This window comes from Planomonospora parontospora (assembly GCA_014647935.1).
GTDB lineage: Bacteria > Actinomycetota > Actinomycetes > Streptosporangiales > Streptosporangiaceae > Planomonospora > Planomonospora parontospora.
The window spans coordinates 224,525-276,650 of the sequence record BMQD01000011.1; the positions used below are offsets into that span (position 1 = coordinate 224,525).

A 52,126-nucleotide genomic window follows, 5' to 3' on the forward strand; every position below is an offset into this window, starting at 1 on the left:
CCCGTCCGCAGGAGCCGGTCGGCCGAGAGCCGGGGCGCCAGAGCCTGATAGCCGTCCGACGCCGTCAGCCGGAGCTCGCCCGCGGTGACCGGGAGCAGCCAGAGCCAGCGCACGGCGTCCCCGCCGAAGGTGAAGCCCGACAGATCCGGCAGGCCGCGCAGCCGGGAGAGCAGGACGACGCCGCTGTAGTCCGGCCCCAGCGGGAACGTCTCCGGCCGGTGGTACCAGTGGGCGGTGTGGCCGTCACCGAGCCAGGTGACCGAATGCCACGGATACTGGCCCAGCCAGACCAGCAGCCGGGCGGCCTCCCGGGGGTCCCCGCGGGTGGCGGTGGCGAGCTCGATCCTGGCGTAGGCGTCGGGCCGGTCGATGTACCGCTCGACCGAGGGCATGCGCTGGCAGCTCATGCCGACGGTGGACAGGATCGTGTGCCCGCGGCCCCGCTCCGGCGGACGCTCGGTGATGCCCACGGTGGGCAGCCGCCCGCCGCCCGCGTCCCAGAACCGGCCCGCCGATCCGACGGCCCGGTCCAGGTGGCCCATCACGAACTGCTGGAACGAGGCCCAGGCGCCGTCGCCCGCGCGCCACTCCCAGTAGGAGCGGGCCGCCGTCAGGCGCGGAGCCAGCTCGTCGCGGGCGTCCGCCAGCGACCAGGCGAACGGCGTCCCACCGATCATGTCGCGTGCGTATCCCGGCATGCCCCTGCCGATGTCGGCCCAGCCCGGAATGACCGCGAGGAGCTCGTCGTTCTCGTAGAGGGCGACGCCGTCGCCCTCCTCGAACCAGAGAGGCCGGAGGGACCCCAGCGGCGGTCTGCCCGAGGGGTGCCGGGTGTTCGCCCGGGGCGCCACGGGAGGCAGCCCGGCATCCAGGCGGACCGGGTCGGCCGAGGGCGGGGCGGGCACGTGGTTGGCCAGCCAGACCGCTCCGTGCACGGTGCCGCCGGACGCGCACAGGTAAGCTACCGAGGACATCTCGTCGCGCTCGACCACCAGGGTCCGGCTCCCGTAGGGATTGACGTCGGTGAGCACGACCTCGACGCCGTCTCCCCTCGTCTCTGAGGGGCGGAATGTCGCCATACCTCCGGACTCTAGATCAGGGTCGAGCACCGCTTCGAGTATTCGCGCAACCGTCGAGAGAAGGCATTGGACGTGTCGACCACCAGCCAGACCGGGACCCCCGCCCCCGGCCAGCTCACCTTCGTGGCGCCCCGCCGGGCCAAGCCCGCGCGCCACCTGGCCGACCTGACCATGGCCGAGCGCCGGGCCGCGGTCGCCGAGCTGGGGGAGAAGCCGTTCCGCGCCGACCAGCTCTCACGGCACTACTTCGACCGCCTCAACGGCGACCCGGCCACGATGACCGACCTGCCCGCCGCGGCGCGCGAGAAGCTCGGCAGCGCCCTGTTCCCGCAGCTGCTGACGCCGGTCCGGGAGATCACCTGCGACGGCGGCACCACCCGCAAGACGCTGTGGCGGCTGTTCGACGGCGCGCTGGTCGAGTCCGTGCTCATGCGCTACAGCGACCGCACCACGATGTGCGTCTCCTCACAGGCGGGCTGCGGCATGAACTGCCCGTTCTGCGCCACCGGCCAGGCGGGCCTGACCCGGAACATGTCGACGGCCGAGATCGTCGAGCAGGTCGTCGCCGGGGCGCGCGAGCTGGCGGGCGGCGAGGTCCCCGGCGGCCCCGGCCGGGTCAGCAACGTGGTCTTCATGGGCATGGGCGAGCCGCTGGCCAACTACAAGGCCGTCATCGGCGCGGTCCGCCGGCTGGTCGAGCCCGCCCCCGAGGGCCTGGGCATCTCCGCCCGGGGCGTCACGGTCTCCACCGTCGGCCTGGTACCCGCGATCGGCAAGCTCGCCGCCGAGGGGCTGCCGGTGACGCTGGCGGTCTCCCTGCACGCCCCCGACGACGAGCTCCGCGACACCCTGGTGCCGATCAACACCCGGTGGAAGGTCGCCGAGGTGCTCGACGCGGCCTGGGACTACGCCGCGAGGACCAAGCGCCGCGTCTCCATCGAGTACGCCCTGATCAAGGACATCAACGACCAGGAGTGGCGGGCCGACCTGCTCGGCAAGCTCATCAGGAACAAGCTCGTGCACGTCAACCTGATCCCGCTCAACCCCACCCCCGGTTCCAAGTGGACGGCCTCGCGCCCCGAGGACGAGCGGGCCTTCGTCCGCCGGCTGGAGTACCACGGCGTCCCGGTCACGGTCCGCGACACCCGCGGCCGCGAGATCGACGGCGCCTGCGGCCAGCTCGCCGCCGCCGAATAGGGGCCGCGACGGTCTTCCCGAACAGGATGCCGGGCACGGTCGTCACCAGAGGGATACAAGTGTCACGCAAGTGCCCTGCTGAATCCTCAGAGGGTGAACATCGTACGAATCTCCCTGACGGCGCTGATGGCAGGCGTCCTGACGGGATGCACCTATTCCGTTGAGGCCGACCTGACGGCCGGTTCCGCCGAGGCCGGCCCGACGGCCGGCACCGAGACGACCAAGGCGCCCGGCTCCTTCGCCGAGCCGTTCCCCGAGAGGCTGTTCACGATGGACCGCGTCTCCGTCGCGCCCGCCGCGGGAGACGACGCGATCCCGGACGGACCGCACCACAAGTCCGCCGGTGGGCAGCTCACCGTGACCTACCGGAGCGGTTCGGGGGTCACCGCGGGCCAGCAGGTCACCGCCACCGGATCGCAGGCCCAGGTGAGCGACCTCAAGGGCGCCCTGGACTGGCTGACCGGGAAGGCGGGCAAGCCCGCCGGCGCGAGGACGGACTGGGTCCCCGTGAGCCCCGGCTCGTCCCCCGCCGCGGCCGCCTGCCAGAACCTCGCCGAGGGGGAGGGCACCCGCTGCTACTGGGTCGACGCCGACACCGTGGGCTACCTGCACATGTCGAAGGAGGCCGCGCCGTACATCCCCTTCGGCAAGACCAGGATCGCGCTGGAGCAGCTGGAGGAGAAGCGGTGACGCGGCTCCGTCCCGCACCGTCCTGAGGCATGATCGGTCTGGGGGTTGCGGGTGGATGTGTCCGTCGCGTCCGCCCGCCGTACCGACTCGAGACCGCACGACGCCGGGAGACGCACATGCCGGGACCGCGACCGCCGCGTCCGGACGATCCGGTCCGGCTGGGGGAGTACCGCCTGCTCGGCCGCCTGGGCGAGGGCGGGCAGGGGGTCGTGCACCTCGGGGAGTCGCCGGCGGGGACGCGGGTCGCGATCAAGGTCCTGCACGCTCACGTCGCCGGTGACCCCGATGTCCGCAGGCGGTTCCTGCGCGAGGTGGAGGCGGCCCGCCGGGTGCCCCCGTTCTGCACGGCGCGCATCCTGGACGTCGGCACGGCCGGGGACCAGCCGTACGTGGTGAGCGAGTTCATCGACGGGGAGTCGCTGGAGCAGCGGGTCGGCTCGCGCGGGCCGCTCGATCCGCGCGACCTCGAACGGCTCGCGATCGGCACGGCCACCGCCCTGGCGGCGATCCACCGCTCCGGGATCGTCCACCGCGACTTCAAGCCCGCCAACGTCCTGCTCGGTCCCGACGGGCCGCGGGTGGTCGACTTCGGCATCGCGCGCAGCACGGACATGGCCACCACGTCCGTCAGCGTGATGGGCACCCCGCCGTACATGTCGCCCGAGCAGCTCTCCGGAGGGCGGCTGGGACCGCCCTCCGACCTGTTCAGCTGGGCCGGGACCATCCTGTTCGCCGGGACGGGCAGGACGCCGTTCGGCCGCGACGGCGCCCTGGCGGCGCTGATCTACCGGATCCTCCACCAGGAGTGCGACCTCACCGGCCTCCCGGCGGGCCTGAGGCCGGTCGTCGACCGCTGCCTGGCCAAGGCGCCCGAGCACCGTCCCACGGCCGAGGAGGTCCTGCTGGCGCTGGTCACCGGTGACGGGGCGGTGCGTTCCGGTACGGCGGCGCCCGCCGGAGGAGACCTGCTGAGCACGGCCATGGGACGGCTCGGGCAGCCGCCTCTGCAGGCCGGACCGTCTCCGCAGGCCGGACCGTCTCCGCAGGGACCGTCCGCGCCGGTGGGCGCACCGCCGTCGTCGGCCTGGCCGGCCTTCCCGCCGGAGGCGCAGCCGTCTCCGGCGATCGGGCCGCCCTCTCCGCAGGAGGCGTTCGGCCAGGGACGGTTCGGCGCGCAGTCCCCCACCGGTCCCTCCTGGACGGTGCAGCCGCCCACCGGCACCTCCCGGGCGGAGCCGCCGTCAGGCGGCGGGGTCCCGACCGCGCCGGCGGAGGGCGCCTTCCCCGTGGCGCCGCCCACCGGCCCCTCCCGGGGAGCGGAGGCCCCGCCGGGCGGGCTCTCCCGCCGGAGCCTGCTGATCGGCGGAGGGAGCGCGCTGGTCACCGGTGCGGTGACGGCGGCCGCGATCCTGCTCCCCCGCTATCTGCGGGAGGGGGCCGGGCCGGTCACCTCCTCGCCCGGGCCGGATCCGAGGGCCGCGAGCACCCCGCCCCCGTCCCCGTCGACCTCTGCGGCGACCTCTGCGGCCTCGGCCGGGCCGACGGCGTCCACGGCCGCCGCCACCCCGAGCCCGTCCCGGCTGATCACGTCGGGGCCGGGCGAGCCGCTGGTGCTGCGGAACGGCAACCTGGTGCAGGGCCTCGCGATCTCCGCCGACGGCCGTACGGTGGCCGCCGGGTGCTGGGACGGCAAGGTCCGGCTGTGGAAGGTCCCGGCCGGTGAGGTGACCGCCGAACTGGACGACCGCGAGTTCTACGTCCAGGGCGTGGCGCTGAGCCCGGACGGCCGGAGACTGGTCAGCGTCGGCGGGGTACGCGACACCGAGGCGCACGTGTGGGACGTGGCCTCCGGGCGGCGCGTCGGGAAGCCGGTGGTCGGCGCCTTCTTCGCGGGGTTCAGCCCCGGTGGGGAGCGGTTCGTCACCGGCAGCGGATTCGAGTGGGTCCGGCTCTGGCGGACCTCCGACCGCAGGCAGGAGGGCGCCTCCATGCGCCACGGCCAGCTGGTCGCCGGTGCGGCGTTCAGCCCCGACGGGCGGCTGCTGGCCACCGCCGGATGGGACCGCGCGGTACGGCTGTGGCGCACCTCCGGTAAAGCCGCCGGAGTGCTGAACGGCCACAAGGACCAGGTCAACGCCGTCGTCTTCCTCGACGGCACCACCCTGGCGAGCGCGGGCTACGACAAGGTGGTGCGGGTCTGGGACGTGGCCTCCCGGAAACCGGAGGGACCGGTGTTCAAGGGGTCCGGTTCGACGGTCAACGGCCTGGCGTGCAGCCCCGACGGGACCGTCCTGGCCGCCGGGACCGACGAGGACGGCGTCTGGCTGTGGGACGTCGCCACCCGCCGGAGCCTGCGGCCGCCCCTGCCTCTCGGCCAGGTCCACGCGGTGGCCTTCAGCGGCGACGGGCTCGTCCTGGCGGTGGCCGCCGGCAACGACGTGCTGCTGTACGACGTCGGCGGCCTGCGCGCCGCCTGAGGGGTCGCCGGGCGTTGCGCGGTCGCCGGGCGCGGTCAGGGGCGACCGTGGTCAGGGCCGGGCATGGTCAGGGCCGGGCGCGGTCAGGGGCGACCGTGGTCAGGGCCGGGTACGGCGGAGCCGCGCGTAGGCGAGGGTGCCGGCGGCGGCCCAGAAGAGGGTCGCGGCCGTGACCGGGAGCAGGACCGCGTCGAGGGTCCCGGCGTTGGCGGCGCGCATCCACGGCATGATCGGGACCGCGAACCCGGCGGCCGGGGTGAGGCTGAGCAGCAGCAGACCCAGGTAGCCGCCGAACAGCGTCAGCATCGAGGCCGCCGGGGAGGACAGGATCGGCCTGCTGGTCAGCGCGCCCAGGGCGGTCCCGGCGCTCAGGCCGAGCAGGTGCAGCACCACCCCCCTGGCGAGGTCGCCGGAGGAGGGGAGGACCGCGAAACCGTGGAGCAGCGGCAGCGCCACCGCGATCGCCGCCAGGCCGGCGTTGACGGCCAGCGCCGCGAGCAGCCCGGCGCGGACCTCCCGGCCGGGTCCTCCGGCCGCCGTCGTCGAGACCACCCGCTGGGCGGCGGGCTCGGTGTCGAGCAGCCCCCGGGCGGCCCAGGCGAAGACGACGATCAGCAGCCCGGCCGAGTCGGCGTAGGAGGCCAGCTGCTTGCCGTCCGGGACGACAGTCGAATAGAAGATCAGCATCATCGTGAACAGCACGAGCAGCGGTTGCAGCAGCCGGTGGGACCTGGCGTAGGCGGCCAGCTTGAACCGGGTGAGGGCGAAGGTCACCGGGCGCTCCGAGGGGTGCGGGCGGGGGTGCGGGCGGTCGTGGGGGTCTGCTCCCGCCTGCGGCGGTCCTGCTCCCGCCGGGTGACGCGGGTCTCGGCGGAGGGCTCCCCCGGCCCGCGGCGGTCCCGCCTCCGCCGGGGGCCGCGAGGGCCGCGGGCGCTCAGGAGATCCGCCTGGTGGTGTGGCCGTCGGCGCGGAGCTTCTGCTCGAGCTCGTCGGCCTCGGCGGCGTCCATGGTCACCTCGATGACCGCCCGGCGCGACCGCTCCCCGTCCCACGTGGCGACCGTGCCGTCCGCGACCAGCCAGCGGCCGGCGCCGGGGAAGTCGCGCAGCTGGTTCTGGTGGTCGCTGACCACGACCGCACCGCCGCGGGCGGCGATCTCGCCGATGATCACGGGAAGCTCGTCGCGGGTCTGCTCGTCGAGACCCGCGAAGGGCTCGTCCAGGATGAGCAGGCCGGGCGGGGCCAGCAGGGACTGGATCAGGCCGATCTTCTGCGCGCTGCCCTTGGACAGGTCGCCGAGCGGCCGGTCGAGCAGGTGGGTCGCGTTGAGCCGCTCGGCGAGCGCCGTACCGGAGGCGGGGGAGACGCGCCGGACCCCGGCCATGTGGGCGAGGTAGGCCGAGACGGTGAACGGCTGGTCCACCGGGAACACCTCGGGGGCGTATCCGACGACGGGGGGCCGCTCGGCGACCGAGCCCCGGGACGGCGGGACGACCCCGGCGAGCAGGCGCAGGAGCGTGGACTTCCCCGCCCCGTTGCGCCCGGTGACCTCGACGACGGATCCGGGGCGGAGGGAGAGCCCGACGTCCCGCAGGATCCAGGGACTCCGGCGGGAGTAGCGGAAGGACACGTCGGAAAGCCGCATAGGCCCGTCACCCTACCGCCGGGTCTCGCCTTGCGGGCTCTTGTCCCGCCAGAATGGGGATCACACGGGAACGCCGTATAAGGGACGGAAAGGATGCGGGGTTGAACCGCTTTCCACGGGTGCTGGGCGTGCGCTACGGCTATGACCCGGACCAGGTGGACGCGCTGATCCACCGGATCGAGAGCACCCTCGGCAGGGGCGCGCCGACCGACGCGCCGATCACCGCCGACGAGATCCGCGAGGCCCGCTTCCGGGTGAAGCTCGGCGGCTACAACGAGACCGCGGTGGACTACGCGCTGGACGCCTTCATCGTGGCGGTGGAGACGCTCGCGGCCGGGGAGCGCGCGGTGGAGAAGCGCGCGGTGGAGGCGCGTACGGCCGGTCACCACCCGGCCGAGGTCCCGGCGGGAGCGGGGAACGGCCCGCGGGACGGGACGCCGGACGAACAGGAAGCCGCCGTCACCCCACCGGTCTCGGCCGCGGTCCCGCCTGCCCCGCCCGCTCCGCCCGCGGTGGAGGAGGCGGCGACGGCTGCGCCGGCCGTCCAGGACCCGGAACGGGCCCGGACGCAGGACCCGGAACGGGATCAGGTGCAGGGCCCGGAGCAGGACCGGGCGCAGGACCCGGAACGGGCCCGGACGCAGGCCCCGGAGCGGCGTCCGGGCGCCGGGGAGGATGGGGGGCCGGGCGGTCCGGGAGGCGGGGAGCCCGTTCTCTCCGGGGAGGAGGAGGCCGCCAGGATCGAACGGGTCGCCTTCCGTGCGGGACGGCTGGGCATGGGCTATGACGAGGGGGAGGTGGACGTCTTCCTCGACCGGGTCGCGGCCACGCTGCGCGGGACCACCGACCAGCCGGTCACCCCCGACGACGTGCGCGAGGCCAGGTTCAGCACGGTCGTCTTCCGGCCGGGATACGCGGTGAGCCAGGTGGACGACTTCCTGCACGAGCTCGTCGGCGTCGTGGAGCGCCACCTCGGTCGCTGAGCGGTGGGCGTCCGTGTCCCAGGGGACCGCTGCGGGCGCCTCAGGAGACCGTCAGCGGGTGCCCCAGGAGTAGGTCTGCTTGTGGAGCTTGAGGTAGACGAAGGTCTCGGTCGCGCGGACGGTGGGGATGGCGCGGATCTTGCCGAGGATCTCCAGGAGGTGCTGGTCGCCCTCGCAGACCACCTCCACCATGATGTCGACGGACCCGGCGGTCAGCACGACGTAGTCGATCTCCTTGATGGCGGAGAGCTCGTCGGCCACCGTCTCCAGGTCGCCCTCGCACTTGATGCCGATCATGGCCTGGCGGGGGAAGCCGAGGGTCAGCGGGTCGGTCACCGCGACGATCTGCATGACGCCCGCGTCGAGCAGGCGCTGGACCCGCTGGCGGACCGCGGCCTCGGACAGGCCCACCGCTTTGCCGATCGCCGCGTACGGCTTGCGCCCGTCGCTCTGCAGCTGCTCGATGATCTGCTTGGAGATGTCGTCGAGCACGACGGGACCGGGCCTGCCGTCGTGGTCGCGGCGGACCTTCGGTGGCGTCGTCATGCGCGCGCTCCCTCGCGTCTGGATTGCGGGGCTGTCGCCGTCGGGTTACGGCTTCGATGCGACATGTTGTCAGCTATCGGCCTTCTGTCAAGCGATTCCGTAGCAATTTGGTATCTTCGCAACGAAATCCCTTGTCGTGACATTCCTGCTCTGTAAGAGTCGCGACAACTCAGCCCCCTTCACAGGAGGTCAACGGTGACCACCCGTCTGCAGAACTACGTCAACGGTGAGTTCGTGGACGCCAAGAGCGGCCGATTCTCCGACGTCATCGACCCGTGCACCGGGGAGGCCTACCTCCAGGCGCCGGTCTCCGGGGCGGAGGACGTCGATCAAGCCTACGCCGCCGCGGCCGCCGCGTTCGAGTCGTGGAGCCGGACCACTCCGGGCGAGCGCGCGAACCTGCTGCTCAAGGTCGCCGACGCGATCGAGGCGCGGGCCGGGGAGCTGAACGAGGCCGAGTGCCGCAACACCGGCAAGCCGCCGGCCCGGATGGCCGAGGACGAGACCCCGGTCGCCGCCGACCACTTCCGCTTCTTCGCCGGTGCCGCCCGCACCCTGGAGGGGCCGACGGCCGGCGAGTTCCTCGCCGACCACACCTCCGTCATCCGGCACGAGCCGATCGGCGTCGTGGGGCAGGTCACGCCCTGGAACTACCCGATGATGATGGCCGTCTGGAAGATCGCCCCCGCGCTCGCCGCAGGCAACACCGTGGTGCTCAAGCCGTCCGACACCACCCCGGTCTCCACGGTCAAGCTGGCCGAGATCATCGGCGAGGTCCTGCCGAGGGGCGTCTTCAACGTGGTCGTCGGCGACCGCGAGACCGGAGCCCTGGTCGTCGGCCACCCGGCCGCGCAGATGGTCGCGATCACCGGTTCGGTCGGCGCGGGCATGGCGGTGGCCAAGACCGCCGCCGAGGACCTCAAGCGGGTCCACCTGGAGCTCGGCGGCAAGGCCCCGGTCGTCGTCTTCGACGACGTCAAGGACCTGAAGGCCGCCGCGGAGTCCATCGCCACGGCCGGGCTCTACAACGCCGGGCAGGACTGCACCGCCGCCTGCCGGGTGCTGGTCCACGAGGACGTCCACGACGAGTTCGCCGCCGCGCTCGCCGAGGCCGCCGCGAACACCCGGACCGGCGACCTGTCCGACACCGAGGCCCTGTACGGCCCGCTCAACAACGCCGTCCAGCTGGAGCGCGTCGCGGGCTTCTTCGACCGGCTCCCCGGCCACGCCAAGGTCCTGACCGGCGGCCACCGGATCGGCGACCGGGGCTACTTCTTCGCCCCCACCGTCGTCGACGGCCTGCAGCAGGACGACGAGATGGTGCAGAACGAGGTCTTCGGCCCGGTGATCACCATCCAGACGTTCACCGACGAGGCCGACGCGGTGGCCAAGGCGAACGGCGTAAAGTACGGATTGTCTGGTTCGGTGTGGACCTCCGATCACGGCCGGGCGATGCGGATGTCGAAGCGGCTCGACTTCGGAGTCGTGTGGGTCAACACGCACATCCCGTTCGTCTCCGAGATGCCCCACGGAGGGTTCAAGCACTCGGGCTACGGCAAGGACCTGTCGGTCTTCGGCCTGCACGACTACCTCCGGGTCAAGCACGTCATGCACTACATCGGCGAATAGCCGCGAGACAGAGGGACGAGCCTGGTATGACCGAACCCCAGGCGGGCACGGAGGCGGCCGCGGCCGCCTCCGCCGCACCCCAGGTGCCCGCCATCGAGCTCGACGGAGTCGTCAAGGAGTACCTCGCCCGCGGTGAGGTCGTCCAGGCGGTCAAGGGGGTCACCCTGACGATCGCCGAGGGCGAGTTCTTCTCGCTCCTCGGCCCCTCCGGCTGCGGCAAGACCACCACCATGCGCATGGTCGCCGGCTTCGAGGAGCCGTCGCGCGGCACGGTGCGGCTGCACGGCCGGGACGTCACGAACGTTCCGCCCGACAAGCGCGACGTGAACATGGTCTTCCAGTCCTACGCGCTGTTCCCGCACATGAACGTCTGGGAGAACGTGGCCTTCGGCCTGAAGCGCAAGAAGGTCCCCGCGGCGGAGATCACCCGGCGGGTCGGCGAGATGCTGGAGATCGTCGACCTGACGGGCCGCGAGAAGCGCCGCCCCAGGGAGATGTCCGGCGGCCAGCGCTGGTCAACCGGCCCCGCGCGCTCCTGCTCGACGAGCCGCTCGGCGCCCTGGACCTCAAGCTCCGCCAGGCCATGCAGATCGAGCTCAAGCGCATCCAGCGCGAGGTCGGCATCACGTTCGTGTACGTCACCCACGACCAGAGCGAGGCGCTCACCATGAGCGACCGCATCGCCGTGATGAACGACGGCCTGGTCGAGCAGCTCGCCGGGCCCCGGGAGATCTACGAGCGGCCCGCCACCGCCTTCGTGGCCGGGTTCATCGGCACCTCCAACCTGCTCCGCGGCACCGTGGACCGGGTCGAGTCCGGCGCGGCGGTCCTGCGGCTGGGCCAGGAGGGCCGGGTCCTGGTCGCGGAGGCCCCGCACCGGGCCGGGGACGCGATCGCGGTCACCGTGCGCCCCGAGAAGATCACGATCTCCACCGAGGAGCCCGCCGGGGGCGTCAGCGCCGTGCGCGGGACCGTGTCCGAGGTGGTGTACCTGGGCCTGTACAACAGTTATGCGGTCAGCCTCGCCGACGGAGCCGAGGTCACCGTGTTCCAACAGAACGCGCTGGACAGCACGAGTACGGCGGAGCGTGGCGACGCCGTGTGGCTGTCGTGGCAGCCGCACCACTCGTACGCGATCGGAAGTTGAGCCCTCACATGGACCCCCGCACCACCCCCGCCTTCCTGCGCGGCATGACGCAGAGCCGCTCCGTGACCCGACGTGACGCCTTCCGCCTGGCCGGGCTGTCGGCCGCGGGCCTGGCCCTGTCGGCCTGCGGCGTGCAGGGCAAGAAGGCCGCGCCGCCGAAGAAGGACGCCGTCGCCGAGTACTGGGCGTCGAAGAAGAAGAACGGCACGCTGCGCTTCGCCAACTGGCCGCTCTACATCGACAAGGACGGCAAGAAGTACCCCTCGCTGGAGCTGTTCACCGCCGACACCGGCATCCAGGTGACCTACGCCGAGGCCATCCAGGAGATGCCCGCCTTCTTCGGCAAGATCCAGCCGCAGCTCGCCGCGGGCAACGACATCGGCCACGACCTGATGGTGCTGACCAACAGCATCCAGCTCAACCGGGCCATCCAGCTCGGCTACCTGGTCCCGCTCGACCACTCCAAACTGCCGAACTTCGCGGCCAACGCCGGCGCGCGCTTCAAGAACCCCGTCTGGGACCCGGGCAACACCTACACGGTCCCGTGGGCGGGCGGCATCACCGGCATCGCCTACAACCCCAAGTACGTCGACGAGGTCACCAGCATCGAGGACCTGTGGAACCCCAAGTACAAGGGGAAGGTCGGCATGATGACCGACACCCAGGAGGTCGCGAACTTCGGCATGTTCGCGCTGGGCATCGACCCCGACAAGTCCACCGAGGCCGATTGGAAGAAGGCCGGGGACAAGCTCCGGCAGCAGCGCGACGCGGGCCTGGTGCGCAAGTACTACGAGAACGACTACGTCGACGCGCTGGTCCGCGGCGACGTGTGGATCACCATGGCCTGGTCGGGTGACGTCTTCCAGCAGGTCGCCGAGGGCAAGGACCTGAGGTTCGTGGTGCCCGCCGAGGGCGGCACGATCTGGACCGACAACCTGTGCATCCCCAAGACCGCGCAGAACCCGGTGGACGCGCTGACGCTGATGGACTACGTCTACCAGCCCAAGATCGCCGCCATGCTGGTGGAGTACATCAACTACATCGCCCCGGTGCCCGCCACCAAGGACATCCTCACCGCCAAGGCGGCCACGGAGAAGGGCGAGGACAAGGAGTTCCTGGAGCAGGTGGCCGCCAGCCCGATGATCTACCCCTCCGACGCCGACATGGCGAAGCTGCGCTCGTACAAGACGTTGAGCCCGGCGGAGGAGAAGGTCTTCGAGGACATCTTCCAGCCCGTCACCCAGGGCTGAGAGCCGCATGAAACGCCTCACCCCCTACCTGCTCGTCCTGCCGGGCGGCCTCTGGCTGGCGGTCTTCCTGGTGGTGCCGATGGTCTTCATGGCCTCGGTCTCCACCCAGGAGGGCGACCTGGTCAACGGCTTCGCCCAGACGTTCAACGTCGGCGTCTACGGCGACGTGCTGAGCCAGTACGGCACGCAGTTCCTGCGCTCGGCCGGGTACGGCCTGGCCGCCACGGTCCTGTCCATCCTGCTGGCCTACCCGGTGGCCTACTGGATCGCCTTCCGGGGCGGCGCCCGCAAGTCCACCTACCTGCTGCTGGTGCTGCTGCCGTTCTTCGTCTCGTTCGTGCTGCGCACGGTGTCGTGGAAGTTCCTGCTCGCCGACGAAGGCATCCTGCTGGCGCCGCTGAAGTCGGCGGGCCTGCTCCCCGGAGACTTCCACGTCCTGCAGACGACCGCCGCGGTGATCGGCGGGCTGGTCTACAACTACCTGCCGTTCATGATCCTGCCGATCTACGTGGCGCTGGAGCGGGTCGACCCCCGGACGGTGGAGGCGGCGCAGGACCTGTACGCCTCCCGGCGCGAGGCGTTCACCAGGATCGTGCTGCCGCTCTCGCTGCCCGGGGTGTTCGCCGGGGTGCTGATGACGTTCGTCCCGATGACCTCGGACTACGTCAACGCCGCCATCCTCGGCGGGCCGGAGAACACGATGATCGGCAACATCATCCAGACCGAGTACCTGGTCAACAACGACTACCCGACCGCGGCGGCGCTCTCCTTCACGCTGATGGCGGCGATGCTGGTCGGCATCTTCGCCTACGCCAGGGCGCTGGGGACCGAGAACGTGCTGGAGGCGGCGGCCCGATGAGCGCGAGCGAACCCGGGAGCACGGGCGGGGTGCGGACGAGGCCGCGGGGCCGGGCCGGCGACCGGCTCCTGCGGGTCTACGTCTGGCTGGTCATCGCCTGGCTGCTCCTGCCGATCGCGGTGATGATCGTCTTCGGCTTCAACGACACGCAGAGCAAGTCCAACGTGAGCTGGCAGGGCTTCACCGCCAAGTGGTGGGGCCGCCTGGACGAGTACCCCCAGCTGCTCGACGCGGTGGACTACTCACTGAAGATCGCGCTGCTGAGCGTGCTCGTCACCACGGTGCTCGGCACGCTCATGGGCCTGGCCCTGGGCCGCCACCGGTTCCGCGGGCAGGGCGCGACCAACCTGATGATGTTCGCCGCGATCTCCTCGCCCGAGCTCGTCATGGGCGCCTCGCTGCTCTCGCTGTTCATCAGCACCGGGGTGGAGACCGGTTTCTGGACCGTGGTGATCGCGCACGTGCTCTTCTCGCTCTCGTTCGTGGCGATCACCGTGCGGGCCCGGGTGGTCGGCATGGACGCCTCGATCGAGGAGGCCGCCCGCGACCTGGGCGCCTCCGCCTGGACGACGTTCTGGCGGATCACCTTCCCGATGATCCTGCCGGGCGTCGTGGCGGGCGCGCTGCTCGCCTTCGCGCTCTCCATCGACGACTTCGTCATCACCCAGTTCACCACCGGCGGGGACGTCCAGACGTTCCCGCTGTGGATCTGGGGCGCCACCCGGATCGGGGTGCCGCCGCAGGTCAACGTCATCGGCACGCTCATCTTCGCCGCGGGTGTCGCGATCGCCGTGCTCAACGCGGTGACCGCGCGCCGACGCGGCACCTGACCACGCCGAGGCCCCGCGTCCCCCTCCTCGCAGGAGGGGGACGCGGGGCCTCGGCGCATCCGCGCCCGTGACAGGGCCCCGGCACGGAACAGGGAGGCGAGATCGGACTCAGGCGGGGGGAACCCGCGTGTGATCCCCCGGATCACACGACACCACATACGAAAAAGACCTGACTCACGTAGGGAAGTGAGATCTGTGGATCCGCTGAAGGCTCTTGCTGATGCGGAGCGCAAGCCGTACTGGCTGGACAGTCCGGCGAAACCCGAGCCGCGACCGCGGCTCACCGGAGACACCGCCGCCGATCTCGCGGTGGTCGGCGGCGGCTTCTCGGGGCTGTGGACGGCCCTGATGGCCAAGGAACGCGACCCGTCGCTCGACGTGGTCCTGCTCGAAGGACGCAGGATCGGCTGGGCGGCCACCGGCCGCAACGGCGGCTTCGCGATGGCGACCCTCACCCACGGCATCGCCAACGGGCTGGAACGCTGGCCCGAGGAGGTCCGGACCCTGGAGCACCTGGGCCTGCGCAACCTCGACGAGATCGGCGAGACCGTCGAACGGTACGGCATCGACTGCGGCTACGAGCGCACCGGCGAACTGCACGTGGCGACCGAACCCTGGCAGCTGGAGGAGATGCACCGCAACGCCGAGACCGCCCGCGAGATGGGCGTGCGGTTCGACGTGATGGACGCCGGCCAGGTCAGGGCGGAGGTGGACTCGCCCACCTACGTCGGCGGCATGTGGGAGCGCGACGGCTGCGCGATGCTCGATCCGGCCGCCCTGGCCTGGGGCCTGCGGCGGGCCTGCCTGGAGCAGGGGGTGCGCATCCACGAGCGCACCCCGGTCCGCCACATGCGGGAGACCCCGACCGGCATGGAACTGCTGACCCGGGACGGCACCGTCAGGGCGCGCGCGGTCGCCCTGGGCACCGGCGTCTTCCCACCGCTGCTGCGGCGGCTGAAGCACTTCGTGGTCCCGGTCTACGACTACGCGCTGGTCACCGAGCCGCTCTCGGCGGAGCAGCTGGCCTCGATCGGCTGGCGCAACCGGCAGGGCGTCGGAGACTCGGCCAACCGGTTCCACTACTACCGGCTGACCGCCGACAACCGCATCCTGTGGGGCGGCTACGACGCGGTCTACTACAACGGCGGCAGGATGAAGCCGGAGTACGAGCAGCGCGACGCGACCTTCACCACGCTGGCGGAGCACTTCTTCACGACCTTCCCCCAGCTGTCGGGTCTGCGCTTCACCCACCGGTGGGGCGGCGTCATCGACACCTGCAGCCGCTTCAGCGCCTTCTACGGGCGCTCGCACGGCGGGCGCGTCGCCTACGCCGTCGGCTACACCGGCATGGGCGTCGGGGCGACCCGCTTCGGCGCCAACGTCATGCTCGACCTGCTGGCCGGGCGGCAGACCGAGCGGACGCGGCTCCGGATGGTCCGCGAGAAGCCGGTCCCCTTCCCGCCCGAGCCGGTCCGCTCGGCCGGGATCCAGCTGACCCGCTGGTCGATCGCCCGGGCGGACCTCAACCAGGGCCGCCGCAACCTCTGGCTGCGGACCCTGGACCGGATGGGCCTGGGCTTCGACTCCTGACCCGCCGACCCGGGCGGGACCCCGGGAGCGGGTCTCCCCGGCTCCCGGGGTCCCGCCCGGGACCCCGTACGGCCCGCGTTCCCGGTTGGCGCCGGGAGCGCGGGCCGTACAGACTTGGGGGATGACCGAGAGGGTTGAGTTCACCGCCGACGGTGTCACGCTCGTCGGCGACCTGCGCGCCCCGGGAGGGCCGGGGCCGCATCCGGCGCTGGTCCTCACCGGGCCGTTCACCGGCACCCGCGACCAGGTCACCGGCCGGTACGCCGCCCGGCTGGCCGAGGCGGGATACGTGACGCTGGCGTTCGACCACCGCAACTGGGGCGAGTCCGGCGGGCAGCCCCGCTGCGACGAGGACCCGCAGGGCAAGCTGCGCGACCTGCGGGCCGCCGTCTCGCTGCTGCGGGCGCGGCCCGAGGTGGACGGCGGCAGGATCGGCGCGGTCGGGATCTGCCTCGGCGCGGGCTACGCGCTGAAGTTCGCCGCCTTCGACCCCCGGGTGCGGGTCTTCGCCGGGATCGCCGGGGCCTACAACAACCCCTACACGATGCTGGCCGGGATGTCGCCCGCCGGATACCAGGGGGCGCTGGCCTCCTTCACCGAGGTCCTGGAGCGCCAGGACCTCGGCGGTCCGGTGGAGTACATCCCGGCCGTCGCGGAGGAGGGCGAGGCGGCGATGCCGGGCGACGAGCCGTTCGCCTACTACGGCACCTCCCGCGGAGCCTCGCCGCACTGGCGCAACGAGGTCACCCGGGCGTCGGTCCGCGAGCTGATCACCATGGACAACATGACCGGCGCCGACTTCCTGGGGCCCCGGCCCGGGCTCGTCGTGCACGGCGTCGTCGACCGGTTCTGCTCCCCGGAAGGGGCCGAGGAGGCCTACAAGCGGATGGAGGGGCCCAAGCAGCTCGTCTGGCTGGACGCCAAGCTGCACATCGACCTCTACGACGCCGAGCCGTACGTCACCCAGGCCGTCGACGCGGTGACCTCCTTCCTCGCCGACCACCTCTAGCGGGGCGGTCCGGGCCGCGCGGTCCGGGCCGTGCGGTCCGGATCGCCGGAAGTAGCGGACAGTCGGCAGCCGCGGTCCGCCGGAAGTAGCGGACCGGTGGAGGCCGCGGACCGACGAAGGCCACGGGCCGTACATCCATCGATGTACGGCCCGGATGGGTCCGCGCGACGATGTACGGCGCCGCCGCGGCCGGAATCGTGGAAGGCATGACGAGTCAGCGCATCGACGCCCTCGACGTGCTCCGCGGCATTGCGATCATGGGCACGCTGGGCACCAACATCTGGATCTTCACCAGTCCGGCGGGGCCGGCGGGGGCGCTCGCCGCGCTGGAGCCGGCGGGCGCCCTGGAGACCTTCCTGCGCTTCCTGACCAACGGCAAGTTCCTGGCCCTGCTCACCCTGCTGTTCGGGGTCGGCCTGGAGCTGCAGTACCGCTCGGCGCGGCGGCGGGGTACGCCCTGGCCGGGCTGGTACCTGTGGCGGGCGGCGCTGCTGTTCGCCGAAGGGCTGATCCACTATCTGCTGATCTTCGAGTTCGACGTGCTGATGGGCTACGCCGTGACCTCGATGGTCGTCGCCTACCTGATCGGCCGGAGCGACCGCGCGGTCCGGTGGTGGATCATCGGCGTGGGATCGGCGTTCACCGCGGTCATCGGCCTGCTCACCGCCGCGCTGCTGACCGCGCCGGAGCAGCGGGCGGGGCGGGCGGACGAGCCGGTCACCCTGTTCACCGAGGGAAGCTACGCCGACCAGGTCGCCGCCCGGATCGACTCCTTCGCCCTCTACCGGCTGGAGGCGGTGTTCATCGTCCCGCTGGGCATCGTGCTGTTCCTGCTCGGCTCGCGGCTGATGCGCGCCGGGGTCTTCGAGGGCTCGGAGCGGGGTACGGTGCTCCGCCGCAGGCTCATGCTCCTCGGATTCGGCGTCGGCGCGCCGCTGAACCTGCTCACCTCCTTCGCCGGGGAGGGCTGGTTCCTGGTGGACCGCTACCTGCTGCCCCCGCTGGTGGCCCTCGGCCTGCTCGCCCTGGTCACGACCGTCGCGCACCGCCTGTCCGGGGCTCCGGGTCTCCTGCGCCGCGGCCTGACGGGCGTCGGCCGGACCGCGCTCAGCTGCTACGTGCTGCAGAACCTGGTGGCGGCGGCGCTCTGCTACGGCTGGGGACTCGGCCTGGCCGGGCGCCTGGCCGACCAGGGGCCGTGGTGGCCGGTGGCCGCCTGGGCGGGCGTCTGCGCCCTGTTCACCGTCCTGGCCGCGCTCTGGCTGCGCCGCTTCGACCGGGGGCCGCTGGAACTGGCCTGGCAGTGGGCCTACCGGGCGCCGCAGCGGTCCCGGAGGTCCGGCGGTCCCGGCGCGGACGGCGCCGAGCGGTCCCGTGACGCGGTCCGGAGCCCGTGAGCCTCGGCATGCGGGTCTCACGGCGCCTCAGGACCGGCGGGGCGGGGCGATGACCGGCCGGAGGGCGTCCAGCACGGCCGGGTCCTCGATCGTCGAGGGCACCGGCTCGTCGGCTCCCTCGGCCATGCCCCGCATGGTCTTGCGCAGGATCTTCCCCGACCGGGTCTTCGGCAGCGCCGGGACCACGTCCACCCGTTTCAGCGCCGCCACCGCCCCCACCTGCTCGCGCACCGCCCGGACCAGCTCGGCCCGGAGCGCCTCCGGATCGGCGTCCACGCCGCTCTTGAGCACCACGAAGCCGCGCGGCACCTGGCCCTTCAGCTCGTCGGCCACGCCGATCACCGCGCACTCGGCCACCGCCGGGTGCGCGGCCAGCACCGCCTCCATCGACCCGGTGGAGAGCCGGTGCCCGGCCACGTTGATCACGTCGTCGGTGCGGCCCATCACGTACAGGTAGCCGTCGGCGTCCCGGTAGCCGCCGTCGCCGGTCAGGTAGTGGCCGGGGAAGGCCGACAGGTAGGACTTCACGTAGCGCTCGTCGTCCTGCCAGAGCGTGGGGAACGTGCCAGGCGGGAGCGGGAGCCGCAGGCAGATCGCGCCCTCCTCGCCGGGGGTGCACTCCGACCCGTCGGGGCGGAGCACCCGCACGTCGTAGCCGGGCACGGGCACGGTGGGGGAGCCGGGCTTGACCGGCATCGGCTCCAGGCCGCGCAGGTTCGCCGCGACGGGCCAGCCGGTCTCGGTCTGCCACCAGTTGTCGATCACCGGGACGCCGAGCCTCTCCGCGGCCCAGCGGTAGGTGTCCGGGTCCAGCCGTTCCCCGGCCAGGAACAGCGTCCGCAGCGACGAGACGTCGTAGGCGCCCAGCAGCGCCGCGTCCGGGTCCTCCCGCCGGATCGCCCGGAACGCCGTCGGCGCGGTGAACAGCGCGTTCACCCGGTGCTCGGCGACCACCCGCCAGAACGCGCCCGCGTCCGGCGTGCCCACCGGCTTGCCCTCGTACAGCACTGTCGTCGCGCCGAGCAGCAGCGGGCCGTACACGATGTAGGAGTGGCCGACCACCCAGCCGACGTCGGAGGCGGCCCAGAACACCTCGCCGGGCCGCACGCCGTAGACGTTCTCCATGCTCCACAGCAGGGCCACCGCGTGCCCTCCGTTGTCGCGGACCACGCCTTTGGGCAGGCCGGTGGTCCCGCTGGTGTAGAGGACGTAGAGCGGGTCGGTCGCCCGCACCGGCACGCACCCGGCCGGTTCGGCCCGCGCGGAGGCCCAGTCGACGTCCCGGCCCTCGACCAGCTCCGCCGGGGCCTGCTCGCGCTGGAGGATCACGCAGTGCTCCGGCCGGTGCTCCGCCAGGTCGAGCGCGGCGTCCAGCATCGGCTTGTACGGCACGACCCGCGTGGGCTCGATCCCGCAGGAGGCCGAGACGACGACCCGGGGCCGGGCGTCGTCGATCCGGACCGCCAGTTCCTTCGGCGCGAACCCGCCGAACACCACCGAGTGCACCGCCCCCAGCCGCGCGCAGGCGAGCATGGCGACCACCGCCTCGGGGACCATCGGCATGTAGACCACCACCCGGTCGCCCCGGGCCACACCCAGATCCCGCAGGACCCCGGCGAAGCGGGCGACCTCCTCCAGCAGTTCGGCGTAGGTGAGCCGCCGGCACGTTCCGGTGACGGGACTGTCGTACACCAGCGCGATCCGCCCGCCGTGCCCCGCCTCGACGTGCCGGTCCAGCGCGTTGAAGCAGGTGTTCAGCTCCCCGTCGGGGAACCACCGGTAGAACGGCGGGTCCGCGTCGTCCAGCACCCGCTCCGGAGCCCTGCTCCAGGAGACGGCCCGAGCGGCCTCTCCCCAGAAGCCCTCGGGATCGGCGATGCTGCGGGCGAAGACCTCGGCGTACGGCATCCCGTCATCATGCATCGCCACCGGCGCTCGGTCGAGGAGCCTTCCCGCGTCCGGCCGACGGCTCCCGGCACCCCGTCCGGGTGTCGAGCGCGGTCGCGCACCCGGATCACAGGCCGAGCGGCACGGGCCCGGCCGGGACCCCTCCGGTGATCAGCGCTGCCAGCGGGGTGGCCAGGTCGCGCGGTGAGAACAGGTCGGGGCCGCATCCGTTCCGGACGGCTCCCGACGAGGCGCGGGACGACGCTCAGACCACCAGCAGGGTCTTGCCGACCACGTCGCGGGCCTCGATCGCGGCGTGCGCGTCGGCGGCCCGCTCCAGCGGGAAGGTCCGTCCGACCACCGGCCGGAGGCGTCCCGCCGCGGCCTCGGCCAGCGCCCGTACGGTCAGCCGCCCCGCCTCCTCGGGTGCGAACTGCACGTCCCGGATGCCGCGCAGGCTCACCCCGCGCTCCCGCGCCTCCTCCGGGTCGATCTCGGCGAAGCCCCCGGTGGGCGCGCCGTGCGCGGAGAACCGGCCGCCGCGCGCCGTCACCCCGAACGCCTCACCGCCGACCCGCCCGCCGACCCCGTCGAAGACCACGTCGGCTCCGGCGCCGCCGGTCAGCTCCCGCACCCGCTCCGCCCAGCCCTCCTCGGAGGGGTCCACCACGGCCTCTGCGCCGAGGTCCCGGACCAGGTCCGTCTTCCGCGCGCCGCGGGCGGTGCCGATGACCCGGGCCCCCGCCGCGTGCGCCAGCTGGACGAGCAGGAACCCCATCCCGCCGCTCGCCCCGGTCACCAGCACCCGTTCCCCCGTCCGGACCCGCGCCGCCTCGAAGACGCCCAGCGCGGTGACGCCGTCGTGCACGAGGGCCGCGGCGTCGGGCAGGTCCAGGCCGTCGGGCACGGGGACCAGCGCCTCCACCGGGACCGCCGCCCGCTCGGCGTAGCCGCCCGCCGTGCCGGTCTTGGCGACGACGCGCCGACTGGTCCAGGCGGGGTCCACCCCCTCCCCGGTGGAGAGCACCCGCCCCGCGATCCCTCCGCCCGGCACGTACGGCGGCTGCACGTCGAAGTATCCGCCCATCTCCCCGCCGCGGATCTGGGTCTCCACGAACAGGGTGTCCACGACGGCCACGCCGACCACGACCTGACCCGGCCCGGCGACCGGGTCCGGAACCTCGCGCACCGCCAGCACCTCGGGCCCGCCGAACGCCTTCGCCTCGATCGCTCTCATGTCCGCTCTCCTCACGTCGTGCTCGCTCGCATCCGTCAGAAGCAGTCTCGAACCTCGACTTTGCTTGAGGTCAACCGGGAGTGACCGGCGTCACGCGGCGCCGCCCGGGGCCGTACGGCGTCCCCGCTCAGGACGCGGCGGACGGGGCGGAGACGGCGACCGTGCCGGAGGTGCCGTCCACGGTGATCTCCTGGCCGGTGACGACCCGCCCGGTCGCGCGGGCCACTCCGACGACCGCCGGGATGCCGTACTCGCGGGCGACCACCGCGCCGTGCGAGTTGGCCCCGCCCATCTCCATCACCAGGCCGCCCGCGGTCAGGAACAGCGGGGTCCAGCCGGGGTCGGTGGACGGGCAGACGAGGATCTCGCCGGGCTCCAGGTGCGCGCCCACCGGATCGAGGACCACCCGGGCGAGGCCGGTGACGCTGCCCGCCGAGGCCGGAGTCCCGGTCAGCGCGCCGTCCGCGGCCACGGCGGCGCCGGCGACCGCCTCCGGCTCGGTCCCGTCGGACAGCAGCACGCGCGGCACGTGCCTGCGGCGGCGCTCGCGGGCGGCCTCCTCGCGCCGCCCGGCGACGAGCGCGCGCAGCGCCCCCGGCCCGGCGGACGGCCCGGATCCGCCCGGAGCCCGGGTCCCGGCCGAGGGCCCGGATCCCTCCGGCGCGCCCGCCCCGGCCGTGGCGCCGGGGCGGGCCGGGGCATCGGATCCGGTCAGGGCGGTGCGGGCCTCCCGCAGGGTCAGGAAGAAGACGTCGTCCGGGGATGCGAGCAGGCCGCGCCCGGCCAGCTCGGCGCCGACGGCGGCCAGCTCCGCACGGGCCGCGGCCAGGGACGTGACCAGCAGGAACTTGGGGAACTCGCGCAGCCCGCACAGGGCGCGGGCGCGGCCGAGGGCGAAGCGCACCACCCGGCCCCGCAACCCGCCGGCCCGGGCCGCCAGACCCTCCACCACGGCCTCCGCCTCGGCGGCGCCCCGGGCGAACTGCACGTCGGGGGCCAGGGCCGGGTCGTCCAGCCGCAGGTAGTTGGCCAGCACGCCGATGACGTGCGCCGGGTCCTCCGACCAGCGGGGCACCCCGAGATCGATCTCGGCGACCGCGCGCACGCCGTACTCCCGCAGGAACTCCCGCAGGCCCTCCTCCACCACGGCGGGCAGCGCCCCCGCGTGGAAGCGCGCGGCGAGCTCGGCGGCGGGGGTGCCCAGGAGCAGGGCGGCAGCGGGGGCGTCCCGGCGGATCCGGGCCGCCAGGTGCCACAGGGCCAGGTCCATCTCGGTGGTCACGTTGCGCGGCAGGCCGCGCAGCACGGTCGGGAACTCGCCGGGCCGGGCGCGGCCGCCCAGCAGCCGCACGGCCAGGCCGAACATGGCGAACCCGGCCAGCGGGCCCGGAGCCACCTCCGGGACGAGCCGGAACGTCCAGCGGCTCAGGATCAGCTCGGCCCGGTCGAGGCGCTGGAGCGCGGTGGCGTCCGGCGGGGAGGCGAGGTGCGCCCGCAGGGCCGACTCGGTCGCCCGTGCGTGCCGGTGCGCGCTCTCGGGCCGCAGCAGCGCCCGCAGCGCGCGCGGCAGGACCCGGTAGCGGCCCCCGACCCGCAGGGCCCGGCGCAGGGCGGGACGCACGGACCGCCGGGTCACGCCGAACCGGGGATCGGCCGCCAGGGCCCGCAGGACCACCGCCGACCTGGCCTCCATCACGTCGAGCACCCGGGGGAGGATGGCCTGGCCCACGCGGCTGCGCATAATCCCGGTGACGTCCAGGAAGAGCCGCCCGCCCGCCTCGGCGAACCGCGGCGCCCCGGCCCGGGGATCGGCCACCGGGTGTCCCAGCAGGCCGAGCGCGGCCGACGACATCAGCCGGAAGGCGGCCATGCCCATCGGGGTGATCGGCTGGTGGAGGCCCTGGGCGAGGCTGAGGCAGACGTGGATCCGGAGCCCGTCGTCGAGGTCGCCGGAGGCGTCCGCCGCCACGTCCGGACCGGCGTGGCGGGGGATCGGGTGCAGGGTGGTGATCGGGCGCGACTGGGTGAGCCGGAGGGCGCCGTCCGAGTCGACGGCCCACTCGATGTCCTGCGGCGCCCCGTAGTGCTCCTCGACCCGGTCGCCCAGCTCGGCCAGGGCCCGGACCTGCCCGTCGGTGAGGCAGAACGCGCCCTCTGCCCCGTCCGGGGTCTCCGCCGCCGGGCCCGCCGCCCCGGTCGCGGTCCCGTTCGTCCCGCCCGCGGTCCCGTCCGCCGTTCTCCTGCCGGCCGTTCCGGCCGCCGCCCTCTCGTCCGCCGTTCCGGCCGCCGGGGTCTCGACGTGCTCGACGCCGCCGCCCGCCCGCGACCGTACGGCCAGCCGCTTGTCGCCCGCCCGCCGGTCGGTGATCCGCCCGGTCGCGACGTCCACCGTGAAGCGGTCGGGGTTGACCGCACCGGAGACGACCGCCTCGCCCAGGCCGGGAGCGGCGTCGATCACCGCCTGGCGGCGCCGCCCGGTGACCGGGTCGGCGGTGAACATCACCCCGGCGACCTCGGCCTGCACCATCTCCTGGATCACGACGGCCAGTCGCACGCTCCGGTGGGCGACGCCGTTCGCCGCCCGGTAGGCGACGGCCCGATCGGTCCAGAGCGAGGCCCAGCAGTGCCGGACCGCCTCCAGCACGGCCTCCGGCCCGACCACGTTCAGGAAGGTGTCCTGCTGCCCGGCGAAGCTGGCGTCCGGGAGGTCCTCGGCGGTGGCGGAGGAGCGGACCGCGACGGGGCCGTGCGCGCTGCGCCGTACGGCGTCGGCGACCTCCTCGGGGACCGGGGCCGAGAGCACGGCGGCGCGGGCGGTGCCGGCCAGCTCGGCCAGGGCCCGGGTGTCGGTGGGGGAGGTCACCTCCAGGGCGTCGAGCGCGGCCTCCAGCGACCCGGACCGCTCGGTGACCCGGCGGTAGGCCTCGGTGGTGAGGCAGACGCCGGGCGGGACCGGGAACCCGGCCGCGGCGAGCACGCCGAGGTTGGCCGCCTTGCCGCCGACGAGCGGCAGCATCCCGGCGTCGATCTCCTCGAACCTCAGGACCAGCGGAATCTCCATGGCACGCCTCCTACGGCAACGGTAAGCCTGCCCCGCACAATAAATCAACAAGTGATGAAATATGGCCTTTTCGTGCTCTTCGGGCATGCGGGATCCCCCGGGGTGGCCGTGACCCGGTCCGATGCCCGGGTCGGAGGGCTCGGCCTCGGAGGCGGGGGCGAGGGTCGCCACCCGCCGCCCGTCCAGGAAGGAGCGGGCGGTCGGTGGAGGAGAGGCGTGACCGGGGCCGGTCAGGGAGCGGGACGCAGGCGCACGCAGCAGTGGCTGGGGGAGAGGGCGAGGCGGGCGGTCAGGCCGGGGGCGTCCAGGCCCTCCAGCAACCCGTCGAGCAGGCGGAGGTTCATCCCGCACACCAGCTCGGTGTGCTCGCGGGCCAGCCGGTGGAAGGGGCAGTTCCGCAGGACGACGTCGCCGTCCTCGACGACGGGCTCGTAGCCGTGCTCCGCGAGCGCGTCCAGCGCGGCCGTCCGGGGGTCCCGGCCGCCGGTGGCGCGCGCGGCCCCGCCAAGTTCGACGCCCAGCCGGTGGGCGCGCCGGTCGAGGGCGGCCCGGGGCGTGTCACCCGAGCGTTCGGCCTCGACGAGGGCGTCGGCCAGCAGGAGGCCGGCCAGGTCGTAGTGGCGTTCCGGCAGGGAGACCGCGATGTCGCAGGCCGGGCGGCGGTACAGCCACCGCCTACCGGGCCTACCTGCTGCTGCGCACGGTCTTCACCGCGGCGCCGGTCCTGTTCGGGATCGACAAGTTCACCGGCCTGCTCGCCGACTGGCCGGCCTACCTCGCGCCGTGGATCGACTCCCTCGTCCCCGGCACCGCCCGGCAGGCCATGTACGGCGTCGGCGTCATCGACGGCCGGTCAGGGCAGCCGCAGGTCGGCGAAGACCGGGCGGTGGTCGGTGCCCGGCAGCGAGTGCACGCTGAAGGCGTCCACCGCCATCCGGGCGTCGGCCAGCACGTGGTCGAGGGCGACGCCGGGGACGGGCTCCCAACCCCGCTGGGGCCAGGTCGGCGTCAGCCCCTGCCCGGTCGTGTCGGCCGCGTCGCGGTAGCCGCCGTCCAGCAGGTCGCGCACCGGTCCGTGGTCGAGGGTGGCGTTGAAGTCCCCGGCGAGCACCCGCAGCTCCCCGCCCGCGCGAGGCAGGGCCCGGAGTCCGTCGAACCAGCAGGGCACCTTGTAGTCGTAGCGCGGTGCGCACGGATGCACCGAGACCACCTCGATCCGGCGCCCTCCCGGGTACTCGAGCACGGCCCGGGCCTGCCTGAACCGTCCCTCCTCGATCAGCGGCAGCTCGGAGAGGCGGTGTCGGGAGTAGAGACCCGACCCCCACACCCCGTTCTTCGAGCGGTCGACGGTGTACGGGAGAAGCGTGCGGAGTCCCGCCGCCTCCAGGCGTGCGACCGCCTCCGGGGTGAGCTCCTGCAGCGCGAGGACGTCGGGGTCGAGGGCCCGCACCAGATCCATCAGGGCCGCGGTGTCACCCGCGCCCACCGCCAGGTTCGCGGCGAGCACCCGCAGCCGCTGCGGCCCGGCGGGCGGGTCTCCGTCGGCGAAGTGCCGGGGGAGCACGGCGAGTGCGAGCACGGCGCTCACCACGAGGGCGACGGCGGCCGCCGCCCGGCGGCGCAGCCCCAGGGCCAGCAGCAGCGGCGCCCCCGAGGCCGCCGCCACGTACGGGGTGAACGCCACCAGCGCCACCCACTGCCACACGGGGGTCCAGCCGGTGGCCCTGAGCACCGCCCAGCCCGCGAACGGCAGCAGCGCCGCCCAGGCCAGCGCGCCCGCCCACCTCGATCGGATCATGAGGTGGAGCGTATCGACCGCCCGTGCAGATTCCGTGAAGATCCATAGCGGATCCGGACGATCCACCGGTCACGGAGGATGAGCGGAGAGTCCGTTTCATGGCATAACATGGTTCTTCGATGCGTTGTGAACGCATACACGTAATGACCGCCCGGCGGCCGCCACCTGAAAGGGGCGGTATCTACCTCGGTCGAAGCCCACCACGACGGTGCGCTCCCGAGCCCGGGCCGCGTCCTCCGTCTGGAATCTCGACGGAGACGTCTCAGTGAAGTCCTATCTCGCGGTGCTCGGCACGCCCGGAGCCTGGCGGTTCCTCGCCCCCGCGTTCGTCGCCCGCCTGCCGTACGCCATGCTGCAGCTCGGCATCCTCCTGCTCGTGCACTGGTCCACCGGCTCGTACGGCGCGGCGGGCATCGCCTCCGCGGCCGCCGCCGTGGCGCAGGCGCTGATCGGCCCGCAGACCGGCCGCCTCGCCGACCGGTACGGCCAGGCGAAGGTGCTCGTCCCCCAGGTCCTCGCGCACGCCGCCGCCCTGGGCGGCCTGCTCGCGCTCGCCGCCGCGCACGCGCCGGGCGCCCTGCTGGTGGCCGTCTCGGCCCTGGCGGGCGGCTCGATGCCGCAGGTCGGCTCCATGGTCCGGACCCGCTGGGCCCACGTGCTCGGCGGCTCGGAGGGCTCGGCGAAGCTGGGCACGGCCTTCGCGCTGGAGTCGATCACCGACGAGCTGACCTTCACCGTCGCCCCGGTGCTGCTGGTGGCCCTGTCGACCGGGTTCTCACCCGTCTGGGCGCTGCTGGCGGCGCTGGTCATGGTCGTGGCCGGCACGCTGGCGTTCGCCGCGGTCCGCAGGGGCGCCCCCGAGCCGATGCCGGTCCGGGTCCGCTCCCGGCGGGGGGTGCTCCGGCTGCGCGGCGTGGCCGTGCTCGCGGCCGCGTTCGTCGCGCTCGGCACGGTGTTCGGCAGCCTGCAGGTCGGCATCACCTCCTCGACGGCCGCGCTCGGCCAGGCCGGGGCGGCGGGACCCGTCTACGCGACCTTCTCCGGCGCCAGCCTGATCGGCGGCGCCCTCTACGGGCTCGTCCGCTGGAGGGCCGGGGCCGCGCACCGGCTGGCGGCGGCCGTCGGCCTGCTCTCCGCGGCGACGGTCGCGCTGACCTCCGCCGGGTCCGTCCCGGTGCTGTACGGCACGGCGGCCCTGGCCGGGTTCGTCATCGCCCCCGCGGTGATCACCGGCTACACCCTGGTGGAGCAGCTGGTCCCCACCGAGGTCAGGACCGAGGCGTTCACCTGGCTCAACGGCGCGATCGGCCTGGGCATCGCCACCGGCGCGGCGGTGGCGGGCCAGCTCGTGGACCGGTTCGGCACAGGCTTCGCGTTCCTGGTCCCGCCGGTCACCACCGGCCTGGCCGCCCTGCTGGTCCTGGCCTTCCTGCGGCGCCTCGCCCCCGCGGGCGGCGCCGTCCGGGCCCGGGAACTGGTCTCGGCCTCCTGACGCCCGTCAGGCGCGGGCGGCCTGGGCGGCGCGGCGGGCCTCGCGGCGCTCGACGAAGCGCGAGGCGGTGACCTCGGTCCGGGCCAGGAAGTCGGCGAGCTCCTCACGGGCCTTCTCGCCCTCGGCGTCGAGCCCCCCCATGTCGAAGACGGCCCACTGGCGCAGGACCGGCATGAGCACGTCGTCGAGGTGCAGGCGCAGGTCGTAGATGCCGGCGTTGGCGATGACGAGGGCCTTGCGGGTGAAGCCCTCGATGCCGGTGCCGGGCATCTGGAAGGTGGTGACCACGTCGGTGACGGCGCGCATGGTCTGGCTCGGGGTGAGCTGGAAGGCCGCGTTGAGCAGGTTGCGGTAGAAGAGCATGTGCAGGTTCTCGTCGGCAGCGATCTTGGCGAGCAGGCGCTCGCAGTTCGGGTCCTGCGAGGCCTTGCCGGTGTTGCGGTGGGAGATGCGGGTCGCCAGCTCCTGGAACGAGACGTAGGCCAGCGAGTGGAGCACCCCCTCGTAGGAGTTGGTGAAGCCCTCGCCCATGTGCGTCATCCGGGCCCGCTCCAGGGCGACCGGGTCCACGGCGCGGGTGACCGTCAGGTAGTCGCGGATCGCGGTGCCGTGGCGGCCCTCCTCCGCGGTCCAGCGGTGCACCCAGGTGCCCCAGGCCGCGTCGCGGCCGAAGGTCGTCGCGATCTCGTGGTGGTAGCTGGGGAGGTTGTCCTCGGTCAGCAGGTTCACGATGAGGGAGATGCGCGCCTCCTCGGGGATCTCCGAGTCGGTCGGCGACCAGGGCTCGCCGCCGAACACACCGTCGTAGTCCCTGCCCTCGGACCACGGGATGTACTCGTGCGGGAACCACTCCTTGGCGACCTTCAGGTGCCGGTCCAGCTCCCCGGCGACGACGGGCTCAAGCTCAAGCAGCAGCTCGGTCTGACTGAACTCTCGCATGGGGCTTCTCCTCGCAGATTACGGAACCGTAACCTACGTTAGCGTAGGTAAAAGTGCGCCCGGTTAGTGTGAACGACCCTATTTATTGACCCAGGGTTTGTGGTTTTCCTACTTGTGCTGGAGGACCGGTGCCCCGGACCCGTGCCGGGCGGCGGCCGGACGCCGCGGCGGGTGCCCGGCGGCCTCTGGCAGAGCCCTGCCGGAGGCGTGCCCCGCGGCCAGGAAGACCAGGGTGATCTCGGCCAGCAGCAGCAGGCGCTCGACCAGGCCGTAGTAGCCCGGCCCGCCGATCGGCTCCGCGATCGGGGAGCCCGGGTGCGCCGCCAGGAACAGGGCGAGCAGCGCCACGCAGGCCGCGCTCACCGCCGGCAGCGCGACCCCGCCGGACCGGCGGCCGAGCAGCCGGCCCGCGCACGGCAGCGCGGTGAACACCACGGCCGCCGACCAGCGGTGGATCTCCCCGGCGATCGAGGTGACCCCCGGCGCGGCGTCGGTGGGGAACACCGCGGTCAGCAGCAGGCCGAGCGCGCCGGCGACGAGCAGCACGCGGGCGGCCGCGCTGCGGACGGGGTCCGTCCGGGCCAGGCCGTACGCGGTCCACAGGCAGGCCGAGGCCAGCGCGAGCGTGCCGCCGACCAGCGCCCAGGCGGTGGCGTCGTGCAGCGCGTAGTCGCTGACCAGGTCGCCCATCGGGTCCACGGTCCCGCCGGCGGCCAGGTGCGCGTAGCCCATCGCCACCGCCGCGAGCACGGCCCCGCCCCTGCCGAGCTCCCCGCCCCTGCCGAGCTCCCCGCCGTTGCCGAGGTTCCCGCCTCCGCCGGAGCCCCTGCCCCCGCCCGGCCCCTCATCGGGCCGGTGCCGTACGTCCCGGCCGCTCACCGTGCGACCTCCCGGTAGATCTCCTCGAACCGGGCCAGGGAGGCCTGGTGGTCGTGGGTCAGGGCGATCTCGCGGCTCGCCGCCCCCATGGCGGCGCACAGGGCCGGGGACTCGAGCAGCGCGGTCAGGTGGCGGGCCAGGCCGTGGACGTCGCCGGGACGGTACAGGTGACCGTTCTCCCCGGGCCGCACCAGGTGGGGCAGGGCCATCGCGTCGGCGGCGACCACCGGCAGCCCGGCGGCCATCGCCTCCAGCGTGGCGATGCTCTGCAGTTCGGCCGTGCCCGGCATGGCGAACACGTCGGCGGCGGCGTAGGCGTCGGGCAGCATGTCGTCCGGGACGAACCCCAGGAAGGTGACGCGGTCGCCGACGCCGATGCGCCGCGCCAGCCGCTCCAGCGAGGCCCGCCGCCCGCCGGTGCCGGCCAGCGCGAGCTGCGCGTCGGTCCCGTTGAGGACGTACGGCAGCGCCCGGATGAGCTCGTCCAGCCGCTTCTCCTCGTCCAGCCTCCCGACGAAGAGCACGGTCCGGCGGTCGGGCAGGTCCACGGCCTTGCGCGCCCACGCCCGGGGCTCCTTGCGGGGCCGGAACCGGCCGAGGTCGATGCCGCAGGAGACCGGCTCCACGGGACGGGTGAAGCCCTTGCCGGCGAGCAGCCCGGCCGCGATGCGGGTCGGGGTGGTGATCCGGTCCGCCCGGGAGAAGACCCGGTTGAAGTCGCGCCAGGCGAGGTCGCCCGCCCGATCCCGGAGCGGCTCGGGCACGTGCGCGAACTGGAAGAGGTTGTCGGGCATGAAGTGGTTGGTGGCGACCACGGGCACGCCCGCCCGCCGGGCGGCCGAGATCGCCGCGCGGCCGACCACGAAGTGCCCCTGGACGTGGACCACGTCGGGGGCGATCGCGGCGACCAGCCGGTCGAGCCTGGCCGGCACCGAGATGCGCATGGTCGGGTGGACGAGCACCGGCGCCGAGCGCAGCCGGTGCACGGTCACCCCGTCGACGTGTTCGGTCCTGGCCGGGCCGGTCTCCGAGGCGCAGACCACGTGGACGTCGTTGCCCCGCCGGGCGAGGCCCCGGGCCAGCCGGTGGGTGAAGTAGGCGGCGCCGTTCACGTCCGGCGGGTAGGTGTCGGTCCCGATCAGGACCCGGCACGGCCGGGTGCCGGAGGACCCCGGCGCGGAGGGGGACTCGGTGGGAAGGGGCTCGGCGGTGGACACGGCGGAGGAAGGCATGGAGGGGGTCATGACCATGGGGGAAGGATCCGTTCGTCAGGGTTAATTGGGATTCGTTGGGGATGATCGGGATTCGTCGAGGTTCAGCCGGACCGAGCCAGGTTCGGTCGTACCCGGCCGGGTCCGATCCGGCCGGGTACGACCGGGCCCAGGGGAGTCATCGGGCCGCCGGGTCGGGTGCGGGGGTCATCGGGGTGGTCCGGGCCAGGGCGACCGTCCCGGCGGCGGCCAGCGCTCCGGCCCCCAGGGCGACGAGTGTGCTCACCGCCCCGGTGGGCAGCGGCTCACCCAGCAGGAGGGCCCCGAAGGCGACGGCGGTGAGCGGGTCGGTCACCTGCAGCGCGGCGAACGCGACGCCGAAGTGGCCCACGGCGTAGGCGCGCTGCAGCAGGATCAGCGCGAGCAGGGCGGGCACCGGGACGGCGGCCAGGAACCAGGGCTCCCAGTTGCCGTCGACCAGCACCCGGGCGAGTGTGGCGGTCGCGCCGTACAGCACGCCCGCCGCGGTCGCGAGCAGCGCGGCCCGTGCTGCGGGAGAGGACCGCCGCCCGGCGGCCCACAGCACCAGTGATACGGCGGCCGCGCCCCCGAGCAGGACCGCCGCCTCGCCGGTGCCGAGGTACGGCGAGCCGGTGTGCTCGGGCACCACCAGGACCAGGCCCATCAGCCCGATCGCGATCACCGCGGCGGAGGCGAGCTCGCCGGGCCGGGGCCTGCGGTGCCGCAGCGCGGCGGCGCAGGGCAGGGCGAACAGGAGGCTGGCCACGCCCATCGGCTGGACCACCGTGAGCGGGCCGTACTTCAGCGCGACGATGTGCAGGGCCGTGCCCGCGCCGATCGCGAGCCCGCCGAGCAGCCATCGGGGGCGGCGCAGCAGGCGGCGGAGCGCGGGCCCGGAGGCGCGGGCCGCCTCGAACTGCTGCAGCGCCGCGCCGAGGGCGAAGAACAGAGATCCCACCAGTGCCAGTCCGGCCGCGAGCACAGTCATGCGCACTCCTCCCAGAGCAGATCAAGACATGGCGAGATGACCGTGACGTCTCGCGGAGGCGTCCGGACGAGGTCTTCCGGTGAACCACTGGCAGCGTCCCGCGGCCGGGACACCGGAGCCATGGGGGATCTCCCTGAGTTTCCCGGGAGATCCCTGGGATCCGCCCCGAAGGGGCGAGAGCCCGCCGGGCCGTCACACGGCCCGGCGGATACCGGCGACCGGTGGCCGGCGCCCGGCGGAACCGGCGGGCGCCGGTCAGTCGGAGGCGGCCAGGACCGGTTCGGACTCCCGGGCCCCCTCCCGGGAGGAGGCCCGGCGGTGCCGCAGGTACCGGACCACCTCGACGACCACCGTGATCGTCACGGCGATGCCGAGGCCGAGGAGCAGGCCCTTGATCGGGTCGTGCTCGAACGCGGCGCCGCCCACGTAGCCGATCAGAGCGGAGTAGACGGCCCAGGAGGCGGCGGCGACCGCGTCGAAGAGGGCGAAGGAGCGGCGGGGGTAGGCCACCGCGCCCATGGTCAGGGTGCAGGCCGTCCGGCCGCCGGGGATGTAGCGGGCGACCACCAGAACGAGTCCGCCCCGCTCGGCCAGCGCCCGCTCCGCCCAGGCGAAGGCCTTGCCCGTCCGCCTGCCGCCGCGCAGCCGGCCGTTGGCGGTCCGGCCGATGGCGTAGGAGATGTGGTCGCCGGTGAAGGCGCCCAGCGCCCCCACCGCGATCACCAGGGCCAGGTCCGGCGCGCCGGTCGAGGCGGCGAACACGCCCGCTGTGATGAGGGACGTCTCGGCGGGCACGATCGGGAAGAAGCCGTCGAGCACCGCCAGCGCGAACAGCGCCAGATAGATCCAGGGCGAGGCCATCGCCTGCTGGACCGCGTCGAGGATGGCTTGGGTCACGACGAAGCTCCATGCGTAGGGGGGATCTGCCAGGCCACACTGACGGCCCCGCGGTCCCGCGGGAAACCGGGAGGATCCCTGAACCGGCGGCGCGGAGCCCCTGAGATCCCTCAGGGTTCCGTCGTGGCGACCGTATGGATTCTGCCGGTTCCGCCGGTGCGCGGGCATCGCACGAACGGCCCCCTCCCACCCCTGACTTTCGTCAGGGGGCGTCCGGCACCTCCGGCGGAGGAGGCGTGATCGGCGCGCCTGTACCGTCGCAGGGTGACGATTCCCCGGTCGGTCCGGCGGGACCTGCTGATCTGGGCGGTCCTGTGCGCTCCGCTGCTCGCGTCCCCTCCGTTCATCGCCTGGTGGGACGCCTCGGACGGCTGGGCGCGGGGGGTCTCGGCGGGCGCGGCGATCCTGGCGGGCGCGGTGCTCGCCCGCCGCCGGGCCCCGCTCGCCGCGGCGCTGGCGGTCCTGGCCGCGGGCTCGCTGGACCTCGGCTACGGGGTGGTCACCGTCCAGCTCTCGTGGATCGGCGAGTCGGTGAAGCTGGGCCCGCTGAACGGGTTCACCCTCGCGATCGCGGCCCTCAGCTTCCGGGTCGGCCGCCGGACGGCCCGTGCCCGCCCGGCCGCGCTGGCCTACACCGCGATCCTGGGCACGGGAGTGCTGTGCGCCCTGGCCGTCTCCTGCGGACCGGCGCCCGACCCCTCGATTCCCGGGTTCTGGTTCCCCGCCCTGTCCGGCGTGCTGTTCAGCGCGGTCCTGCCCTGGTCTGCCGGCCTGCTGCTGCGCCAGCGCGCCGAGGCGCACGACCGGGAACGGCGCCTGGTGGCCGGTCAGGTCCGGCTCCGCGAGCGCAACCGGATCGCTCAGGACATGCACGATTCGATCGGCCACGACCTGGCGCTGATCGCCCTGCGTGCCGCAGCCCTGGAGATGGCGCCCGACCTGGACGAACGGCACCGCCGGGCGGCGGGCGAGCTGCGGGCGGCCGCCGCCGACACCACCGAGCGCCTCCGCCGGGTCATCGGCGTCCTGCGTGAGGACGGCGAGGCGCCGCTGACCCCGGCGGCGGAGAGCGTCACCGGGATCGTGGACCGGGCGCGGGATTCGGGCATGCGGGTGGAGCTGCGCGGTGAGGGCGGGCTCCGCGACCGCACGGCCTGCCGGATCGTCCAGGAGGCGCTGACCAACGTCGCCAAGCACGCGCCCGGCGCCCCGGTGACGGTCGAGGTGGTCACCGGGCCCGGCGGGATCGAGCTGGCCGTGGCCAACCCCGCGCCCGGCGGTGCGACGGCCCCCGCCGTGCGGTCGCCCGGCGGCGGGCTGGGTCTGATGGGGCTGCGCGAGCGCGTACGGCTGGCGGGCGGCACGTTCGAGGCGGCCCCGCACGCGGGCGGCTTCCGGATCACCGCGCGGTTCCCCGAGGAGGACGCCGCCGCGGCACGCCCTCCGGAGGGGAGCGCGGGGACGGACCTCCGCGAAGCGGACCTCGGAGAGCAAGAACGTCCGTGAGCGGAACGTCCGAGAGTGGAACGTCCATGAGAAGAACATTCGAGAGAAGAGCGGAGCACGATGATCCGGGTGCTGCTGGCCGACGACGAGGCCATGATCCGGGCGGGGGTGCGGGCCATCCTGGCCGCCGATCCGGAGATCGAGGTGGTCGCCGAGGCGGGTGACGGGAGGGAGGCGGTCGACCTGGTGCTCGCCCACCGCCCGGCCGTCGCCCTGCTCGACATCCGGATGCCCCGCCTGGACGGCCTCGCGGCCGCCGCGGAACTGCGCCGGGTCGCGCCGGAGACGGCCGTGCTGATGCTGACCACGTTCGGCGAGGACGAGTACATCGCCCGGGCACTGAGCGGGGGCGCCGCGGGTTTCCTGCTCAAGGCGGGGGACCCGCGCGAGCTGCTGGCCGGGATCCGCGCCGCCGCGGAGGGCGCGGCCTACCTCTCGCCGCGGATCGCCCGCCGGGTCATCGCCGAGCTCACCGGCGGCCGGCTGACCCGGGCGGCGGCGGCCCGCGACCAGATCGCCGGGCTCACCCCCCGTGAGCGGGAGGTGCTGGCACTGCTCGGGGCGGGCCTGTCCAACGCGCAGATCGCCCGCCGCCTCCACCTGGTGGAGGGGACCGTGAAGGCCCACGTGAGCGCGATCCTCACCCGCCTGGGCGCCCGCAACCGGGTGCAGGCGGCGATCCGGGCCTACGAGGCGGGGCTGCTCGACCAGGAGGCGGCCGACTGACCGGACGGGCCGGGCCGTACGGGATCGGGGCGGTGAGCCTCGGCGGGGCCGGGCGGGGTGACGACCAGCGGATCGGGATCGGACGGACCGGGCCGGTACGGGTGTTCAGGTGAGGGCCGGCGGGTCGGGACCGGGCGGACCGGGCCGGTACGGGTGTCAGGCGGAGGGGGCCGGATCCTGCTGGAGCCGGTGCAGCACCCGGCGGAAGGCGTAGACGGAGACGGCCGCGGCCAGGCCCGTGATCACGGCGACCGTCGTGGTGCGGATCAGCAGGTAGGGGCCGACCAGCAGCTGGCTGCCGACCGACTGCTGGATCAGCAGCCAGATGCTCACCGTGGAGTTGGCCAGCAGGACGAAGGCCCACAGCAGGGTGATCCGGGCGAAGAACCGGCGGACCCGCTCGTGCTTCAGCACCACTGCGGGCAGATGGACGTAGTCGAGCGTGAGCTTCTGCACCAGCGGCCGGCGGAGCCGTACCGAGGCGAGGAAGACCATGCTGAGGCAGATCGTGCCCAGCTCGGGCTGGAGGAAGTAGAACTGCGCCCCGCCGAACCAGATGCTGACCAGCACGCGCAGGGTGATCGCCAGGGAGGCGAGGTACATCGTCGCGGGCACCGGGACCCGCCGGACCAGCCGCCAGCCCACTCCCGCGTACACCCAGGTCATCGCCGCGGCCATCCCGCCGACCTCGCCGAGCAGGGCGAAGGCGGTGTAGAAGACGGCGAGGGGGGCGACGACGCCCTCCAGCAGGCGCGGCACCGCCTGCCGCAGGAGCGCGGTCAGACGGGGCAGGGTGACGGGCGGGTGGTTCATCACGCTCCACTGGACGGAGGAACGACGACGCTGGAGGACCGGCGTCTACCCCGGCAGACGATTGCCAGACATGCCGGGAATGTCGCATGGGCTTACGGGAGGGTCACTCCCTTGTGGATCGGCGACTCACGCTACCCGACCACCGGGAGTGCAAAGGAGGCGATGAGGCAACCATGCCCGATGGGTGACGGTTCCGGAACCGGCGCTTTCCCGGAGGGGCCGGTACCGGCCGGGGACCGCCCGCGGACCCGGCGGACGGCTCAGCGGAAGGACCCGGCGGACGGTCCGGCGGCGGGTCAGGCTGCGGGTCGGGCCGACTCCCGGGCGGGTCAGCCGAGCGACGCGGTGGCCAGCCTCGCGCCGAAGCCGACGAACAGGACGCCCGCGACGGCGGTGAGGGTCGCGGCCAGCCGGCGGCGTCGGCGGAACTGCGCGGCGAGGTAGGTGCCGCCGAAGATCAGCGCGGTCAGGTACAGCATGCTGAAGACCTGCAGGATGGTGCCGAGGACCAGGAACGACAGGGCGGGGCTGGAGTAGGCGGGGTCCACGAACTGGATGAAGAAGGAGATGAAGAAGAGGATCGCCTTCGGGTTCAGCAGGCTGACGACGAGCGCCCTGCGGAACGGGTCGGCCCCCCTCTCCGCCTCCGCCACCGCTTGTGCGGTCTCCTCGGCCTGCACGCTCTCCGGGGCCCGCCGAGACCGCCAGGCCCCGCGCAGCATCTGCAGGCCCATCCACGCCAGGTAGGCCGCGCCCGCGTACTTGACGGCGGCGAACAGCAGCGGCGTCGTCTTCAGCACCGAGGCGGCCCCGGCCGCGGCGAGGGCCATCAGGACCGTGTCGCCCACGAACACCCCGGCCGCGCCGCGGTAACCCTGCGCCACCCCGTGCCGGGCGGCGGTGGCCAGCACGTACAGGGAGTTGGGGCCGGGCAGCAGGATGATGAAGAACGCACCGGCGACGTAGGTCCAGAGGTCGGTGATGCCGAAGAACATGTGGTGCTCCAGGGGGCGAAGCGGAAGGCATCATCACCGTACTCCCAGTTGGGTGCTTACCAGTCCGGAGGGCCGGGCGGCTCCGCCTCCGGGGCTCGGGCGGCGGCGTTTGGAACGCGCCTCGCTGGGGCGTTGGAAGCCGCGTCCTTTGGGTCTTGTGGAGGTCTGCTGTCAAGGCTACGATCGCCACAACTCTTAGGAAACTTTCCTAAAAAAAGAACCGAATGGGAGTCACCGTGACCCGTTCGCATCCCCCGTAACCCCTGAATACCTGCGATAACCCGGATGAGGGAGCCGCAGTCCTCCGGCGCCCGGACAGCAGGACGGCCCGCCCGTCCGATCCGACCGCGGCGGCCCCGGCCTCTGTGCGCTCTCCCGTCTTACTCGTCCTGACAAGTCCGGCAAACTCCCGGACGCCGACACCGATGCCGACATCGACGTCGGCGCCGCGACACCGGCCTGACGCCGCGACACCGGCACGACGCCGACCCGACACCGGCCGGGAGCCGCACACCGGGCAGGTCGGCGGACTCCGTCCGGACCGCCCCGCCCGTCACCCGGACCACGGCTCGCACCCGCCCTCCTGCATCCGCGGAGGCGAGCCCTCCCCGCCGTACGGCCCGCGCCCCGCCCCTCCCCGACCCCCGACCGGGGGGACTCCCGGCGGGGCGCAAGCCGTACGGCCACCCCCCACCGAACCACCGAGGTCATCGAGGTCAACGTGAGATTCCGCCTCATCACCCGATCCGCCGTCGCCCTGGCGGCGCTCCTGCTGGGCACGGCGGTCGCGCCACCGGCCCAGGCCGCCGAGCCCGCCGCGGTCACCGCCGCCTTCACGAAGACCGCCGACTGGGGCTCCGGCTTCCAGGGCGGATACACGATCAAGAACGGGACCTCCGCCACGGTCAACTCGTGGAAGGTCGAGTTCGACCTCCCGGCGGGAGTGAACGTCGGCTCCTTCTGGGACGCCTCCCTGACCCGCAGCGGCCAGCACTTCACCTTCTCCAACCTCGGCTGGAACGGCACCCTGGCCCCCGGCGCCAGCGTGAGCTTCGGCTTCCTCGGCTCACCCGGCGGGGCCGCGGCCGTACCCGCCAACTGCAAGCTCAACGGCGCCGACTGCGGCGGCGACGGCGGCGGCCCGACCGACCCCGTGCTGCCCGGCAGGCCCGGCACCCCGAGCGCGACCGGCGGCAGCAAGAGCATCGCCCTGACCTGGGGCAGGTCGTCCGGCACCGTGACCGGCTACCGCGTCTACGAGGGCAGCGCCCGCAAGGCCGAGGTCACCGGGACCAGCGCCACGATCTCCGGCCTGGGCGACTGCGAGACGCACACCTACACCGTCAAGGCCTACAACGCCGAAGGCGAGTCGCCCGCCAGCGACGAGGCGACCGGCACCACCACCGGCTGCACGCCGAGCCCGCTGCCCAAGCACTTCCTCACCGGCTACTGGCACAACTTCGACAACGAGGCCGTCGAGCTCAAGCTCTCCGCGGTGCCGACCTCCTACGACCTGGTCGCGGTCTCCTTCGGCGAGGCCACCTCCACCCCCGGCGAGGTCACCTTCGCCGTCGATCCGGGACTGTCGGCCTCCCTCGGCGGCTACACCGATGCCCAGCTCAAGGCCGACGTCAAGACCCTCCAGTCGCGCGGCCAGAAGGTCATCCTCTCCGTCGGCGGCGAGAAGGGCCGCGTGCAGGTGGCCAGCGCCTCCGCGGCGACCAGGTTCGCCGACACCGTCCACGCCATCATGCAGTCGTACGGCTTCGACGGCGTGGACATCGACCTGGAGAACGGCCTCAACGCCACTTACATGGGCCAGGCGTTGCGGTCACTGCGCGCCAAGACCGGCCCCGACCTGATCATCACGATGGCCCCGCAGACCATCGACATGCAGTCGACCGGCGCGGAGTACTTCAAGCTCGCGCTGAACATCAAGGACATCCTCACCGTCGTCCACACCCAGTACTACAACTCCGGCGCCATGCTCGGCTGCGACCAGATGGCCGCCTACTCCCAGGGCACGGTCAACTTCCTCACCGCGCTGGCCTGCATCCAGCTGGAGAACGGCCTGCGCCCCGACCAGGTCGCGCTCGGCCTGCCCTCCGGCCCCGGCGCGGCCGGCGGCGGCATCGTCTCCCCGTCCGTGGTCAACCAGGCGCTGACCTGCCTGGCCACCCGGACCGGCTGCGGCGGCTTCGTCCCGCCGCGCGCCTACCCGGGGATCCGCGGCGCGATGACCTGGTCGATCAACTGGGACGCCTCGAACAACTGGAACTTCTCCAAGACCGTCAAGCCGCACCTCGCCACCCTCCCCTAGGAATGATCATGAGACTACGTCGTACGGCCGTCGCCGTACTCTCCGCCGTGGCAGTGACGTCCGCCGGGCTGACCGCCGCGGCCACCGCCGCCACCGCCGCCCCCCACGCGAGCGTCGTGCTCGCGGCCCCGGCCTGGCAGGCCTGGACGGCCTACGCCGTCGGCGCCCGGGTCAGCTACAACGGGTCCGAGTACGAGGCCGTCCAGGGCCACACCTCCCTGCCCGGCTGGGAGCCGCCGAACGTCCCGGCCCTGTGGAAGCTCGCCACCGGCGGCCCCACCACGCCGCCCGGCACGCCCGGCCAGCCCGGCGCCCCCTCGGTCACCGGCACCACGAACTCCGCCATCTCCCTGACCTGGGGCGCATCGTCCGGCACCGTGACCGGCTACCGCGTCTACGAGGGCGGCGCCCAGAAGGCGCAGGTCGCCGGGACCAGCGCCACGATCTCCGGACTGGGCACCTGCGAGACGCACACCTACACCGTCAAGGCCTACAACGCGCAGGGCGAGTCGGTCGCCAGCAGCCAGGTCACCGGGACCACCACCGGCTGCACCAACCCCGACCCGCCCGGCAAGCTGCCCGGCGCGCCGTACCTCTACATGGGCTGGGGCAACCCGCCGAGCCCGGCCACGGTGATGGACGCGACCGGCGTCAAGTCCTTCACGATGGCGTTCATCCTGGCCCAGAACGGCTGCAACCCGGCCTGGGACGGCCAGCGCCCGCTGACCGGCGGCACCGACGCCTCCGCGATCAACACGATCAAGTCCAAGGGCGGGAGCGTCGAGATCTCCTTCGGCGGCTGGAGCGGCAACAAGCTCGGCCCGAACTGCTCCACCCCGCAGGCCTTCGCCGGTGCGGTGCAGAAGGTCATCGACGCCCACGGCCCGGCGGTGGTCGACTTCGACATCGAGAACACCGACGAGTTCGAGAACCACACCGTCCAGGACCGCATCCTCAACGGCCTGAAGATCGTCCGGCAGAACAACCCGAACGTGAAGATCGTCGTCACCATCCCGACGTTCAAGACGGGCCTGAGCGCCGCGGGCATCCGGCTGGTCAACCAGGCCAAGGCGCTGAACGTCCCGATCGACAACTACACGATCATGCCGTTCAACTTCGGCGGCACCGACATGTACCAGGACACGGTCAACGCCTCCGAAGGGCTGAAGAGCTCGCTGAAGAGCGCGTTCGGCTGGAGCGACGCCGAAGCTTACGCGCACATGGGCATCTCCGGCATGAACGGCAAGTCCGATCAGGGGGAGACCACCACCCCGGCCACGTGGACCCGGATCCGCGACTGGGCCAAGTCCAAGGGCCTGACCAGGCTCTCCTTCTGGTCGACCAACCGCGACCGGGTCAACGGCGGCGGCGCCCCGCAGGCCGAGTGGGAGTTCACCAGGATCACCGCGGGCTTCTAGCCGGTACGGCCCGCGCCCCCGCCCCCCGGGGGGTGCGGGCCGTACACCTCCGACACCCCCCAGCAGAGCCTCGTGAGGCAGGTCATGAACCAACGATCGGCGCGGATGCGGCTGGCGGCGCTCGCCGTCCTGGCGCTGGGCGGAGCGACGCTCTCCGCCTCGCCCGCCCATGCCGCGAACATCACCACCAACCCCGGGTTCGAGGACGGGCTGACCGGGTGGACCTGTTCGGCGTCCTCGGGCGCGGCGGCGGTCTCCTCTCCGGTGCACGGCGGGTCCAGGGCCCTGCAGGCGACCCCGGCCGGCTCCGACACCGCGCGCTGCTCGCAGACGGTCGCCGTGAAACCGAACACGTCGTACACGCTCTCGGCCTGGGTCCGCGGCGGCTACGTCTTCCTCGGCGCGAGCGGCACCGGCACGACGGACGTGAGCACGTGGACGTCCTCGCCGTCGGCCTACGCGCAGCTGACCCGGACGTTCACCACGGGCCCGTCGAGCACGGCCGTGACGGTCCACGTCAACGGCTGGTACGGCCAGGGCGCCTACCAGGCCGACGACGTCGTCCTCGACGGCCCGCGCGGCGACGGCGGAGGGGAACCGACCCCCACGCCCACTCCGACCGTGACCCCCACCCCCACCCCGACGCCGACCGTGACACCGACCGTGACACCGACGCCCGCGGGCGACCGGGTCCTGGTCGGCTACCTGCACGCCTCGTTCGCCAACGGCTCCGGCTACGTCCGGATGGCCGACGTGCCGGACGAATGGGACATCATCAACCTCTCCTTCGGTGAACCGACCTCGGTGACCTCCGGCGACATCCGCTTCACCCGCTGCCCGGCCGCCGAGTGCCCGAACGTCGAGTCCGAGGCCGAGTTCACCGCCGCGATCAGGGCCAAGCAGGCCGCCGGGAAGAAGGTGCTCATCTCCATCGGCGGTCAGAACGGCCAGGTCCAGCTCACCACCGCCGCCGCCCGCGACGCGTTCGTGCGCTCGGTGAGCGCGATCATCGACAGGTACGGCCTCGACGGGCTGGACATCGACTTCGAGGGCCACTCCCTCTACCTCGATGCCGGCGACACCTCGCTGCGGGCCCCGACCACCCCGGTGATCGTCAACCTGATCGCCGCGCTGAAGGCGCTCAAGGCCAAGTACGGCGCGAAGTTCGTGCTGACCATGGCCCCGGAGACGTTCTTCGTCCAGCTCGGCCACCAGTTCTACGGCCCCGGCGCGAACGGCTCCGCCGACCGGCGGGCCGGGTCCTACCTGCCCGTCGTCCACGCGATGCGCGACGACCTGACGCTCCTGCACGTCCAGGACTACAACTCCGGCCCGATCATGGGCCTGGACGGGCAGTACCACACCATGGGCACGCACGACTTCCACGTGGCCATGACGGACATGCTGCTCGCGGGCTTCCCCATCGCGGGGAACCCGGCCAACGTCTTCCCCGCCCTGCGCCAGGACCAGGTCGCCATCGGCCTGCCCGCCGCGCCCTGGGCCGGGAACGGCTTCACCACGGTGGCCGAGGTGCACAAGGCCCTCGACTGCCTGACGAAGGGGGCGAACTGCGGGCCGTACCGGCCGAAGGCGACCTACCCGCACCTGCGCGGCCTGATGACCTGGTCGATCAACTGGGACCGGTACAACGGCCACGAGTTCTCCCGCAGCCACCGGGCCTACCTCGACCGGCTCGGCTGACGATCTCCTCGCCGCCGGGGAAGACGGATCCCCGGCGGCGAGGCCCCGCCCTCACTCTCCGTCGCACTCCCGCCCCTCCGGTCACATGAAGCCACGGCATCCCGGGTAATAGGGCCGCATGCCGGACGGAACACGCAGCGGCCAGACGCCGAACCTCATCCTCGCCACGGCCGCGTTCGCGGTCACCTTCTGGGCGTGGAACCTGATCGGGCCCCTGGCCAGGACCTACAGCGGGCAGCTCGGCCTGTCGCCGACCCAGACCTCCATGCTGGTCGCGATCCCCGTCCTGGTCGGCTCACTCGGCCGCATCCCCATGGGCATGCTCGCCGACCGCCTCGGCGGCCGCCTGATGTTCGCCGTCGTCTGCTTCGTCTCGATCATCCCGGTGCTCGGCGTCGGCTGGTCCGGCTCGTACGGCGCGCTGCTGCTGTGGGGCTTCCTGCTCGGCGTCGCCGGCACCTCCTTCGCCGTGGGCGTCCCGTTCGTCAACGCCTGGTACGAACCGGCCCGCAGGGGCTTCGCCACCGGCGTCTTCGGGGCCGGGATGGGCGGCACCGCGCTGTCGGCCTTCCTCACCCCCCGCCTGGTCGAGGTGCTCGGCCGGACCCAGACCCACCTGCTGATGGCCGCGGCCCTCGCGGTCACCGGCGCCGTGATGCTGCTCCTCAGCAGGAACTCGCCCGACTGGCGGCCGTCCACCGAGCCCGCGCTGCCCCGCATGCGCGACGCGATGCGGATCAAGGCGACCTGGCAGTGCGCGTTCCTGTACGCCGTCGCCTTCGGCGGGTTCGTCGCGTTCTCCACCTACCTGCCCACCCTGCTGCAGAGCGTGTACGCGTTCACGCAGACCGACGCGGGACTCCGCGCCGCCGGATTCTCCGTGGCCGCGGTGCTCGCCCGGCCGCTCGGCGGGATCCTGTCCGACCGGATCGGCCCGGTCAGGGTGCTGACCGCCTCCTTCGCGGGCACCGCGGTGATGGCGCTCGTCCTGGTGCTGGAACCGCCCCCGGAGATCCCCGCCGGGCTCACCTTCGTGGTGACGGCGTTCTTCCTCGGGCTCGGTACCGGCGGCGTGTTCGCCCTGGTCGCCAAGCTCGTCGAACCCTCGCGGGTGGGCACCGTGACCGGCCTGGTGGGCGCCGCCGGAGGACTCGGCGGCTACTTCCCGCCGCTGGTCATGGGCGTGGTCTACTCCGCCTTCGGGGCCTACGCGGTCGGCTACGTCCTGCTCGCCGCGACCGCGCTGGCCGCCCTGGTCTACACCCGCAGGGCGTTCCCCGCCGCCCGGCCCGGCGCGCGGGCCTGACCGCACGGGACGCGCGAGCCTGGGAGACAGGTCTCGTTTCCCCGTCCGGGTGGTTGTCCGCTCCCCGGATCAGGCAGGCTAGGGGCCGCCATGGACAACGCAATTCTCACGGGGATCGTCCTCGTCACAGGTGTCGTGCTCGCCGTCGTCGCGCAGTGGAGGGGCTGGCGCCCGTCGCTGCCCGTCGTGCTGGCCGTCGGGGTCGGCTTCAGACTGCTCATCATGGCCGTCGCGGCCATGAGCGAGTGGCAGCCGGTCGACTTCGTCAACAGCTTCAAACCCGCCGGTGAGGCGGTCCTGAACGGGCAGGACCCGGTCCTGGGCAGCAAGGGCGGCTGGCACTTCCTGCCGACCATCCCGTACGTGTACGGCCTGCTGCTCTGGCTGGGCATCCCGTGGGAGTGGGGCGGCCGCCTGGTCACCGTGGTGGCCGACATCATCCTGATCCCCCTGGTCGGCAGGCTCGCCGGCGGATCCGCCGCCTCCCTGCGCGCCTTCCAGTACGCCTGCAACCCCCTGGCCATCCTGGTCGCCTCCGTGCACGGCCAGGTCGAGCCGGTCGCCCTGGTCTTCGGCGTCGCCGCCTTCGTCGTGGCCCGCGGTCCGGGCGACCCCGACCGGCCGGGCCTGCGCCACGACCCGGTCACCTACGTCCGGCAGGCCGTCGCCGCCCACGGGTTCGGCGGCGCCGTACGGCGGGCGAGGGAGTACGGCATCGGCCGCGCGCTGCGCCAGGGGACGGCCCGGGGGCTCACCCCGCGCGAGGGCGACCGGGCGGCGCTGCGCCGGGCCCTGTTCGCCGGACTGCTGATGGGACTGGCCCTGTGCGCCAAGAGCTGGCCGATCTGGCTGATCCCCGGCATGCTCCTGCTGCTGCCCACCGTCCGGGCCCGCGCCGTCGCGTTCGTGGCGACCGGCATCATGCCGGTCCTCTTCATCGTCACCGAACCCCTCCTGCTGAACGCCTCCCTGGACGAGATCGTCCAGGCCCTGCGCACGATCGGGGACATCCGCCCGATCGTCGGCGAGTGGGGCTACAGCGCGATCCTCGTCGGCGGCGACTGGACGCTCGACTCCGGGATCGCCACCTTCGGCACCCGGCTGATCTACGTCACCGTGCTGGTGACGGCCTTCCTGTGGCGCCGCGCCGACCCGGTGGACCTCACCACCGCCGTGCTGCTCGCCTTCATGGTCGTCACCCCCCGCCTCGGCGCGCAGTACCTCCTGTGGTTCATGCCGTTCCTCGTCGCGCGGCCCACGCCCAACCGCTTCTACTGGCCCGCGGTCATCGGCGTCTGCCTGTGGGCCGGGTACGGCTACCTCCCCATGACCCAGTCCTGGGAGATCTGGTCGACGCAGCACGCGGCGTGGGCCCAGGCCTCGGTGGCGCTGCTGCCGATCCTGGCCTACGCCATGCCCTGGGACCGCCGGGTCCCGGTCGCCTGCGTGCAGGGCGAGGCACCCGGCCGACCGGCCCCGCAGCCGTCCGACCGGACGGAAAACCCGGTGCGGACGCCGGGGTGACTTGTCACCCTTGTCGGCATGCAGGCAACGGTCACCGTCACCCCCGCGCAGCTCCCCGGCGTGCTCCTGCACGTCGCCGTGGTGCGCCCCGTCTTCCTCTGGGGCGCACCCGGCATCGGCAAGAGCTCCCTCGTCCGGGACTTCGCCGACGCGCTCGGACTGGAGTGCGTGACCATGCTCGGCACCCAGCTCGCTCCCGAGGACCTCATCGGCGTGCCCGAGCTGGTCGGCGGCCGGAGCCGGTTCGCCCCGCCCGAGACCATCGCGCGGGACGAGCCGTACTGCCTGTTCCTCGACGAGCTCAACGCCTCCGCGCCCGAGGTGCAGAAGGCGTTCTACTCGCTCATCCTCGACCGGCGCATCGGCGCCTACGAGCTGCCCGCCGGCTCCGTCGTCATCGGGGCGGGCAACCGGGCCACCGACAACGCGCTGGCCCGGCCGATGGCCTCGGCGCTGGTCAACCGACTGGTCCACGTCCACCTGCGGGCCTCGGCCACCGACTGGCTCACCTGGGCCACCGGTAACGGCATCCACCCGTGGATCGTCGAGTACCTCACCCAGCGCCCCGACCACCTGTGGAGCGCCCCGCCCAAGACCGAGGAGCCGTTCTCCTCACCGCGGGCCTGGCACATGCTCTCCGACGTCATGCACTCCTACGGCGACGGCATCGACGACGACACCCTGGCCCTGCTGGCCTTCGGCACCCTCACCACCGCGCACGCGTCCGCCTTCCGCGCCTACGTCAAGACGGTCCGCCACGCCTACGACCTCGACGCCGTGCTCAAGGGCGACGTCCCCTGGCCCCGCGCCCCCGAGGAGCGCGACCTGCTGTACTTCCTGTCGGAGACCTTCCGCGCCCGCCTGATGAAGGAACTGCCCGCCGACAAGCGCGGTGCCTCCTCCCGCGGGCGTGACCTGGCGTTCCGGGCGAAGACGCTCCTGGTCGAGCTGGCCGAGATCTCCCTGGAGTGCGCCCAGCTCGTCATCGCCAACGACGCGAACGGAGCCCCGGCCCTGCCCACCTGGTTCCTCGTCGAGGTGGGCCGCGACCTGCCCCGCCTCGTCGCCGCGAGGAACTGATGCCCAGGCAGAAGGCCAAGGTCGACCCCTGGCGCCAGAAGGCGGAGCAGGGGTGGCGGCTGACCACGGACCACCCGCTCTTCCGCGCCTACCGCTACCGGCTGCACGTCGCCCGGGACAGCGAGCTCGCGCCGGACGCCTGGGGCGCGGTCTCGGCCGAGGGCAGGGTCCGCCACCACCCCGGGCGCCGGGCCGAACCCGAGGAGTGGGCGTGGGTCTTCGCCCACCTCCTGCTCCACCTCGGCTTCGGCCACGCCGACCCGCGCTCCGCCCTGCCCGGGGACATCGGGGAGAGGACCGGTGACCGCTGGGAGACGGCCTTCCTGCCCGACCCCGCCTACCGGGCCGCCTGCTGCCTGGCCGTCGACCGCTTTCTGCGCACCCTCAAGCTCGGCCGCTGCCCCGAACCGCTCCCGGCCGAGCTGCCCCACGAGGACGAGACCACGCTGTCGGAGCGGTGGCGCCGCCTCGGCCTGCCGGCCGAATACGAGCCGACCGGCCCGCCCGACTTCGTGATCGGGGACGAGGAGGCGGCCAAGCAGATGGACTTCCAGCGGAACTTCGCGATCGGCGTCGCCGACACGGCCACCGCCGCGCTGGATCTCGCGGGCGCACCCCGCTCCACGGGGGACCGGCACGTCGACGGGCCGTGGGATGCGGCGCTGCGCTGGTTCGTCTCCTCCTACCCGCTGCTGGGCGCCCTCGCCGCCGGGATGAAGATCGTCGCCGACGTGGAGCTGGCCAGGGGCTGGGACATCTCGATCGCGGCGGTCAGCGCCGAGTCCGCCGAGATCTACGTGAATCCGCTCGTACGGATGTCGGTGGAGGAGTGGCGGTTCGTGCTGGCCCACGAGATGCTGCACGCCGCGCTCCACCACGGCGAGCGCGTCGGCGGACGCGACCCCTACCTGTGGAACGTCGCGGCGGACTACGTCATCAACGGCTGGCTGGTGGAGATGGCCGTCGGCGAGATGCCCGAGGGCCTGCTGTACGACCAGTCGCTCGCCGGGCTGTCCGCCGAGGCCGTCTACGACCGGATCGCCGCAGACCTGCGCCGCCTGCGCAAGCTCGGCACCCTGCGGGGTCGCGGCCTCGGCGACGTGCTCGACCGCCCGCTCCCGCACCCCGGAGCGCCCGGCCGTCACACGGACCTCGACGAGTACTACCGCAACGCCCTGTGCACCGGGCTCGCCTACCACCACAACAGCGGCCGGGGACTGCTTCCCTCCGGCCTGGAGCAGGAGATCCGCGCCCTGGACCAGCCCCCGCTGCCCTGGGACGCCGCGCTGGCCCGCTGGTTCGACGAGCACGTCCCCTCCGCGGACCGGCGCCGCTCCTACGCCCGCGCCTCCCGCCGCCAGGCCTCCAGCCCCGACATCCCCCGTCCCGGCTGGATCCGCCCCGAAGAGCTCGTGCGGCGGGCGACCTTCGGCGTCGTCCTGGACACCTCCGGCTCGATGGACACCAGACTCCTGGGCAAGGCCCTCGGCTCCATCGCCTCCTACGCCACGGCCCGCGACGTGCCGCGCGCCCGCGTGGTGTTCTGCGACGCCGCCGCCTACGACGCCGGATACCTCCCGGTGGAGGAGATCGCGAACCGGGTCCGGGTCCGCGGCCGGGGCGGCACCGTGCTGCAACCCGGGGTCAACCTGCTGGAGCGGGCCGAGGACTTCCCGCCCGCAGGCCCGATCCTGGTGATCACCGACGGGTGGTGCGACGTGCTCCGCATCCGGCGCGAGCACGCCTTCCTCATCCCCGAGGGCGCCCGCCTCCCCTTCGCCCCCCGCGGTCCGGTCTTCCGGATGAGGTGAGGCGGCGCCAGCGGGGGAGGCCGGGAAGGACACCCTTCCTTCGGCGTGGCCTCGGGCTCCGGCGGGCGGACCGCGTCCCGCCCCGGGTCCGTGCTCCGGGGCGGGACGCGGTCCGGAGCACGGTCCGGAGCGCGGTCCCGGACACGGCGGCTGCTAGGTTCCTGGAAATGTGAGGAACAATGTGGAAGTCCTGCGCTACACCGCCTTCACCCATGATCCGGCGGGCGGCAACCCCGCCGGGATCGTCCTGGACGCCGCCGGCCTGACGGCCGAGGAGATGCTCGCCGTCGCCGCCGAGGTGGGCTACTCCGAGACCGCCTTCCTGACCGAGCGCGACGACGAGAACCGCGTCTTCCGGGTCCGCTATTTCGCGCCCTCGGCGGAGGTCGACTTCTGCGGGCACGCCACGATCGCCACCGCGGTGGCCCTGGCCGAGCGGCTCGGGACCGGTCCGCTGGCCTTCCGCACCAACGCCGGAGAGATCGCCGTGCAGACCGGTGTCGAGGGAGAGTCGCTGCTCGCCACCCTCACCAGCGTGCCCACCCGCTCCGCGCCGGTGGCCGAGGACGCGCTGGACGAGGCGCTCGCCGCGCTGCGCTGGTCCCGTGACGAGCTGGACAAGGCGTTCCCGCCGCACGTCTCCTTCGGCGGGGTCAGCCACCTCATGCTCGCCGCCGCCTCCCGCGAGCGGCTGGCGGACCTCCACTACGACTTCGAGGCGCTGCGGTCGGTCATGACCCGCCACGGCTGGACGACCGTGAACCTCTTCTGGCGGGAGAGCGACAGGCGCTACCACGCGCGCGACCCGTTCCCGGTGGGCGGTGTGGTCGAGGACCCGGCGACCGGGGCCGCGGCGGCCGCCTTCGGCGGCTACCTCAGGGCCCTGGAGGACGGAGTGAAGGAGTTCACGGTCATCCAGGGAGTGGACATGGGACGGCCCAGTGAGCTGAAGGTCTCGATCGCCGAGCCCGACGGCCGCACCCGGGTGAGCGGCGGCGCCGTCGCGATGGAGATCCCCTGACCGTCCGGCCTCCCGGTCTGCTTCCGGATTCCGGCCGTCCGGCCTCCGGCCTCCCGGCTTGCCTCTGGACTCTGACCATCGGGTCCCCGCCGCCCGGCCGTCTGGCCCCAGGTCTCCCGGATCGCCGATCCGCGGAGCGGGCGGGGCGGCGCGCGTCCGATTCCTGCAAGACGCCCGGCGGCGGCCGGGCGTACGGTCGGGGCATGAAGACGCTGACGAACGACGCCCTGGCTGCGGCCAGGCGTTACCTGCTGCTCAACGCCCGGCTGATCGACCGGCTGAGGTGCGAGAGGCTGCTCGACGGCGGACCGGTGGACCGGGCGCTGGCCGTACTGCGGAGCTACCAGAACGCCGACGGCGGGTTCGGCAACGCCCTGGAGCCCGACCTGCGCGGGCCGGAGAGCCAGCCCGAGCCGGTCGAGGTGGCGTTCTGGATCCTCGACGAGCTGGACGCGTTCGACGACCCGATGGTGATCCGGGCCTGCGACCACCTGCTGACGGTCACCGCGCCCGACGGAGGGGTGCCGTTCGTGCTGCCGAGCGTGCGCACCTCGCCCCGCGCGCCCTGGTGGGAGACCCCCGACGATCCGCCCGGCTCCCTGGTGCCGACCGCCTCCATCGCGGGCCTGCTGCACAAGCACAAGGTCGAGCACCCGTGGCTCGGCCCGGCCACCGAGTTCACCTGGGCGGCCATCGGCGGGACGAGCGAGCTCCAGCCCTACACCGCCCGCGCGATCCTGCACTTCCTGGAGCACGTCCCGGACCGCGACCGCGCCCACGACGAGTTCGCACGGCTCCGTGAGGCGATCCTGGCCACCGTCTCCCTCGACCCGGCGGCGGAGGGCGAGGCCCACTTCCCGCTGGACTTCGTCCCCGAGCCCGGCACCCTCCCGCTCTTCGGCGAGGAGGTGCTGGAGGCGCACCTGGACGCGCTGATCGACCAGCAGGGCGAGGACGGCGGCTGGGCGCCGAACTTCCCGATGTGGACGCCGGTCGTCGCCCACGAGTGGGGCGGGTTCCTCACCGTGTCGCGGCTGAGGACGCTCAAGGCCTACGGCCGGCTGACGAGCTGACGCAGGGGCACGCCGGCCAGCCGCCGCACCTCGTTGGACATGTGCGACTGGTCGGCGTAGCCGCTGGCCAGCGCCACCTCGGCCAGCCCGGCCCCGCGCCGGGCCAGCCGGACCGCCCGCTGGAACCGGACGACCCGCTGCAACGTCTTGGGACCGTACCCGAACGCCCGCACGCACCGCCGGTGCAGCTGCCGCTCGCTGAGCCCGAGATCCCGGGCGACCTCCCCGACGCTCCGCCCGGTCCGCAGCGCCTCGGCGACCACCGGCGCGGCCGGGTCCGGCCCTGGCGTCGCACGCAGCCGTACGGCCAGCGACTCCTGGACGGCCCCGAGGACGTCACGGACGTCTCCGTCGCCCGCGGTCCCGGCGGCTGCAATCGCGGCGGACACGGCCTCGGCGTCCAGTCCCGGCAGTCCGCCGAGGTCGGTCAGCGGCACCCGCAGGTCCCGCAGGGCCTCGACCGGCACTCCGAGCGCCTCGCCCACCGCGCCCGGCCGGAACCGGATCCCGGTGTAGCGGTCGCCCGGGGACATGGCGACCGGCATCGGCCCGGTGTCGGGCCCGGCCACGTGCGGCCCGCGCGGGCCCCAGACCAGGTCGACGCATCCGTCCGGCACGACCAGCCCGGTGCCGCCGGACGCCGTGACGCGCGTCCAGACGCAGACGAGCCGGTCGGCGAGGACGGGGTCGGGGGCCCACTCGCGGTACATGGCATCAGGGTACGGCGGAGGCCCCGGGGGGAGGCGCGGTTCCCGGTTCCGCGGGCGGGGCGGACCCGTCACCGGAGGAGGCGCGATCGCGTTCCCCCTCGGCAGGGAGCTCTCCGGAGACGAGCGCCGCGGCCCACCCGCCGCGCGGATCGCCGTCGATGAGCACGGCGCGGACCAGCAGGCTGAGCGGGATGGCCAGCAGGGCGCCCAGAGGGCCGAGCACGAAGGCCCAGACGATGAGGGACAGGAACGTCACGGTCGTGGACAGGCCGACCGCGTCGCCGAGGAACTTGGGCTGGACGAGCGACTGGACCACGAAGTTGATCGCGATGTAGGCGGCGATCACCAGGAGCATCGTCTCGAATCCGCCCTCCAGCAGGCCGAGCAGGGCGGGAGGGATGAGCCCGATGACGAAGCCGATGTTCGGGATGTAGTTGGTGATCAGGGCGAGGACGCCCCACAGGAGGGGGAGCGGGACGCCCAGCGCCCAGAGCGCGGCGGCGTCCAGCGCGGCGCAGACGAGGCCGAAGACCGTGGAGACGACCAGGTAGCGGCGGGTCTTGTGGGCGAAGTCGTCGAGCGCGGCGACGAGCTTCGGCCGGGAGGCCCGGCCGTGGGCGAGGACCTTGGAGAAGGAGCGCGCGTCCAGGCACATGGCGAGCAGCAGGACCACGATGAGGACCAGGCCGGAGAAGGCGCCGAGCAGTCCGGAGGCGAACCCCTGCACGAAGGTGAAGACCTTGCCCGGGTCGAACGACCTGATCGCCTGGTCGATCTGCTTTCCGCCGATCCCCAGCCGGGCGGCGAAATCCCGCAGTTGGGCGACGATCTCACCGAACTGGTCGCCGTAGGTGGGGGCCAGGCCGGCCAGCTGCGCGACGGAGAGGGTGAGGACGGCCATCATGCCGAGCAGCACGACCAGCACGATGGCCAGCGGGACCGCGACCTGCAGCCAGCCGGGGGCGCCGCGCGCGTCGAGCCGGGTCCTGACGGGGGAGACCGCCATGACGAGCACCAGCGCGAGGAGTACGGGGCCGAGGATGGAGCCGACCGCCTTGAAGCCGGCCAGCGTGACCACGGCACCCGCCGTGCAGAGCAGCAAGACCAGTGGCCGGGGGAGCACTCGTTGATCTGTCACGTCCGGTACCTACCCAGGGGGCGGAGAACACGTCTCGGCCGGGGACGCGGCTGATTTGACGGGGGTGTGGGTCGTACATATAGTTCACAGGCCCGAGGGGGTCGGCGGAGATCGCCGAGGACCTCGGGAACCCCCTCTGATCAGCTTCTTCGGTGGGACGCGTGCGTCCCGGCGAAATCCGGTTCGACACGAACGGGATGTCGAGGTAAGTTAGAGGGGTTGCCCCGGAAACGGGGCGGTTCCGGT

General features: G+C 73.3%; 40 protein-coding genes and 1 pseudogene (1 of these 41 only partly in view). 24 read left to right on the forward strand and 17 right to left on the reverse strand.

The annotated features are described in order from the left end of the window. Nucleotides 1-1,079: the 5' portion of a suppressor of fused domain protein gene (locus tag IEZ07_RS19025; protein ID WP_191895954.1), read on the reverse strand. It extends 4 nt beyond the left edge of the window; only the first 1,079 of its 1,083 coding nucleotides appear in the window; it begins with the start codon at nt 1,077-1,079; its stop codon lies beyond the left edge, outside the window. Between the two features lie 72 nt (nt 1,080-1,151). Between IEZ07_RS19025 and rlmN the strand changes: the two genes are divergently transcribed. The 3 genes from rlmN to IEZ07_RS19040 all read left to right on the forward strand — a co-directional run bounded on the left by rlmN (nt 1,152) and on the right by IEZ07_RS19040 (nt 5,443). Further along, the gene (gene rlmN, locus IEZ07_RS19030; RefSeq protein WP_068895330.1) at nt 1,152-2,276 is read left to right on the forward strand and encodes a dual-specificity RNA methyltransferase RlmN; all 1,125 of its coding nucleotides are present in this window, start codon (nt 1,152-1,154) and stop codon (nt 2,274-2,276) included. 93 nt (nt 2,277-2,369) lie between these two features. Further along, complete coding sequence (locus tag IEZ07_RS19035; RefSeq protein ID WP_191895955.1) at nt 2,370-2,966, forward strand: hypothetical protein; 597 nt, start codon at nt 2,370-2,372, stop codon at nt 2,964-2,966. A gap of 116 nt (nt 2,967-3,082) precedes the next feature. Then, nucleotides 3,083-5,443: a WD40 repeat domain-containing serine/threonine protein kinase gene (locus IEZ07_RS19040; RefSeq protein ID WP_191895956.1), complete on the forward strand. Its 2,361-nt coding sequence runs from the start codon at nt 3,083-3,085 to the stop codon at nt 5,441-5,443. Nucleotides 5,444-5,542: 99 nt separating this feature from the next. Here the strand turns inward: IEZ07_RS19040 and IEZ07_RS19045 are convergent, their stop codons facing one another. Then, nucleotides 5,543-6,217: a hypothetical protein gene (locus tag IEZ07_RS19045; RefSeq protein WP_191895957.1), complete on the reverse strand. Its 675-nt coding sequence runs from the start codon at nt 6,215-6,217 to the stop codon at nt 5,543-5,545. Between the two features lie 160 nt (nt 6,218-6,377). Beyond that, nucleotides 6,378-7,088: an ATP-binding cassette domain-containing protein gene (locus IEZ07_RS19050; RefSeq protein ID WP_191895958.1), complete on the reverse strand. Its 711-nt coding sequence runs from the start codon at nt 7,086-7,088 to the stop codon at nt 6,378-6,380. Nucleotides 7,089-7,189: 101 nt separating this feature from the next. Here IEZ07_RS19050 and IEZ07_RS19055 point away from each other — a divergent pair, with 101 nt between their 5' ends. After that, nucleotides 7,190-8,071: a DivIVA domain-containing protein gene (locus IEZ07_RS19055; protein WP_191895959.1), complete on the forward strand. Its 882-nt coding sequence runs from the start codon at nt 7,190-7,192 to the stop codon at nt 8,069-8,071. A gap of 51 nt (nt 8,072-8,122) precedes the next feature. On the opposite strand, the gene IEZ07_RS19060 is transcribed toward IEZ07_RS19055, so the two are convergent. After that, on the reverse strand, nt 8,123-8,617 hold the full coding sequence (locus tag IEZ07_RS19060) for an Lrp/AsnC family transcriptional regulator (RefSeq protein ID WP_191895960.1): 495 nt from the start codon (nt 8,615-8,617) through the stop codon (nt 8,123-8,125). Nucleotides 8,618-8,812: 195 nt separating this feature from the next. Between IEZ07_RS19060 and IEZ07_RS19065 the strand changes: the two genes are divergently transcribed. The 8 genes and pseudogenes from IEZ07_RS19065 (at nt 8,813) to IEZ07_RS19100 (ending at nt 18,328) form a co-directional block, all read left to right on the forward strand. Next, nucleotides 8,813-10,246, forward strand: a complete 1,434-nt coding sequence (locus IEZ07_RS19065; protein WP_068895125.1) for a gamma-aminobutyraldehyde dehydrogenase — start codon at nt 8,813-8,815, stop codon at nt 10,244-10,246. A 26-nt stretch (nt 10,247-10,272) separates the two neighbouring features. Continuing rightward, nucleotides 10,273-11,393 (forward strand): annotated as a pseudogene (locus IEZ07_RS19070) (ABC transporter ATP-binding protein). Between the two features lie 8 nt (nt 11,394-11,401). Continuing rightward, entirely contained in the window at nt 11,402-12,643 is a 1,242-nt protein-coding gene (locus IEZ07_RS19075; RefSeq protein ID WP_191895961.1) for a polyamine ABC transporter substrate-binding protein, read from the forward strand. Nucleotides 12,644-12,650: 7 nt separating this feature from the next. After that, entirely contained in the window at nt 12,651-13,502 is an 852-nt protein-coding gene (locus IEZ07_RS19080; RefSeq protein ID WP_191895962.1) for an ABC transporter permease, read from the forward strand. Continuing rightward, nucleotides 13,499-14,332, forward strand: a complete 834-nt coding sequence (locus IEZ07_RS19085; RefSeq protein ID WP_191895963.1) for an ABC transporter permease — start codon at nt 13,499-13,501, stop codon at nt 14,330-14,332. Before IEZ07_RS19080 ends, IEZ07_RS19085 begins: the two co-directional genes overlap by 4 nt. Nucleotides 14,333-14,527: 195 nt before the next feature. Further along, entirely contained in the window at nt 14,528-15,922 is a 1,395-nt protein-coding gene (locus tag IEZ07_RS19090; protein WP_191895999.1) for an NAD(P)/FAD-dependent oxidoreductase, read from the forward strand. Nucleotides 15,923-16,043: 121 nt separating this feature from the next. Continuing rightward, nucleotides 16,044-16,931: an alpha/beta hydrolase gene (locus tag IEZ07_RS19095; RefSeq protein WP_191895964.1), complete on the forward strand. Its 888-nt coding sequence runs from the start codon at nt 16,044-16,046 to the stop codon at nt 16,929-16,931. A gap of 206 nt (nt 16,932-17,137) precedes the next feature. Continuing rightward, nucleotides 17,138-18,328, forward strand: coding sequence for a DUF418 domain-containing protein (locus IEZ07_RS19100; RefSeq protein WP_191895965.1), 1,191 nt, complete (start codon nt 17,138-17,140; stop codon nt 18,326-18,328). A 27-nt stretch (nt 18,329-18,355) separates the two neighbouring features. Here IEZ07_RS19100 and IEZ07_RS19105 read toward each other — a convergent pair whose 3' ends face one another. The 4 genes from IEZ07_RS19105 to IEZ07_RS19120 all read right to left on the reverse strand — a co-directional run bounded on the left by IEZ07_RS19105 (nt 18,356) and on the right by IEZ07_RS19120 (nt 26,311). Then, entirely contained in the window at nt 18,356-20,251 is a 1,896-nt protein-coding gene (locus IEZ07_RS19105) for a propionyl-CoA synthetase (RefSeq protein ID WP_307729027.1), read from the reverse strand. Between the two features lie 229 nt (nt 20,252-20,480). Continuing rightward, nucleotides 20,481-21,452 carry a zinc-binding dehydrogenase gene (locus tag IEZ07_RS19110; protein WP_191895966.1) on the reverse strand — a complete coding sequence of 324 codons (972 nt, stop codon included), beginning with the start codon at nt 21,450-21,452 and terminating at the stop codon, nt 20,481-20,483. 127 nt (nt 21,453-21,579) lie between these two features. Next, nucleotides 21,580-24,513, reverse strand: a complete 2,934-nt coding sequence (locus IEZ07_RS19115; protein ID WP_191895967.1) for a PEP/pyruvate-binding domain-containing protein — start codon at nt 24,511-24,513, stop codon at nt 21,580-21,582. Between the two features lie 853 nt (nt 24,514-25,366). Further along, nucleotides 25,367-26,311, reverse strand: a complete 945-nt coding sequence (locus tag IEZ07_RS19120) for an endonuclease/exonuclease/phosphatase family protein (protein WP_191895968.1) — start codon at nt 26,309-26,311, stop codon at nt 25,367-25,369. Nucleotides 26,312-26,576: 265 nt separating this feature from the next. Between IEZ07_RS19120 and IEZ07_RS19125 the strand changes: the two genes are divergently transcribed. After that, nucleotides 26,577-27,803 (forward strand): MFS transporter, encoded by a 1,227-nt coding sequence (locus tag IEZ07_RS19125; protein ID WP_191895969.1) that lies wholly within the window; start codon nt 26,577-26,579, stop codon nt 27,801-27,803. 6 nt (nt 27,804-27,809) lie between these two features. Here the strand turns inward: IEZ07_RS19125 and IEZ07_RS19130 are convergent, their stop codons facing one another. The 5 genes from IEZ07_RS19130 to IEZ07_RS19150 form a co-directional block, all read right to left on the reverse strand. Beyond that, nucleotides 27,810-28,742, reverse strand: coding sequence for an acyl-ACP desaturase (locus IEZ07_RS19130; RefSeq protein ID WP_068895147.1), 933 nt, complete (start codon nt 28,740-28,742; stop codon nt 27,810-27,812). Nucleotides 28,743-28,850: 108 nt separating this feature from the next. After that, complete coding sequence (locus IEZ07_RS19135) at nt 28,851-29,621, reverse strand: DUF998 domain-containing protein (protein ID WP_191895970.1); 771 nt, start codon at nt 29,619-29,621, stop codon at nt 28,851-28,853. After that, nucleotides 29,618-30,871 (reverse strand): glycosyltransferase, encoded by a 1,254-nt coding sequence (locus IEZ07_RS19140; RefSeq protein WP_507763584.1) that lies wholly within the window; start codon nt 30,869-30,871, stop codon nt 29,618-29,620. The genes IEZ07_RS19135 and IEZ07_RS19140 overlap by 4 nt, the downstream gene beginning before the upstream one ends. A 139-nt stretch (nt 30,872-31,010) precedes the next feature. Continuing rightward, nucleotides 31,011-31,841, reverse strand: coding sequence for a DMT family transporter (locus IEZ07_RS19145; protein WP_191895971.1), 831 nt, complete (start codon nt 31,839-31,841; stop codon nt 31,011-31,013). 255 nt (nt 31,842-32,096) lie between these two features. After that, complete coding sequence (locus IEZ07_RS19150; RefSeq protein WP_191895972.1) at nt 32,097-32,738, reverse strand: DedA family protein; 642 nt, start codon at nt 32,736-32,738, stop codon at nt 32,097-32,099. 264 nt (nt 32,739-33,002) lie between these two features. Here IEZ07_RS19150 and IEZ07_RS19155 point away from each other — a divergent pair, with 264 nt between their 5' ends. Further along, nucleotides 33,003-34,244, forward strand: coding sequence for a sensor histidine kinase (locus IEZ07_RS19155; RefSeq protein WP_191895973.1), 1,242 nt, complete (start codon nt 33,003-33,005; stop codon nt 34,242-34,244). A gap of 60 nt (nt 34,245-34,304) precedes the next feature. After that, on the forward strand, nt 34,305-34,970 hold the full coding sequence (locus tag IEZ07_RS19160; RefSeq protein WP_191895974.1) for a response regulator: 666 nt from the start codon (nt 34,305-34,307) through the stop codon (nt 34,968-34,970). 156 nt (nt 34,971-35,126) lie between these two features. Here the strand turns inward: IEZ07_RS19160 and IEZ07_RS19165 are convergent, their stop codons facing one another. Both IEZ07_RS19165 and leuE read right to left on the reverse strand, forming a co-directional pair. Beyond that, nucleotides 35,127-35,783, reverse strand: a complete 657-nt coding sequence (locus tag IEZ07_RS19165) for a VC0807 family protein (RefSeq protein ID WP_068895159.1) — start codon at nt 35,781-35,783, stop codon at nt 35,127-35,129. A 329-nt stretch (nt 35,784-36,112) separates the two neighbouring features. Next, nucleotides 36,113-36,778 (reverse strand): leucine efflux protein LeuE, encoded by a 666-nt coding sequence (gene leuE / locus IEZ07_RS19170; protein WP_191895975.1) that lies wholly within the window; start codon nt 36,776-36,778, stop codon nt 36,113-36,115. 721 nt (nt 36,779-37,499) lie between these two features. Here leuE and IEZ07_RS35765 point away from each other — a divergent pair. The 9 genes from IEZ07_RS35765 to IEZ07_RS19220 all read left to right on the forward strand — a co-directional run bounded on the left by IEZ07_RS35765 (nt 37,500) and on the right by IEZ07_RS19220 (nt 50,032). Next, entirely contained in the window at nt 37,500-39,098 is a 1,599-nt protein-coding gene (locus IEZ07_RS35765; RefSeq protein WP_204054415.1) for a chitinase, read from the forward strand. A gap of 8 nt (nt 39,099-39,106) precedes the next feature. Beyond that, nucleotides 39,107-40,516: a carbohydrate-binding protein gene (locus IEZ07_RS19185; RefSeq protein ID WP_191895976.1), complete on the forward strand. Its 1,410-nt coding sequence runs from the start codon at nt 39,107-39,109 to the stop codon at nt 40,514-40,516. An 84-nt stretch (nt 40,517-40,600) separates the two neighbouring features. Continuing rightward, nucleotides 40,601-42,217 (forward strand): chitinase, encoded by a 1,617-nt coding sequence (locus IEZ07_RS19190; protein WP_191895977.1) that lies wholly within the window; start codon nt 40,601-40,603, stop codon nt 42,215-42,217. 118 nt (nt 42,218-42,335) lie between these two features. After that, the gene (locus IEZ07_RS19195; protein WP_191895978.1) at nt 42,336-43,523 is read left to right on the forward strand and encodes an MFS transporter; all 1,188 of its coding nucleotides are present in this window, start codon (nt 42,336-42,338) and stop codon (nt 43,521-43,523) included. A 90-nt stretch (nt 43,524-43,613) separates the two neighbouring features. Beyond that, entirely contained in the window at nt 43,614-45,047 is a 1,434-nt protein-coding gene (locus tag IEZ07_RS19200; RefSeq protein ID WP_191895979.1) for a putative hexosyltransferase, read from the forward strand. An 18-nt stretch (nt 45,048-45,065) separates the two neighbouring features. Next, nucleotides 45,066-46,127 carry an AAA family ATPase gene (locus tag IEZ07_RS19205; RefSeq protein WP_191895980.1) on the forward strand — a complete coding sequence of 354 codons (1,062 nt, stop codon included), beginning with the start codon at nt 45,066-45,068 and terminating at the stop codon, nt 46,125-46,127. Next, on the forward strand, nt 46,127-47,938 hold the full coding sequence (locus IEZ07_RS19210) for a vWA domain-containing protein (RefSeq protein ID WP_191895981.1): 1,812 nt from the start codon (nt 46,127-46,129) through the stop codon (nt 47,936-47,938). The genes IEZ07_RS19205 and IEZ07_RS19210 overlap by 1 nt, the downstream gene beginning before the upstream one ends. 169 nt (nt 47,939-48,107) lie before the next feature. Further along, nucleotides 48,108-48,959, forward strand: coding sequence for a PhzF family phenazine biosynthesis protein (locus IEZ07_RS19215; protein ID WP_191895982.1), 852 nt, complete (start codon nt 48,108-48,110; stop codon nt 48,957-48,959). A 203-nt stretch (nt 48,960-49,162) separates the two neighbouring features. Further along, nucleotides 49,163-50,032, forward strand: coding sequence for a hypothetical protein (locus tag IEZ07_RS19220; RefSeq protein ID WP_191895983.1), 870 nt, complete (start codon nt 49,163-49,165; stop codon nt 50,030-50,032). On the opposite strand, the gene IEZ07_RS19225 is transcribed toward IEZ07_RS19220, so the two are convergent. Both IEZ07_RS19225 and IEZ07_RS19230 read right to left on the reverse strand, forming a co-directional pair. After that, nucleotides 50,011-50,742: a helix-turn-helix transcriptional regulator gene (locus IEZ07_RS19225; protein ID WP_191895984.1), complete on the reverse strand. Its 732-nt coding sequence runs from the start codon at nt 50,740-50,742 to the stop codon at nt 50,011-50,013. The genes IEZ07_RS19220 and IEZ07_RS19225 overlap by 22 nt on opposite strands. A 4-nt stretch (nt 50,743-50,746) precedes the next feature. Further along, a complete protein-coding gene (locus IEZ07_RS19230) occupies nt 50,747-51,880 on the reverse strand; it encodes an AI-2E family transporter (RefSeq protein WP_191895985.1) in 1,134 nt (377 codons plus the stop codon). Nucleotides 51,881-52,126: the final 246 nt, after the last annotated feature.

What these genes read in the sequence shown, in the direction of transcription:
- IEZ07_RS19040 (WP_191895956.1), top strand. Translation starts at nt 3,083, where the DNA reads ATGCCGGGACCGCGACCGCCGCGTCCGGACGATCCGGTCCGGCTGGGG.
- IEZ07_RS19200 (WP_191895979.1), top strand. Translation starts at nt 43,614, where the DNA reads ATGGACAACGCAATTCTCACGGGGATCGTCCTCGTCACAGGTGTCGTG.
- IEZ07_RS19100 (WP_191895965.1), top strand. Translation starts at nt 17,138, where the DNA reads ATGACGAGTCAGCGCATCGACGCCCTCGACGTGCTCCGCGGCATTGCG.
- IEZ07_RS19130 (WP_068895147.1), bottom strand. Translation starts at nt 28,742, where the DNA reads ATGCGAGAGTTCAGTCAGACCGAGCTGCTGCTTGAGCTTGAGCCCGTC.
- IEZ07_RS19110 (WP_191895966.1), bottom strand. Translation starts at nt 21,452, where the DNA reads ATGAGAGCGATCGAGGCGAAGGCGTTCGGCGGGCCCGAGGTGCTGGCG.
- IEZ07_RS19225 (WP_191895984.1), bottom strand. Translation starts at nt 50,742, where the DNA reads ATGTACCGCGAGTGGGCCCCCGACCCCGTCCTCGCCGACCGGCTCGTC.
- IEZ07_RS19195 (WP_191895978.1), top strand. Translation starts at nt 42,336, where the DNA reads ATGCCGGACGGAACACGCAGCGGCCAGACGCCGAACCTCATCCTCGCC.
- IEZ07_RS19075 (WP_191895961.1), top strand. Translation starts at nt 11,402, where the DNA reads ATGGACCCCCGCACCACCCCCGCCTTCCTGCGCGGCATGACGCAGAGC.
- IEZ07_RS19165 (WP_068895159.1), bottom strand. Translation starts at nt 35,783, where the DNA reads ATGAACCACCCGCCCGTCACCCTGCCCCGTCTGACCGCGCTCCTGCGG.
- IEZ07_RS19190 (WP_191895977.1), top strand. Translation starts at nt 40,601, where the DNA reads ATGAACCAACGATCGGCGCGGATGCGGCTGGCGGCGCTCGCCGTCCTG.
- leuE (WP_191895975.1), bottom strand. Translation starts at nt 36,778, where the DNA reads ATGTTCTTCGGCATCACCGACCTCTGGACCTACGTCGCCGGTGCGTTC.
- IEZ07_RS19145 (WP_191895971.1), bottom strand. Translation starts at nt 31,841, where the DNA reads ATGACTGTGCTCGCGGCCGGACTGGCACTGGTGGGATCTCTGTTCTTC.
- IEZ07_RS19185 (WP_191895976.1), top strand. Translation starts at nt 39,107, where the DNA reads ATGAGACTACGTCGTACGGCCGTCGCCGTACTCTCCGCCGTGGCAGTG.
- IEZ07_RS19160 (WP_191895974.1), top strand. Translation starts at nt 34,305, where the DNA reads ATGATCCGGGTGCTGCTGGCCGACGACGAGGCCATGATCCGGGCGGGG.
- IEZ07_RS19060 (WP_191895960.1), bottom strand. Translation starts at nt 8,617, where the DNA reads ATGACGACGCCACCGAAGGTCCGCCGCGACCACGACGGCAGGCCCGGT.
- IEZ07_RS19050 (WP_191895958.1), bottom strand. Translation starts at nt 7,088, where the DNA reads ATGCGGCTTTCCGACGTGTCCTTCCGCTACTCCCGCCGGAGTCCCTGG.
- IEZ07_RS19140 (WP_507763584.1), bottom strand. Translation starts at nt 30,871, where the DNA reads ATGGTCATGACCCCCTCCATGCCTTCCTCCGCCGTGTCCACCGCCGAG.
- IEZ07_RS19120 (WP_191895968.1), bottom strand. Translation starts at nt 26,311, where the DNA reads ATGATCCGATCGAGGTGGGCGGGCGCGCTGGCCTGGGCGGCGCTGCTG.
- IEZ07_RS19095 (WP_191895964.1), top strand. Translation starts at nt 16,044, where the DNA reads ATGACCGAGAGGGTTGAGTTCACCGCCGACGGTGTCACGCTCGTCGGC.
- IEZ07_RS19205 (WP_191895980.1), top strand. Translation starts at nt 45,066, where the DNA reads ATGCAGGCAACGGTCACCGTCACCCCCGCGCAGCTCCCCGGCGTGCTC.
- IEZ07_RS19220 (WP_191895983.1), top strand. Translation starts at nt 49,163, where the DNA reads ATGAAGACGCTGACGAACGACGCCCTGGCTGCGGCCAGGCGTTACCTG.
- IEZ07_RS19115 (WP_191895967.1), bottom strand. Translation starts at nt 24,513, where the DNA reads ATGGAGATTCCGCTGGTCCTGAGGTTCGAGGAGATCGACGCCGGGATG.
- IEZ07_RS19105 (WP_307729027.1), bottom strand. Translation starts at nt 20,251, where the DNA reads ATGCATGATGACGGGATGCCGTACGCCGAGGTCTTCGCCCGCAGCATC.
- IEZ07_RS19080 (WP_191895962.1), top strand. Translation starts at nt 12,651, where the DNA reads ATGAAACGCCTCACCCCCTACCTGCTCGTCCTGCCGGGCGGCCTCTGG.
- IEZ07_RS19210 (WP_191895981.1), top strand. Translation starts at nt 46,127, where the DNA reads ATGCCCAGGCAGAAGGCCAAGGTCGACCCCTGGCGCCAGAAGGCGGAG.
- IEZ07_RS19085 (WP_191895963.1), top strand. Translation starts at nt 13,499, where the DNA reads ATGAGCGCGAGCGAACCCGGGAGCACGGGCGGGGTGCGGACGAGGCCG.